A 54,209-nucleotide genomic window follows, 5' to 3' on the forward strand; every position below is an offset into this window, starting at 1 on the left:
GAAGCAAGCCGGCACCATCATTATATTTGCCAGCCCCCAATGTTGCGACAGATCTTGCATTAAGACGGTTCATAAGAACCATTTTTTACTCCTTTCTTATATAAATTTGATCCACACACTCATCCCACTTGTTATGTGCAAATGAGTGATTTTGATTGATTCAAGATAAACAGATTTGAAATGAGAGAATCCTACGTTATTCGGGGGTCTAATTCAACATGAACAGAGCTAGATTATCATTATAAATCAACGTATTACACACTGGTTGTGCGACAAATAAATATGTTTCTTCTTGTGTTGGTTGGTTACCTATTTATTTAAGCCGGCAAGATCTGAACACCATTAGCTCAAACTTAGCAAGAGAGATCTTAAAGCATAACAAGCAGGGTCAACGCTTGTGTGGGTGGAAACATGGTTAGAAAAAAATCCAAAAAACACACAGAGCTTACAGAAGCAGAAAAAGAAATGTTTCAAGAAATGATCATCACCTATCAAAGCGTGAAAATGATGTCTCGCTTGATGAAGTGGATAGCATTTTTTCTTTTTTTGCTTATCCTTGATTTTGCATGCCTCATGGATGCGATAGACAACATCTTCGCTCATTTGAAGCAGTGGTTCTCAAAGAATTAGAAAAACTGTCATACAAGCAAAAACTTCGAAAAATTCTTTTTACTATGAATTGGAGATCCAATCATAAGCGTAGTTCAGAATGCAAACCAAGTCGTAAGAGCTCAAGTGTTTTGGTATTCGGCTTTTGATAGGTCAAAACTAAATCTGGCTTGATATGACAATCACGACAATTGCGCCATTGACCTGTTAGCGCATGATCCCTCCAATGCGCTTTTAGCGGTTCATTCTCTGCTAACGCTTTGACCACAAGTAGCAAATCCTTCTCTAGTGTATTAGCATACCTACCTTTGCTTTCACGTTTAAGGTCAGACCGGAATGAACGCGTATAGACAATATAGCAAGCTTAGGTTTTCTTTTCAAATTTACGCATTTCAGTTCTATCTTCGCGTATCATGGTCCTTAAGCTGTCTAATGATGTACGTTCGACGCATCCCATTTCGACATCCTCGATAGCTTGTAATGTTTCCGGATTTGGTTGAAAGGTCTAAGCGGTAATGTACGATCTCTAGCAATGCGGGTCATAAACATGCGTACTGCATCCGATACAGTTAAACCCGTAGACTTAATAACTGCACTTGCAATTTCTTGAACTTGATCAGGTATACGGGCTTGAATTTTTCCCATTGCTAAATCCCCTATTCAATTGTAGCACAATGTACTGCACGTTAAGTCTATGTCAAGAGTTTCAACAATAGCTTTTCACAAGAGAACTTAGCAAAATTCAAAAAATTATTAGAGAAAGTTAGCAGAATAAGATATGTTTTGTAGAAGAATATTGGAAAATCCTATTCCCTAACCTTTATTTATGAACCCCATACTTAAAAAACATATAAATCAATGTGATATATGAATAAAAAAGAGCATAATATCACTAAAAGAGTGTTATAGAAATGATGTGTCATGACGATTCTACCACTCGATAGTGCTTCGATAAGAGAGGCAATAGCGCTTCTTGAACAAGGGAAGTTAGTAGCATTACCAACGGAAACTGTTTATGGATTAGCGGGCGATGCAACCAATGGGAGGGCAATTTCTTCTATTTATTCTACAAAGGGTCGTCCGCAAATTAATCCTCTTATTGCGCATGTCAGCGGCATCGAAATGGCGGAACGTTATGTTAAAATTGACTTTCTTTCACGCCAATTAATGGAGGAATTTTGGCCAGGGCCTTTGACATTGGTTTTGCCTTTAAAGGAACAGCATAATATCCATCCTTTAACAACCTCTGGTTTGAATACCTTGGCTGTTCGTTTTCCAGACAGTCGTTTTGCGGAAGTGGTACAACATTTTGGCCGCCCACTTGCTGCTCCTAGTGCGAATCAATCGGGGCGTCTTAGCCCTACTTCAGCTGAGGCTGTTTTTGCATCTTTGGGGGAATCTGTTCCTTTGATATTGGACGGAGGACCTGCTAAAATAGGGCTGGAATCAACGATTATTAAAATTTGTGGTGAAAATATTTATCTTTTGCGTCCAGGGGGGCTTGCGGCTGATGAAATTGCAGAAGTTGTGGGGAAGCCTTTGAAACGGATAGATCAAAGGGCGGCGATTGAAGCTCCTGGGATGTTAAAGTCGCATTATGCTCCCAATGCCACGGTTCGTTTGAATGTAGAAAAGGTGGAAAATGGTGAAGCGCTTTTAGCATTTGGTTCAAAGCGTGTTATGGGGGCTGAAAATGCCGTTTCTATTTTAAACCTTAGCGAAGATGGAAAGTTAGAAGAGGCAGCCTCTCATTTATTTCAATATATGAAGGAATTAGATTCATTTAAAGTGAGATGTATCGCAGTAGAACCTATTCCATTATACGGGTTAGGGGAGGCTATCAATGATCGTCTTATACGGGCTGCGGCTCCAAAGGAGAAATGAACATGGAGCAGGAATTAATTGAAGGGTTTAGGGAAATTGTTGGTGCTAAGCATGCTATAACAGATCAAGCGTTGATTGCACCGTATTTGCTTGAAGAGCGTGGGCTTTTTCATGGAAAAACACCTTTACTTTTACGTCCATCTTCTTGCGCAGAAGTCTCATCGATTATGCAGTTAGCGAGCAAAACGCGCACACCGATTGTGCCACAGGGTGGAAATACAGGGCTTGTGGGGGGACAACAACCAGATGAAAGAGGAGGGAGCGTTCTTTTATCTATGGAGCGATTAAATAAGATTAGAGCTATAAATCTTGAGGGAAATTTTGTTGTTGTAGAGGCTGGTGTTATTTTACAGGATTTACAGAAAAAAGTGGATGAATCAGGTCGTTTTTTCCCTCTTTCTTTGGCATCTGAAGGTTCTTGCCAAGTAGGAGGAAATCTTTCGTCGAATGCTGGAGGGACAGCTGTTTTAGCCTATGGCAATATGCGTGATCTTTGTCTTGGTTTAGAAGTTGTTTTACCGGATGGGCGTATTTTAGATGATTTGCGTTTTGTTAAAAAAGACAATAGCGGTTACGATTTAAAAGATCTTTTTATTGGTGCAGAAGGTACATTGGGTGTTATAACCGCAGCCGTTTTGAAGATGTTTCCAAAAATAAAAGGAAAAGCTGTTGCTTTGGTGGGATTGTATAGTCCGGCGAAGGCTTTAGAGTTTTTATCTCTGGCTCAAGAATATGGAGGAGGGATGTTGACAGGTTTTGAGCTCATGGGAAATCTCAGTTTGCAAATGGCTTTAGATTATAAGATGTGTGAGAAGCCTCCTCTTCAGCGGAAACATGAATGGTATGTATTAATGAACATTTCATCGTTGCAAGGCAATGATGAGGCGTTATCGGTATTGAGTACTATTTTAGAAGAAGCTTTAAAGAATGCGGTGATAGAAGATGCAGTTGTTGCGCAATCTTTAAAACAGCAAGATTTTTTTTGGCAATTACGAGAAAGTATATCATTAGCACAAAAGTTAGCAGGAGGGTCCATTAAGCATGATATTGCAATCCCACTTGCTTTTATTCCTGATTTTATTGCTGAGGCAGCGCTTATTGTTGAGGATATTGCTCCAGGAGCACGGGTGATTTGTTTTGGACACATGGGCGATGGAAATTTACATTATAATATTACACAACCTGTAGGAGCTGATACGACAGTGTTCTTGCAGTTATGGTCAACAATGAATCATCGCATTCATAGTTTAGTGGTGGACTATAGAGGTGCATTTTCTGCTGAGCATGGAATTGGTCAGCTTAAGCGCGAAGAACTTCGTTCTTTTAAATCGCCTGTCGCATTGGATATTATGCAAGGGATTAAAAAAACGTTCGATCCTTTAGGGATAATGAATCCTGGAAAAGTATTATAATTCAAGAATGGTGATCATGCATTTTTGTTTAGATTTTAATAACCAAAAAAGAAACCAGTTGTTTTTTATTCAAACTTTTAATAATCCAATGAGAAAAAGCTGCTAAAGGGTGTATGTTATTTAAGATAAATTGGGATAATGTATATGGCTAATCAATGCTTTAATCAGGCAAAAGCGGTGCTTGAATTTCGGTTAGATCCGTGCCATTTGCCACAAACGACGACATATTTTTCATCCAAAACGGGTAATCAGGTTATTTGTTCGTTAAATGAGCGTGGTGTTTCTTTTAAAACAGATATGCCTTCAAGCTTATCGCATTTAATACCCCCTTATCATTTTCGAGGAATTGCAGCACGTACTGTAAAAACGCGTTCAGGAGAAAGAGCTGTTGCATTAGAATTACTTCATGCTGATGAGGAAGCTTGTATACCGCTTTTGGTTTCCAGAGATTTGAATAATGTTCTTCTGGATTGGCGGTTATGGGCGGATACTTATGGCCTTCCCATGCTTATGATCAATGAAGATAATCGCATTCTGGTTGTAAAAGATCGTTCTGATTTACATCGATTTTTTGGTACAACAGCACATTCTAAACAAAAGCATTTTTTACTTCGTTATAGCAATCCGTTAGGCTTGCGTTTGGTGATTGCGAATCGAATTGCACTCCAGTAAATTAATATGCATTTATTTTTGTACGACCGTCAGCATTTATCTTGTTGTGCTGTAAAACATTGTTGTTTGGGGAGGTAACATAAGGCATGTAAACTTCACACATGAAGTGTTTTAGAAGATATGGCGAATATTCTTAAGTTTGCTTGTAGGTCTTTGTGTAAGTGCAGCATATGAGTGGGAAGAAAGAGAAACCCGCTTAATGAGAATTCAGACCTTTACAGACGGGATTTGGTGCGACTTTTGGTTCTTGAAAACAAAGAGAAAGTCAATGATTGTAAATGAGAGTTTTTTGACACATACATTGGCAGCAGGAATCGATGATGTAAAACGCTTTTTTCAGAGAGGTAAAAACGGTTTTCATAACAATAGAAACTGTTTTTTTGCGGTATAATTTTGGGTTTTTGCCACATTATTAAAAACACCAGAAGATTACTGGAAGTGTTTTTGAATTTTTTTATAAATCATTTCTCCATGTTGAATGAAAGCTTTGAATATTGCAGAATATTCTTATTTCATCTCTCTTTTATAATCAAAATCATTTAGATAGAAAGGGTTATCGTAATATTGAGAATTGGAAAATACAATGATGGTATAGGTTTTTATTTTTATTCCAGAAAGCTGGCGGAATGGATTTATACTATTTGCAGGTAGTGTCGTAAAATGGGAATGATAAGCATGAGAGATATTGTTTAAGAATTTGTATGTGAATAACATAACTATCTTTTTTGGGCATTTCATTTTTCGTAAAAGCGGAATTTCACTAAAAACGCGATAAATAAAAGAAATGATAGTATATACGTTTTTCCTCAGGATTTTATAAGAAAGAAAGTGTTTATAAAAATGATGAGAAAATGCGTTTAAAGTAAAGACAACAGTAAAATGATTATTTTATATTACATCTTCAGATTCAGAAAATTTTCCTATTTTATCATGAGTAGATATCCTATTTACAATATTTGATTGTTCAAAGGAAAGCACACTCATTTTTTCAAAATTATGGTCAACGTAAAACAGTGAGAAAATTTTTGTATCATGCTCTTATATAAAATAAGAAAATCGTAAAAAAAGAATATTCAAAGGATTTAATTTTCTCGCGCAACGGCTCTCCATCCGATATCTCGACGAACAAAACCTTCTGGCCAATCAATACAATCAACAGCTTCATAAGCACGTTTTTGTGCATGGGTAATCGTTTTTCCTGTTGCTGTTATATTGAGTACACGTCCACCATTTGCAATGAGTTCTCCATCACGCAACACTGTACCAGCTTGAAAAACTTTCACATCGGGAAGAGTGTTTACTTGATCAACGTTACGGATAACAGTACCTTTTTGGGGAGAGTCTGGATAACCATTAGCAGCCATAACAACGGTGAGAGCTGTTTTTTCAGACCACCGAAGAGGCTTATTTTCAAGTTTTCCTTGAGCTGCAGCAAGAAAAATTGGCAAAATATCATCTTTGAGGCGCATCATTAAAACTTGACATTCAGGATCACCGAATCGTATGTTAAATTCAATTAATTCGGGTCCTTTTTGCGTTATCATTAATCCGACGAAGAGAATACCTTTAAAGGGGGCACCCATTTCTTTCATGCTTTTTAAAGCTGGTTCAACAATTTCTTTGAGAGTACGATTCACTATTTCTTGGGTCATGATGGGCGCTGGTGAATAAGCACCCATACCACCGGTGTTTGCTCCAGTATCCCCATCACCTACACGTTTATGATCTTGAGCAGATCCAAAAGGAAGAACAACTTTACCATCACAAAGGCAGAAGAAGCTTGCTTCTTCACCTTCAAGAAAAGATTCTACAACAATTTTGTTTCCTGCATCTCCAAATGTACTTTTGAAGCAGGCATCAACTGCGTTAAACGCTTCTTCCATAGTTGTTGCAACCACGACACCTTTGCCAGCTGCTAAGCCATCAGCTTTAATAACAATGGGAACACCTTGTTGCTGAATGTAAGCTTTAGCTTTAGAGGCATCATTAAAGCATTGGTAACTTCCTGTAGGAATGTTATTCTTCCGACATAAATCTTTTGTAAAGGCTTTTGAACCTTCTAGTTGAGCAGCTTTTTGAGTAGGACCAAATACACAGATGTTAGCGCTATTAAGAGAGTCTGTTATACCCGCCACCAAGGGTGCTTCTGGTCCTACAATTACAAGATCAATAGAATGTGCCTTACAAAAATCAATAACAAGGGGATGGTCATCAATGTTCAAATTAATATTTTCACCAAATTCTGTTGTTGCAGGATTTCCAGGAGCACAATATAACTTTGTTAGCAGTGGTGATGCTGCTATTTTCCATGCTAAAGCATGTTCTCGTCCCCCTGAGCCAATAAGAAGAATATTCATTGCTTGCTCCTCTCATAAAAGATAATTAATCTCATCCCCTTCTCATAAGAATGAAATGTCTCTATCGCAAGACCAAAGGTAAATCATTTGATGAAAAAAAATAAAAATATCGCGCATGTTCAGTCCTATGATAGCCAAGGACGGGTTATGGATGCATCTTCCAAACAATGGGTCTACAGCTTCCTTCCCCGTTCTTTATGGTTTTATGCGCAATTGGCGCGTTGGGATCGGCCTATCGGTTGGCAATTGTTGATGTGGCCTTGTTTTTGGTCAACAACAATGGCTTTTTTCTCTTATAACATGCACTACGATACTCTTTTATCAATGTTTCTTCATTGGGTTTGGTATCTTTTTCTTTTTTTTCTGGGATCTATTGCTATGCGAGGGGCAGGATGTACTTGGAATGATCTTATTGACCATAAAATTGATGCTCAGGTAGAAAGGACACGTTCTCGCCCATTGCCAACAGGTCATGTGAGTCGGTTTCAAGCGAGAGTTTTTATCCTTGTGCAATGTTTTGTTGGTTTAGTCGTTTTATCACAATTTAATAGGTTTAGTTTTTTTCTAGGTATTTCGTCATTGATAGCTGTTGCATTTTATCCTTTTATGAAACGCGTAACATATTGGCCGCAGTTTTTTTTAGGCGTTGCATTTAATTGGGGGGCATTAATGGGGTGGGCTGTTGTCTTTGGAAGTTTAAGCTGGGCACCAATCTTGCTTTATGTGGGATCAATTTTGTGGACCATAGGATACGACACAATCTACGCACATCAAGATAAAGAAGATGACGTTACTGTTGGTGTCCGTTCTACGGCTCTTCTTTTTGGTAAAGCAACCAAGCGTGCTTTAGTATTTTTGTATGGTGGTTTTGTGATGTTCGTTAGTCTAGCATTTTATTTAGCTGGAGTTCCTGTTCTTAGTTTTTTGGGGATTTTTGTGGCAAGCATCCATATGTTTATTCAAATTAAAGTCATTGATATAGATGATAGTTCACAATGCCTCAGGCTTTTCAAATCTAATTCGCTTATTGGTTTTGTGATTTTTGCTGGTTTAGTATGTGGGGGTATATGGATGATATTTTATCCTGCGGTCTAAAAATAAGTTAGCTAAAATCATAGTTTCTACTGAATACAGTATGTTTTTTTAATAAGCTTGTTGCTAATCTATTTTTAAGCAATACAGTAGAAAATATCACCAATTAACCTTTACAGTGAAAATAAAATTCTTCTATTTAAATAAAATAAATCATCTTCTTTTAGAATTTTTCGAATAAAAAATATTTGTTTAATTGTTGCGAAGAAAAAATCTTCATAACGATGAAGTTTGAAGGATTAGGGATAAAGTTTTTGTCTTTTCCAATCGCTGTGTTCAACACAATCCCGTGTAAAAAGCAAACGATCATGTAAACGAAATGGGCGATCGCACCAGAACTCTATAGAAAGGGGTTTAACACGAAACCCAGACCAATAAGGTGGTCGTGGAATATTGCCTAGAGCATAACGCGCAGTATATTGAGCAATTGCTTTTTCGAGCACAAAACGATTGTCTAAAGGTTGAGATTGTTTAGAGGCCCATGCACCAATTCGACTACCACGTGGTCGCGATTGGAAATAGGCATCGGCTTCCTGTTGACTTACTTTTTCAACGATTCCTCTAATTCTGACTTGACGACGGAGTGATTTCCAATGAAAACCTAAGGATGCTTTCATTGATTTTAAAATTTCTTGTCCTTTACAGCTTTCATAATTGGTATAGAAGACGAATCCTTGGGGACTGTAGTCTTTGAGGAGAACCATACGAACATTAGGGAGTCCTGTTTCGTCAACTGTTGCTAATGCCATAGCATTCGGATCATTTATTTCACTTATCGTTGCCTCTTCAAGCCACTTTGCGAAAAGTTCAAAAGGTTTTTGCATTTTCATAAAATGATCATCTGTTGGTATTTTTGTGCTCATAGTTTCTCCAAATATCAGTGAGCATGGGTGAGGCATTTTCTCATTTACTTTATCATCAAGAAGTTACAGTACTATTTTTTCTTATTTTCAAAAAGCCAATGATATCATGTATTTTTATGGTAGTTTAATTATTTTTACTTTAGCATAGACTACAAGGAGCTATATTAAATAAATGTCTCATTTTATCTGGTATTTTAGTTTATTGATAGACATATAAAGAGAAAAGAAGAAATTATTCTTTAGAATAGACTGATGAAGCTATAAGGGATATTGAACAACGTATCAGTTGATATTTTGAAAACGAAGAAATTGAAAAGAGGGCAATATGCGTGATCCCTACACGATTCTGGGTGTGGCACGTACCGCAAAATCGCAAGAGATTAAATCGGCATTTAGAAGATTAGCGAAGAAATATCATCCAGACCATAATAAAGATGATACAAAGGCTAAAGAGAAATTTGCTGAAATTAATCAAGCCTATGAAATTATAGGTGATAAAGATAAAAAAGCACAATTTGACCGCGGTGAAATTGATATGGAAGGAAAACCGCTTTATCAAGCCTATGGTGCTGGTGAAAATTTTAGCAATAAACAAAATCCCTTTTCAGGAAGAGCAAAGGGATTTGATTTTTCCTCTTCAGGTGGTGCAAGTTTTGATGCGGGTGATATTTTTCGGGATCTGTTTGGAGGAGGTGGTAGCTTTTCGAATTCCACACACTATAACCGTTCCCAACAAGGAGCACATGTTTGTGCTAATCTTGCCATAACATTAGAGCAGATGGTTGGCGCAGAAAAGGTGGAAGCTGTTTTTCCAAATGGAAAAAAGTTAAAAATTAAACTGCCAGATTATATTGAAGACGGACAGACTATTCGTTTAAAAGGTCAGGGAGAAGAGGTACCTCACGGGCAAGCAGGAGATGCGTTAATAACCATTCAGATTCAAAAACATCCTCGTTTTCGGGTTGAAGGAAGAGCACTCCATCTTGATTTACCAGTTTCTCTTAAACATGCTGTTTTGGGAGCAAAAGAAGAAGTTGAGACATTGGAGGGGCGTGTGGTTTTAACGATTCCTGCGTGGTCAAGTTCTGATCGCGTTTTACGGTTGAAAGGGAAAGGGCTTCGTTTAAAAAATGGTACAAGAGATGATCTTTATGTGCATGTTCGCATTATGTTGCCGGGAGATGAAAATGCCGCCGCACTAGAACAGTTTTTGCAAATGCAACAAGATTAATTTTAAAAATTTTATATATAAAAGCGTAGTTTTTGTTTGATTTTAAACCAATTGCTTGAAGAAAAAGTTGACCTGTGTCATAGGCAGGTGAATAATACTAATTTTAAGTAACAATGGGGCAGTGCTGATGGCTAAGGGTAATGGTTTATTGTACGGTAAGCGTGGTTTAATTTTGGGGTTGGCCAATAATCGCTCCATCGCTTGGGGAATCGCTAAAGCGGCAAGTAGCGCAGGGGCAGAGCTTGCTTTTACCTATCAGGGTGAAGCAATGAAAAAGCGTGTCGAGCCTTTGGCTGAAGAATTAAAGGGATTTGTTTGTGGACATTGTGATGTTTCTGACAGTGTCTCTATTGATACGGTCTTTAGAGAAATAGAGAAGAAATGGGGAAAACTTGATTTTTTAGTTCATGCTATTGGTTTTTCTGATAAAGATGAATTAAGTGGTCGTTATATTGATATCAGCGAATCAAATTTTATGATGACCATGAATATTTCCGTTTATTCCCTAACAGCTCTAACAAAGCGTGCAGAAAAATTGATGCCAGATGGTGGTTCAATCTTGACACTAACCTATTATGGTGCAGAAAAGGTTGTTCCCAATTATAATGTAATGGGGGTTGCCAAAGCCGCTCTTGAAGCGAGCGTGAAATATTTAGCGGTAGATTTAGGTCCCCAAAATATTCGTGTTAATGCTATATCTGCTGGACCAATTAAAACGTTAGCGGCTTCTGGTATTGGTGATTTTCGTTATATTTTAAAATGGAATGAATATAATGCTCCATTACGTCGTACGGTAACAATTGAAGAGGTTGGTGATTCTGCACTTTATTTTCTTTCAGATTTGTCTCGTTCTGTTACCGGTGAAGTCCATCATGTCGATTCGGGTTATAATATCATAGGTATGAAAGCAGTTGATGCCCCAGACATTTCTGTCGTTAAAGAATAAAGTTTGGTTTATAAGATTTTATTAGACAGCAGTAATTTGACCAAATTTAAGGTGTCCAAGAGTATTTGGGAGAAAAGAGTTGTCTTGTGTATAGCACACAACATACGTTATCGTTGTATATATTTGACAGAGAAATGGATCTTTTTTCATGTCGCATAATACATTTGGCCATTTGTTTCGTGTAACAACATGGGGTGAAAGTCATGGTGCTGCTCTTGGTTGTGTCATTGATGGTTGTCCACCTGGAATTATTTTTACTCTTGCAGAAGTTCAAGCTTATCTTGATAAACGCAAGCCAGGACAATCAAAATATACAACGCAGCGCCGAGAACCAGATGAAGTAGAGGTCCTTTCAGGAGTTGTTGTTCAAGACGATGGAACGACATTGGTGACAACAGGTACACCAATTTCTCTGTTGATTCGAAACACAGATCAACGCTCTCAAGATTATGGAGCAATTGCTCATCAGTATCGTCCAGGACATGCGGATTATACTTATGATATTAAATATGGCATTCGTGATTTTCGAGGCGGGGGACGTGCTTCGGCACGGGAGACGGCAGCACGTGTTGCAGCAGGTGCATTTGCTCGTAAAATCGTTCCTGGTTTGATTGTACGAGGAGCAGTGATAGCAATTGGTCCTCATAATATTAATCGTGATCGTTGGGATTGGTCAGAGGTTGATAATAATCCTTTTTTTACAGCTGATGCAGAGATGGTTCACATTTTTAGTGACTATATCAGTAAACTCCGTAAAGAGGGGACATCTGTTGGTGCGGTTGTTGAGATCGTTGCAGAAAATGTTCCGGCAGGTTTAGGAGCCCCTATTTACGCAAAGCTTGATCAAGATATTGCCTCGTTACTTATGTCGATTAATGCGGTAAAAGGTGTGGAAATTGGTGATGGTTTTGCGGCAGCCCGCTTGAGGGGAGAAGAAAATGCCGATGAAATGCGAATGGGAAATGATGGAAAAACGCTTTTTTTATCCAATCATGCTGGTGGTATTTTAGGGGGAATATCGAGTGGACAGCCAATTGTTGCACGTTTTGCTGTAAAGCCTACTTCATCAATTTTAACACCTCGTCGTTCCATTGATGTTGATGGTCATGATATAGACGTTATAACAAAGGGACGTCATGATCCATGTGTTGGGATTCGTGCGGTTCCTGTTGGTGAAGCGATGGTTGCTTGTGCTATTGCTGACCATTATCTAAGACATCGCGGTCAAGTTGGGTGATTGAAAAGGTGAACAATGGCGTATGATGAAAAAAAAATTGTTTCTGCACTTAAAGCTTTTGAACGCGGTGAAATTGTTGTGGTGACAGATGATGATGACCGTGAAAATGAGGGTGATTTAACTGTTGCTGCAGCGCATTGTACAGAAGAAAAGATGGCGTTTATTCTTCGTCACACAACAGGTATTGTGTGCACACCTATGCCAAAAAAAGAAGCAAAACGGTTTAATCTTTCTCCTATGGTACCAGATAATAACTCTGCACATGGGACGCAATTTACGGTTACTGTTGATTTTAAACACGGCATAACAACAGGAATTTCAGCGCATGACCGTACATTAGCTGTACGTAATCTTGCGAATTCAAATGCAAGTGCGGATGATTTTGTTCGTCCAGGGCATGTTTTTCCTTTAATTGCGCATGAAGGGGGAGTGCTCATGCGTTCAGGTCACACGGAGGCCGCTGTTGATTTATGTAAATTAGCTAATTTGCCGCCGGTTGGTGTTATCGGTGAGTTAGTTAATGATGATGGAAGCGTTAAACATGGCGATCAGATTATGAAATTTGCGCAAGAACATCGGTTGCATATTATAACGGTTGCAGATTTAATTGCTTACCGCCAACGTAAGGAAATATTGATCAAGCATGTTGGAGAAATGCCTATTGAAACATCTGTAGGTCCCGCTATTGTTCAAAGTTATCAACTCCCTTGGGAAGTCGTTCAGCATATTGCAATTGTTTTTGGTGATGTCCGTGAGGGTGAGAATATTCCTGTGCATTTACATCATGAAAACATTATAAGTGACGTTTTTTGTCAAACTTCAGATATTATGGTGATGATGCGGCGTATGATGGAAAAAGAAAAACGTGGCGTATTTATTTATTTGCGTGAAGGATCTGTTATACAATCAACTGTTGGTATTCAAAAAATGACAAGAAACAGTTCAGAAAACCATGTGCAGGCGATTGAACGCGAAGAAGAATGGCGCAAAATTGGTTTAGGATCACAAATTTTAAAATATTTAGGAATAGGCTCTGTTATTGTTTATGCTTCTAAAGAGCATCATTATGTAGGTTTGGAAGGTTTTGGAGTTCGTATATCCAGAACAGATATTTTTTGAGGTTCATATGAAAAAAGAGATACAAGAGGGGGATATTACGACCTTAAGCTTTGAGCAAGCGCTTAAGCAACTTGAAGTTATTGTCGAAAATTTGGAACGTGGCGATGTGCCTTTGGAACAATCCATTGATATTTATGAACGCGGTGAAGCGCTTAAAAAGCATTGTGAAAAACTCTTAAGAGTTGCTGAAGCTAAAGTTGAAAAAATCCAGCTTTCAGAAGAAGGTTCTCCAGAAGGAGTGGAACCACTTGATGCTAAATAATTTAAATCTTTTTGGATATTTATTGTGGGACTTAAGAGAAGCAATAACCTTAGTTTATAAATAGAAAGTTTTATTGATTTCTTTTTTATAAAATAAGTTAAAAATGAGGAAATTATAGCTCATCTCAAATAGAAAATAGCATTTTTCAGTAAAAAAGATGCAAAACTGTAAATAAAAGAGTAGAGAAGATATATTTTTATCATTGTGTTTTCTTGAGTTAAGATAATAGAAAGGATTTTTTTTGTCTCAGGTCTTAACACCATTGCTTGACCGTGTTTGTTTTCCGCAAGATTTGCGGGCATTGCCTGAGTCTGATTTGGTACAGTTGGCTGATGAGTTGCGGACCGCAACAATTGATGCGGTTTCTGTAACAGGTGGTCATCTTGGGGCGGGACTTGGTGTTGTTGAGCTCACTGTTGCATTACATTATATTTTTAATACACCAGAGGATAGGATTATTTGGGATGTTGGTCATCAAACCTATCCACACAAGATTTTAACGGGGCGTAGAGAAAAAATTCGCACATTACGTCAAGAGGGCGGATTATCGGGTTTTACAAAACGTTCAGAAAGTGTGTATGATCCATTTGGAGCGGGGCATTCGTCTACTTCTATTTCAGCGGGGCTTGGTATGGCGGTGGCAAGTGCTTTGAAAGCAGAGACAAGACGCAATATCATAACTGTCATTGGTGATGGTGCAATGTCTGCGGGCATGGCTTATGAAGCAATGAACAACGCTGGTGCTTTGAATGCACGCTTGATTGTTGTTCTTAATGATAACGATATGTCTATAGCACCACCTACAGGTGCTATGAGTGCACATCTTGCACGATTAGTGTCTCGTCCTTCTTATCGTCATTTGCGTGAACGCGTAAAGATGTTGAGCGAAAAATTGCCAAAGTTTTTTTTGGATAAAGCCCGTCGTTCAGAGGAATTTGCGCGTGGACTTTTGGTTGGGGGAACTTTATTTGATGAGCTTGGCTTTTATTATGTTGGACCCATAGATGGGCACAATTTGGGGCATTTATTGCCTGTTTTTAAAAATGTTCGTGAATATCCTAATGGTCCTGTTTTGGTGCATGTTGTAACCCATAAGGGAAAGGGATATCCACCTGCAGAGGCCTCATCTGATAAATATCATGGTGTTAATCGTTTTGATGTCACGACAGGAAAACAGATAAAAGCATCAAGTAATATTCTACCCTATACCAAGGTATTTTCTAAAGCTTTAATAGAAGAAGCTCGCCATGATGATAAGATTGTTGGCATAACAGCAGCGATGCCAACAGGAACAGGCCTTGATTCTTTTGCGAAAAAATTTCCTGAAAAAATGTTTGATGTTGGTATCGCTGAGCAACATGCCGTAACTTTTGCGGCAGGACTTGCTTGTGAAGGGTATAAGCCTTTTGTTGCAATTTATTCTACTTTTTTACAGCGTGCTTATGATCAAATTATTCATGATGTATCAATTCAAAAATTACCGGTACGTTTTGCTATTGACCGAGCAGGTTTTGTGGGGGCAGATGGTGCAACACATGCTGGAAGTTTTGATATTGTTTTTTTGGCCACTCTTCCTGACTTTGTTGTTATGGCACCTTCTGATGAGCTTGAACTGATGCATATGGTGCGTACAGCTGCAGCTTATGATCAGGGACCAATTTCTTTTCGTTATCCGCGTGGTGAGGGGATTGGTATAGATTTACCGCAACGTGGTGAGTTATTAGAAATTGGAAAAGGGCGCGTTCTGCGTGAAGGAAATAGAATCGCTTTGGTTTGTTTTGGAACGCGGATGTCAGAAGTGTTGCAAGCTGCTGATGCGTTGGAGGCTGAAGGATTGTCTACAACGGTTGCAGATGCACGGTTTGCAAAACCTTTAGATAAGGATTTGATGCGTCGTTTGGCACGTGAGCATGAGGTATTGGTGACAATTGAAGAAGGGGCAATCGGTGGATTTGGAGCGCACATATTACAATTTTTAGCGCAAGAAGGGCTCTTAGAGCATGGTTTGAAAGTTCGTACACTAAAATTTCCTGATGAATATTTGAATCATGGTTCACCAGAAAAAGTTCTTTCACGTGTCGGACTTGACGCTATGGGTATTTTAAGCACGGTTTTTGCTGTTTTGGGACGCGAGATTCGAGCAGGATAGAAAATTCGAGTATGAGATGGCTTCCAGAAAAAGACTCGATATTTTTTTAGTTGAAAAAAACTTTTTTACGACACGTTCACGCGCACGTGATGCAATTATGCGCCAAACTGTTAAAGTTAACGGAGAAATCGTTTTTAAAGCTGGGCAAATCGTTTTTGATGATGCAGAGATTACCGTTTGTGATCCAGCGCAGAATTATGTTTCTCGGGCAGCGTTAAAATTGATTGCTGCACTTGATGCATTTCCAATTGTAACGGACAAAGTGACAGCCATTGATGTTGGTGCATCAACAGGTGGTTTTACGCAAGTTCTCTTAGAGCGTGGAGCAGATCATGTCATTGCCGTTGATGTTGGGCATCATCAATTTGATAAACGTTTATTGGGCAACAGTGCTATAACGTTATTAGAAGGCTTGAATGTCAGAGCTTTTAAACAGGAACATTTAGGTGGGCGAGAAATTGATCTTATCGTTTCAGATGTTAGCTTTATTTCTCTCAAACTTGCATTGCCTCCTGTTTTGTCTTTAGCCAAGAAGGGTGCCCAAGCTGTTTTACTGGTAAAGCCTCAGTTTGAGGTTGGTCGTAAACACTTTAGTAAGGGAGGAATATTAAGTCCATCAAGTGCTAAAGAAACTGCTGAGGCGCTTTTTGTTTGGTTAAATACACAAACAGGGTGGAGTGCAAAAGATTTAATTTCTTCCCCTATTACAGGTGGTGATGGCAACATGGAATATTTACTATTTGGAGAAAAACAAGAGTGAATGACAATGTCATAATCGATTATATCGGAGCAAATGGTTATGGTACTGCTAAGACGTCTCACGGCTTCGTTTATGTTCCTTTTACTTTACCAGGAGAGTGTGCTGAAATTACTGTTCATGGAAAATATGCAACATATATAACATTAAAAGAAAAATCATCAGAACGCATTGATACTTTTTGTCAGCATTTTGGAGAATGTGGAGGGTGTACTCTTCAGCATTGGCATATGGATGCTTATCGCGTATGGAAACAACAATTGGTTGTTGAGGCGCTTAAAAAGTATGGACTTAATAATGTTGTTGCGCCTTTAATAGAATGTAAACCTTATAGCCGACGGCGGATTACTCTAACAGCTTCCATGACCCCACAGGGGCAAAAAGTTGGTTTTAACCGTTATCTCTCTCATGAGATTGTAGCTCTTGAGGAATGTCCAGTAAGCCGTCCAGAGCTTATTTCTCAGTTGCATAATATCAGAGAGCTCTGTGCTTTTCTAAAGAGCTCTGCCAAACGGTTTCATGTTACGATAACATGTGTTGAAAATGGTTTAGATGTTGCTTTAAGCGGTTGCATTATACAGCATGAATCACTTCGTCAGAAAATGATCAGTGCTGCTCTTTCATATGGGATTATACGTTTATCTGTTGACGGTGAAGTTTTGGTTGAACGAGAAAAACCAGAGATTTACTTTGGAGATATCCGTGTTGAATTTCCTTCTGGTGGTTTTCTGCAAGCAACTTGTGAAGCTGAAAATATAATGGGCAATATTATTTTGACTCATTTAAAAAAAGCAAAGAATGCTGTTGATTTGTTTTCAGGGGTAGGAACATTTACCTTGCGTATGGCAAAAAAGATGAATGTTCATGCAGTAGAAAATAATGAAGATGCATTAAGAAATCTAAATACAGCAGCACGTTTTGCGACTGGTTTAAAAACGGTCACTTGTGAAAAACGTGATCTTTTCCGACATCCCCTTTCTGTAAAGGAACTTGAATGTTTTGAGAGTGTTGTTTTTGATCCTCCCCGTGCTGGTGCAGAGCAACAAGTACGTGAATTAGCGAAGACAACAGTATCACGTATTGTGGCAATTTCTTGTAATCCTACTACATTTGCTCGTGATTTATCTCTTCTTGTTTCAGGGGGGTATACAGTAGAAAAAATCATACCGATTGATCAATTTTTATGGTCACCACATGTCGAAATTGTTGCTGTTTTGAGCAAAAAGAAAAAAAAGAAAGGTTGGAAACTTTAGCCTAAAATTTTTTAATGCTATGAAGATTTTTTAAAAGTTGACCTGTGTATTATTATAAAATCTTTCCAAAATTTATCTATAATAATAACCTTTTTCTCGTTGAATTAAGAGCACTGAATGTAGAAAGTGTTTTTTCTTTTAAGCTTTTTTATTATGAAATATAAAAGACAAGTGACCCCACACAAAAGACTAATGTATTACGAAGAAGATGTGTCTGAATAAGCCTGTGCCGTCGTTATATTTGCCATCCCCTAATGTTTCTTAAAACTCTTGGTACTTGAGACGGACCATAAGAGGAATCTTTAGTCTTTTCTTGTACAGTTTTTATCCATATAACTCTCCCCGCCTGTAACGTATAAACGAATGATTTTGATTGATCTAACAGACACAGATTAAAATGAGAAAATCTTACGGGACTCAAGGTTCTAATACAATATGAATAACGCTAGATTATCTTTATAAATCAATTCATTGTATCATCCCCCTCACAAAGTGGTCGTAATAGACGAGAAGGAGGCAATACTGGGAAGGAATGAGCAAGCTTATTCCTCTATAAGCGCAGTTCCACCGATTGTCATATTATTGATTCGAAGATGAGGTTGACCAACACCAACAGGGACATTTTGCCCTGCTTTTCCGCACATACCAATACCATTATCTAGTTTACTATCATTACCAATCATTGTGATACGTTTCATAGCATCCGGTCCATTTCCAATAAGAGTTGCACCTTTGATTGGTGCACAAATTTTACCATTTTCTACTCGGTATGCTTCAGTACATTCAAAGACGAATTTTCCGGAAGTAATATCAACTTGTCCTCCACCAAATGAAACAGCATAGATACCACTTTTAAGTGAAGAAAGAATTTCTTCAGGTGTTTTATCTCCTCCTAGCATGATTGTATTGGTCATTCGTGGCATTGGTGCATAAGCATAAGATTCACGCCGTCCATTTCCAGTTGATTTACCTCCCATAAGCCGTGCATTAAGCCTGTCTTGCATAAAACCAACGAGTTTTCCATCTTCAATGAGAACGTTATATCCTGAAGGGGTCCCCTCATCATCGACAGTGAGAGAGCCACGGCATTGTGGAATTGTTCCATCATCAACAACTGTAACACCTTTTGCTGCAACTTGTTGTCCTAAAAGTCCAGCAAAAGCGGATGTTTTTTTACGGTTAAAGTCACCTTCTAAACCATGACCTACGGCTTCATGGAGCATAACACCAGGCCATCCGTTCGCTAAGACAACATCAAAAGATCCAGCAGGTGCTGCTTCTGCTTCTAAATTTGTTAAAGCCATACGTAAGGCTTCATCCGCGGCTTTTTTCCAATTGTCTTCATGAATAAATTGGTTAAATGCTTGTCTCCCTCCACATCCATAAAAACCATTTTCACGACGATTGCCTTCAGCTGCGACCACAGATATAGAAAGTCGCACAAGGGGACGAATATCACGAACAAAATAACCATCTGCACGTAAAATTTCAACATGTTGTAGCGAGCCGGAAAGAGAAACAGTCACCTGATGCAATTTATCATTTTTAGCACGTAAATAGGCATCAATTTTTTGCAAAAGAGCACTTTTTTCTTCAAATGATGGAGCATCAAGGGGATTATGCGGTTGATAAAGCCTTTTGTTTGTTTGTTGAGGTGCTATGCTATAAGTCCCTGCATGATTATTATAGGTAACAGCTTTAGCAGCTTCACTGGCACGTTTGAGTGCAGCAGCTGATAACTCACTAGAGTGAGCATATCCAGTAGCCTCTCCAGCAACAACGCGTAGTCCAAATCCCATATCTTGATGAAATGAGCCGTTTTTAAGCTGTCCATTATCAAATAAAAGAGCTTCGCTTTCTATATACTCAAGGTAAAGCTCACCATCATCAGCATGATGAAGTGTTTCCTGTATAAGTGATTGCACTTTAGAGGAAGCAATATCAAAATGATCAATCAGCGATTTCATAAGAATTATCCTATTTTTATGGGTGCTTCGAAGATTTTTATCAATCTAATTTTAAGAATCTTTCAAAATATACGATGAGATTTTGATTGTTTAAAATGTATTGATTTCATTCATGTCGGTAAGGTTGCATAGGCGTCACCAAGACCATGAAGGTCAACAAAACCTCCAATCCCTTGTTCAGGAGTTGTAAAGATAAAATAGGTTGCCATTTTTCCTTTTAAAAAGAGCTGCAATATGTCTTCTTTAAGAAAGGCTTCAGCAACACAATTATCACCAAGACAACGACGATATTCCATTCTGCCCATATTTTTATCGTCAATTTTAATTCCAACGCCAGGACGTAATTCAACGCGAATCGGAACAAAAACACGCATCAAAGCACCTTGCTTTTGAGGAAGTTTATAAAATGTAACGCGCAAGGTAATATCTTGACGCCCTTGTGTGTGAACGTTTTGTACAACTTCACACTGCATGTTAGGTGTACCTGGTGGTAGAGAACACACTTTTGTCCATGCACCATAGGTTTGCGGAGCAGGGACATCTTGTGCATAGGGTGTTTGTGCAAATGCATGACTGATAAAACTACTATAAAGTGTGTAAAGAACAGCACCAATAAAAAAAGTTTTTTTGAGTAATTTATAAAGTATCACAGAAAATCCTATCCGACTCAATACCCACAACCATGCATAGATTTACATAAGAAAATGAATTCCCCATAAAAAACTATAACACAAAATCAGTATTTACCCAAATATATTAATTCATATGATATGTTTTTATGATACATTTGTAATGTGGATAGAACGTTGATTGAAAAAATGTATTTTTATTGCCAATATTTCCATTTACTTTTAGGGGAGACGTGCGAAAGAGATATTTCATATTTTCTCAAAAATACGATTGGTCTTAATTGGTCATTTCCATACGCTAGATAATATTTGTCAGGTAATATTGGGTTTGTGAATGACAAAAATGGAAAAGGGCTTTGAGTGGAATGTCAGTTTCAGAAGAGTTATTGGTTGTGAATGGTAAATCAACGCCACCAAAATCCGGTATTGGTGATTATATTACATTATTAAAGCCACGTGTTATGTCTCTTGTGGTCTTTACGGCTCTGGTTGGTTTGCTTGTATCGCCTGTTCCTATCAATCCGTGGTATGGTTTTTTAGCAATTTTATGTATTGCTGCTGGTGGCGGTGGTGCGGGAGCTCTGAACATGTGGTATGATGCTGACATTGATGCTGTGATGGAACGGACTAAAAAGCGTCCTATTCCCATGGGTAAAATCAGCTCCCAAAAGGCTTTTATTTTTGGCATGGTTCTTTCTATGCTCTCGGTATTGGTTATGGGGAGCTTCATTAATTGGTTTGCGGCATTTTTTCTTGCGTTTACGATTTTCTTTTATGTCGTTATCTATACAATTTGGTTAAAGCGTATCACACCACAAAATATTGTTATTGGTGGTGCTTCTGGGGCTTTTCCACCAATGATTGGATGGGCCGTGACAACAGGGACAGTGAGTATTGATAGCTTTTTATTATTTTTAATCATTTTTATGTGGACCCCCCCTCACTTTTGGGCTCTTTCTTTATTTTCATCTCTTGATTATGAGGCAGCAGGTATCCCTATGATGCCTAATGTACGAGGTGAACATTCAACAAAAAAACAGATTTTATTTTATACTATTTTGATGACATTGTGTGCTGCTGCTCCTTGCTTTACTGGTCTTGGCGGAATTTTTTATGGTATTTTTTCAACAATTTTAAGCATTATCTTTATTTATTTTGCCTATCGTTTATGGAAAGCTGATACACATAATGAAACTATTTTGATGGCCAAAAAAACGTTTTTCTTTTCGTTACTTTATTTGGCAGCTATCTTTGGAATTCTTTTGATTGAATCTCTTGTTTGGTATTTTATTGCTCTTTAGTTGCGTAAAATGAAAGAACAAATTTTAAAAGAGCTTTTCTTCAAGAAAATGCTGTAAGAGAACACGATAGAGTGTGTTCTTATGCAAAAGATGATATTGCACGTTTTTTTACATTGTTTATTCATGTATAATAATAGGTTGTTTGAATATATAGCTAAAACTATAGAGATTAAGGATGATTTATGTCTGGACTTCCCCCTTTAACGATACGTCTTTGTGGTCCACGTGGATTTTGTGCAGGGGTTGATCGTGCTATCCAGATTGTTCTGCTTGCATTAAAAAAGTATGGTGTTCCAGTATATGTTCGTCATGAAATTGTACACAACCGCTACGTGGTTGAGGGATTACAGCAACGGGGTGCTGTTTTTGTCGAAGAACTTAATGAGATTCCAGAAGAACATCGCAATCAACCAGTTGTTTTTTCTGCTCATGGTGTACCAAAATCTGTTTCAGAAGAAGCACGATGCTATAATTTGTTTTATCTCGACGCAACATGTCCGTTGGTCTCGAAAGTTCATAAACAAGCGATACGACATCAACGTCATGGTCGTCATGTTATATTGATTGGTCATGCTGGTCATCCTGAGGTGATAGGGACAATGGGACAGCTTGAAGAAGGGGTTGTGACGCTTATTGAAACGATAGAAGATGCTTTGCATTATCAACCCAATGATCCAGATAAATTAGGATTTGTTACACAAACAACGCTTTCTGTTGAAGATACTGCAGGAATTATCGATATATTACAACAACGTTTTCCTACATTAGAAGCCCCAGCGGCTGAATCAATTTGCTATGCTACAACGAATCGACAAGATGCGGTTAAAGCTGCAGCAAAGGGGAGTGATTTGTTTTTGATTGTTGGAGCACCAAACTCTTCTAATTCACGACGTTTAGTAGAGGTTGCCGAAAAGTCTGGTGCGCGACAAGCTATTTTAGTTCAGCGCGCTGATGAAATTAATTTTGAAAACCTAAAATCTCTTTCTATTGTCAGTCTTTCAGCAGGGGCTTCGGCTCCTGAAATTATTATTGATGAAATTATTTCAGCATTTCGTGAGCGTTATGATGTCACAATAGAATTAGCTGAAACAGCGGTAGAAACGGAAAAATTTTTAGTGAGTCGCGAATTACGTGACGTCATTTTAACGTCTCAAGATATGGCTTTCGTCAATGGTCAAGAAAATAATGCAAAAAATGAAAATCAGAATACAGACATGTCTACAACGAAAGCAGAATAATGGCCGTTTATACAGATATTCACCCAAATGATTTAAAAGTGTTTTTAACACGTTATGCAATAGGATCACTTTTGTCTTATCAAGGTATAGAAGAGGGGATTGAAAATTCTAATTTTATGTTAGAGACAACACAAGGGCGATTTATTTTAACACTTTATGAAAAGCGCATTTCAAAAGATGATTTACCTTTTTTTTGTCGCTTGATGCAGCATTTAGGACAACGTGGAATTCCTTGTCCTCAACCTGTTATTCAAAATGATGGAATGATGATCCGAGAATTAGCAGGACGTCCTGCTGCTATTATTACTTTTCTGGAAGGAGAGTGGATCCGCCAGCCCAACATAGATCATTGTGGCGAAGTGGGGAGGGGGTTAGCACAATTGCATTTAGCAGGACAGGATTTTACACTCAGTCGTAAAAATACTCTTTCTGTTATGGATTGGCAGGTATTGTGGCAACGTTGTCAAACCAAAGAAGAGGCATTGTTAAAAGAATTTGGACAAAAAATTGAGTTGGAATTGGCTTTTTTACAGGAAAATTGGCCGTTCAATTTACCAATAGGCATTATTCATGCAGATTTATTTAATGATAACGTTTTTTTTGTGAATCATCGTCTTTCTGGGATGATAGATTTCTATTTTGCTTGTAATGACTTTTTTGCTTATGATTTAGCGATCTGTTTAAATGCTTGGTGCTTTGAGCCTGATCATTCCTATAATCTTACCAAAGCACGTAAGTTATTGGAAAATTATCAAAAAATAAGACCATTGATCCCTTTAGAATTGGACAAGATGGTTTTATTAGCTCGTGGTGCGTCTCTACGTTTCTTACTCACACGTCTATATGATTGGTTTAATACACCGCCTAATAGCTTTGTTATTAAGAAAGATCCATGGGAGTATTGGCACAAGCTTTGTTTTTTCAGTAATGTAAATTCGCTAAGTGAATTAGGTTTTTAAATTTTATGGCAACTCAACAAAAAGTCGTTGAAATTTATACAGATGGTGCTTGCTCAGGGAATCCTGGAATTGGAGGGTGGGGGGCAATTTTACGTTGGAATGGTCATGAACGGGAGCTTTATGGCGGTAAGGTCCATACGACAAACAATCAAATGGAACTCATGGCGGCAATTTGTGCATTAAAGGTGCTTAAAGAGCCCTGTTTGGTCGATCTTTATACAGACTCAATTTATGTACGTAACGGTATATCTAAGTGGATTGAAGATTGGAAAAAGAATAATTGGCGCACCGCATCAAAAAATCCTGTTAAAAATATGGAGCTATGGCAAGCTCTTGAGGATGCTAGTTCTTGTCATACAGTTAGATGGCACTGGGTAAAAGGGCATGCGGGACATCCAGAAAATGAACGCGCAGATGCCCTTGCTCGCAAAGCAATTACTCAATATCGTGAAAATGGACGTTTTCCAGCATAATTGCTGTTTGAGAGCTTTTTCTTTTATCACGGAGACGCAAGAGGGGTTGGCTGCGTATGGAATATGAATGTTCCACTTAAGGCGTGATCTTTAAAAGAAACTGTATAAAAAATTTTTTGGTTTATTTCTTCTGGTGCGAAATAGAGTGGAGCACTAAAGAGTGTATATTCTGCGTTATCACTGACTTTTCTTGCTGCTCCAATTTGCATTTCTCCTCCATCTAAAAAGAGAGAGGAAGGAGTGGTTTTGTTATTACTTTGTATTTTTATAAGAAGGGTACTGTTATTTTTTTCGGCACTTATTTTTAGTGCATTCTGCGCCATGCGTGGCAAAGAATCTTGCGCCTTTTTTAAGAAGGAAGCAGGAAGCTGTTTATTTTTAAGAGCAGATGGCGAAAAATCAAAGTTAACAGTAAATGGAAGACAGATTTTGTGACATAATCCAAGAGTGAAAGCACCACTTAAATTTTTGCTTGAACTAGAAAGATTGAAGGGCAATATTACTTTATCTTTATAACCTAATGACCAATCATTTTCTGTTTCAAAAAGCTGTGGAGTAGGATAAAAGATTTCATAAGAAATCTGTTGGTTGAAATTAAAAAATGGTGCCATGCCAGAATTACCTGGATTACGCCAGTAAGTTTTCCATCCTGGTTTAAGCTCAATTTCAATAATGCCTTCTCTTATTCCAGAAAAAGAAGGTTCAGTGATCGCTAATCGGATACGACCACCATCTGATTCATACCAAGATGTTGCGAAAAGCTGGAGTTTTTGTTCTGTTTGAGCATTTACAGGAATGTTAAGTAATTCTAAAACTATGAATGTTAAGCTTAAAGTAACTAAAAGCTTTTTATAAAAGAAAGTTGCGATATTTTGTAAATTTGTAAATATATAACTTTTTTTCATTGGAGTTTTATTTTCCTAGTGTGCTAAATGAACAAACTTTTATCATGTAAATTATGGAGAATAACAGATTAATGAAGCGGTGTAATGGCTTTTTAGGTGGACAATTACTCATAGCAATGCCTGGGATGAATGACAAACGCTTTATTCGTTCTGTTATTTATATTTGTGCGCATTCTGATGCCGGTGCGATGGGCATCATTCTCAATCAATTGCATCATATTGATTTTCCAGAGCTTTTGCTTCACTTAGGAATCATAGACAGTGGCCAAAAAAAAAGTCTTTCTGAACCAATAAAACAGTTTCCAGTTCGCTATGGTGGTCCTGTTGATACTTCGCGTGGTTTTGTTCTTCATTCAGATGATTATGCTTGTGAAGAAACTGTTTTTATTGCAGATAAGATCTGTTTTACTGCGACAATTGATATATTAAAAGCGATCAGTTGCGAACAAGGTCCGCAACATGCACTGGTCGCATTAGGCTATGCTGGATGGAAAGCGGGGCAACTTGAGGCAGAAATTTCTACAAATGGGTGGCTAATCAGTTCTACATCACCTAGTTTTCTTTTTGAAAGCGATTTAAGCTGCAAATATGATAAAAGTTTAACACGCATGGGTATCGATCCAACTTATCTTGCTTCTGAAATGGGACACGCGTAGAGTTTTTTTTAAGCTTTTTAACTTTACACGTTATTTTATCCCTTATGTTTTTATTTTATAAGGGAAATGGCTCTGAACGAGCGTAATTAATTCTTCTATGGCAATCGGTTTTGTCACAAGTGTACTTTGAACATATTTACAGCCTTCTTGACGGAGGAAGATTGCTTCTTTTTCATTTTCAACACCTTCTGCGATAATTTGCAAATTAAGATCTGTTGCCATATTAATGATAGACTTTAGAACAATTTTCTTCTTAAGAGAGTCGATTGAGATAAGTGAACGATCAAGTTTAACCATATCAAATGGATAACGTACGAGATAGGTCAGAGACGAATAACCTGTTCCAAAATTATCGAGTGCGAGATTCATTCCAAGTGTTTTAATTTGTTCAAGAAAGTGCGCTGATTGTTCAGGATTATTTCTTAAGACAAATTCAGATATTTCAATCATCAGACGCCCTTTGTGGAGCGGATGGCGAAGCAAAGCGGCACGCAATTGACTGATAAAACGAGGATGAATCATTTCTGCGCTTGGTAAATTAATTGAAATAAAGAAAGATTGTTGGGAAAACTTTTCTTGTACATTTATAAGATCAATAATGGCATTATCGATGATAAATTGTGACAAATCCATAACAATTTGTTCATTTTCTACGATTTTTATGAAATCAGAGACATTTAAATTTCCATAAGTGGGATGATGCCATTCTACAATTGTTTCAAAACCAATAATATGTCCGTCTGATAAATTAAGAATAGGATGGTAGAGGATTTTCATCTCATTACGTTTTATGGCATAATGAACATCTTTCTCCAGAGTATTATGTTCGAGACCCAAAGTGCGAAAATTAGGACGAAAAGGTTCAATATGGTTCCCACCCATTTGCTTTGCGCGAATCATCGCTAACTCACTATCATTAAAAATATCTTTAGCCGTCGATCGGCTTTCACTCCATGTAACCAATCCGATAGAGGTTGAAAGGATTATTTTATTTTCTGAAAGTGAAATAGGTGCTGAAATTGTTTTGTGCAAATGATCTGCAAATGCTGCAATTTTTTGTGGTTCGGTTTCACTGAGTAAAATAATTGCAAAGCGGTCTGCTGAAAGACGCGATAAGGTGTCTTGAAAGTTAATGAGACGATTTAAACGACGTGCGATTATAAGCAGTACAGTATCCCCAACTGCTATGCCTAATTTACGATTAATTTGGCGAAAATTGTCAAAATCAATCATAAAGACAGTCGGTCTAATTTTGATATTTGCTTTCGCTAAAGAGGTATAATTTTGTAGTCTATCAAAGAAAATTTGTTGGTTAGGAAGTCCAGTTAAGCTGTCGTGGATTGCATCATGCAATAAGCGTTCTTCGGATTTTTTATGGTTAGTAATATTGACAATGGTTCCAATAACACGTGTGATTTTTCCATCTTTTTGCATAGCCGGACGTGCACGAAGAGAAAACCAATGATAATAACCACCACCGGAAGAAAGCCGAAAAATTTGATCAATGCGCCCTTTTTTATTTTTAAGAATGATATCCAATACGGCTTGAAAGCGTTCACGATCATCATGGTGCAAGGCTGAAATCCAGTTGCGCATAGGTCCATTGAGGTTATGAATTTCAGTACCAAAAAGGGTTGCCATGTTTGGATGTACAACAATACGGTCACGCTCAATATTCCAATCCCAAATAATATTTCCAGCTCCCTTTGCTGCGAGTACTTGTTGTTCAAGGTCGGAAAATATTCCTTCATGGAAAGCATCATTAGAAAAAGTTTGTTGCAGGACAGTAAAGCTTATGAGAAGAACAATGAGCACTAATCCCCCCGCTAATGCTGGCTGGATAATATCATTGTTTAAATGTCCAGCTATGCAGGCATAGGCTCCAACGCACCAAAAGCTAACGAGCAACCATGTTGGAATAAGCATAATGGCGCGGTCATAGCTTCTGATTGAGAAATAGATGATTAATATTATACCAAGCACAGCGGTAAGGCCAAAAGACAAACGCGCAATTCCAGCTGCTCTGATGGGATCATAAATAGCAAAGGCTCCTAGACTGCAAAACGCAATGGTCCAAGCGATAGCACCGTAACTAAAATGATAATGCCAGCGGTTAAGGCTGAGATAGGTAAAAAGAAAAATGAAGAGTGTAGCAGTAAGTGCTACTTCTGTACCAGCACGCCAGATTGGTTGGGTTGTGAGTGTAACTGCAAAGAATTTATTTAAAAAGTTGAAGTCAATACCAATATAAAAAAGCACTGCCCAAGCAACTGCCGCTGTTGCAGGAAACAGCCCTGTTCCACGGACGACGAAGAGAACAGTTAACAAAAGCGCTAAGAGACCTGATATCCCAAGAAGAATACCATGATAAAGCGTATAAGAATTAATTGCATCTTTATAAGCTTCAGGTTGCCATAAATAGATTTGCGGTAGATTTGCAGAGTTAAGTTCGGCCACAAATGTAATAACAGCACCAGGGTTAAGGGTAATACGAAAGATATCAGAGTTTGCACTAAGTTGACGATCGAGGGAAAAACCTTCGCTTGGCGTTATGGATTGAATCCTTGATGATCCAAGGTCTGGCCAAAAAAATCCAGAACGTGCCATGCGGTAATGGGGGGCAACGATGAGACGATCAACTTGTTCATCTGTTGGATTTGCAAGAGAAAAAACTGCCCAATTTCCGGAAAATTTTTCATTTTTTGCCTGCACTTCAATACGCCATACAATACCATCTGGTCCTGGTGCTGTACTTGTTTGAAAAATAGAGTTGTTTGTATGGTGAATTTCAATTGCTTTTGAGAGATCAAGAGCAGCATCTTGAGAAGAAATTTTAACTGGTTCAATTGCTTGTGCTGATGTAAGATGGACAAGAGAACTAACGACTACAATGAAAATGATGTCAATTATTTTACGCAAACTCTTCACAATGTCCCACTCTCAATATTTTAGGATGTTTAATTTTCATTTCGACTTTTGAGAAAAAACGTCCACCTTTTATAATTTATTTACATAATAAATTGTTATCACTTTTTCTTAAGTTATGTGATTTTATATACAAATAGACCACACACCCATTTGCTTCAATGGAACCTGAAGCGAATGAAGTTTTATATTTTAAAAGGGCAAAGTTAAACCATGAATTTTCAGATTTCACGGATATACCTTCACTTATTAGAATCTTTATCACATGAAGTATGAATTGGGTAGTTTTGTACACCTCTTTGCCCAATATTTCCAAAACTTATTTAATGAGGAGAGCTTTTGTGGTAAATTTTATGATAAAATATGTGACGTTATTGTGATGCTGCTTTAAAAAGAAGTTTTTACTTTAGCTTGTATGAAAGAGTTGACGTTAAATCATCAAAATTTATGAGGGGGCCTACAGGTCCGACAGCAGTTAGTGTTGGAGTGGAGTTTGTAAAAAGACGATGTGCTAAATCAGTTAATCTTTTAGGAGTGATGAGATTGAGGCGTTCAATTGTTTCCGATATTGGAATTGGTCGACCATAAAGGAGTATTTGGCGAGCAATGAGATGTGCTTGACTAGAGGGATTTTCTTGTGACATTGTTAGATTTGCACGATATTGCGTTTGTGCTCGTTGCAGTTCGTTGGCGTGAATATTTTTGCTGACCTTGGAAAGTTCATCAAGAATCACAGGAATAAGTTCTTTGAGCCCTTCTTGTCCGGTAGCTGCGTGAACACCAAAAAGCCCAGTATCTGAAAATCCCCAATGAAAAGCATAAATAGAATAGCATAATCCACGTTTCTCTCTTACCTCTTGAAAAAGACGTGAAGACATACCACCACCAAGAATGATTGAAAGAATTTGGGCCGCATAAAAATCACGCGCGTGATAAGCACGCCCTTCAAACCCTAGAACAACTTGTGTATCCATTAAATCGCGATATTCACGAAAGTCGCCACCGACATAATTTGCAAGATTAGTAAGAGGTGCGGTTGAATGGGAGCGAAAAGTACCAAGACGACTTTCAACTTCTCGCAAGAAACTTTCGTGCTTTACAGCTCCTGCAGCAACGACAATCATACGATCTGCACTATATTGTTTATTGATGAAATCATGGAGATCAGTAGATGTAAATGATTGAATAGTTTTAGCTGTTCCTAAAATAGAGCGTCCAAGGGATTGATGACGAAAGGCTGTTTCTGTAAAGTGATCAAAAACAATATCATCAGGAGTGTCATGGGCAGCACCAATTTCCTGAAAGATTACTTGTTTTTCTCGTTCTAGTTCATCGTCGTCAAATTTTGAATGCATTAAAATATCGGCTAAAATGTCTATAGCAAGTGGGATATCGCTTTTAAGTACACGTGCAAAGTAAGCTGTTGTTTCAATACTGGTTGTAGCATTGATTTCACCGCCAACATCTTCAATATCGGTTGCAATTTGAAAAGCAGTACGGTTTTCGGTTCCTTTAAAAGCCATATGCTCAAGAAGATGAGCAATACCATGCTGTGTGGAGGTTTCATTGCGTGAGCCCACTTTAACCCATATTCCGAGGGCAACACTATCAATTTGTTGCATTGTATGTGTGGCGATAGTCAAACCATTATTTAGGCGACAGATATCTACATCCATGTATTTACAACTCCATTAAATAAGCTAAATACCTCATTGTAAGGGTATCAGAATCTTCTTGATTTAAATTAATGCAGCTAACTTTAATAAGATGCACGCGATTTTAAAGAAATATAATCTTTTACTATTTTTTCATCATTAGCAAGATTTATAAAATGTTCTTCGTGTTTCATTACATCATTGAGATGAGATGGCCATGGAGCATGAAGGCCACAAGCGCTTTTAATAGTATCAGGAAATTTAGCTGGATGAGCCGTGGCAAGAACGATCATTGGAATATGCGGTTTTTTGTTTTCACGCGCTACTTGAAGAGCGACCGCTGTATGTGGATCAACAAGATAGCCACTTTCCTTATAGACACTATCAATTTTTTGAGCTGTTGCAGCCATGTTGCTTTTCCCAGCGGAAAATAGGGAACGAATATTTTTGAGTTGCTTTTCATCAAGAGTAAAGAGACCCGTTTTTTTCAAGTTTTCCATTGCATTGCGAATCCACATTGGATCACGATTGCCACTTTCAAAGAGCAAACGTTCAAAATTAGAAGAGACCTGAATATCCATAGAAGGTGATGTTGTATGGACTATTGGTTTTGTTTTGTAAGTACCACTGGTCAATGTACGTACAAGGATGTCGTTATCATTCGTTGCGATGACCAGTTGAGCAATGGGTAATCCCATACGGGCTGCGACATAACCTGCAAAAATATCACCAAAATTTCCAGTAGGAACAGTAAATGAAACAGCTCTATCAGGTGCTCCTAAGGAAAGAGCTGATGAAAAATAGTAAACAATTTGCGCCATGATACGCGCCCAATTTATAGAATTAACACCTGAAAGCGCTGTTTTTTTACGAAAATTATGATCATTAAACATTGCTTTGACAAGAGCTTGGCAATCATCAAAATTTCCTTCAATGGCAATGGCATGAACATTGGAACATTGATTGGTTGTCATTTGCCGTTGTTGAACAGGTGATACACGTCCTTTAGGAAATAAAATAAAAATATCTGAGTGTTCTTTTCCAGCAAAAGCTTGTATGGCAGCTCCTCCTGTATCACCTGATGTTGCAGCAATAATCGTTGCACATCTATTTTTTTTAGTCAAAACATAATCCATCAGTCGAGAAAGAAACTGCATTGCTACATCTTTAAAAGCTAAAGTAGGACCATGAAAGAGTTCAAGGATAAATTCATCTGCTCCAGTTTGTCGTAACGGACAGATTGCTGGATGGTGAAAGGTTGCATAAGATTCAGCGATCATATTTTCAAAAGCTGTATATTCGATTTCGTTATTCACAAAGGGCCACAGAATAGTTTTAGCAATTGTTGTATAGGACTGACCACGAAGTGCTCGTAACGCATCAAATGATAATTGCGGAAATTTATCTGGAAGATAAAGCCCACCATCACTCGCCAACCCTGTCATGATTGTTTCCGTAAAGCTTAAAGCAGGAGCTTCACCTCTCGTGCTGATATATTCCATAAGTCTTATCCTTTTTTTATTTCTGGCAAATTGGTGAAGTTATTTATTTCACGTTTTTCATAATATTTAAATTATTAAATGGATAGAGCTTCTTTTCTTCTTTTTAACTCAATAATGAAAGGAAATAGCCTTAAGCATTTTTATTTTTGAGATATAAACGCCAAATGTTCACAGAAAATCTTTTACAGTCGAAAATTTTCTCTCTATTATTCATTCACTTAAATTTTACAACGTATCTTCATTTGTACACCTTCTTAAATAATACAATTAAATAGATAGAATGGCATTTACTGAAGAACTTTTGTATAAAACTCAATCATTTATAGTTATTTTATGCTCTTAATACTCTGTAACAATTAAATCTGCTGAACTGAATGTTAAAATGATACATCTCAGAACTCACATTGGAAGATTTATAAGGTAATTTTATGGCATTTCGTGCGCAAATCTATACTTTGAATAATCTTTTTTAGCTTAATTTATCACTTTGTATAATAATAGATATTATATTTGTGCTATACAGTATGGTAACCTAAAGTTTATCCATAGAAAACATACAACAGCCTGCTAAATGATGTGAAGCAGGCTGTAAAGTATTTTCATTTTAAATAGAAAAAAATAACTAAGTATCTTTGAATTATTTGCCTTTAATTTTTCCTATTGCCCATCCGATTATCGCACTAAATATGGCCATAACAGATCCGGTCAAAAATCCAAACCCCAAAGCTCCCATTGTAGAAAAAACTCCTAGCGTAATGGGTTCAAATACTTTCTCAAATTTTCCTTCAAAGGCAGATTCACTTTTTGCTCTATGAGTGAAACTTGGGACATAAAGAGCAGCTATATCGATAGTTTTTTTCTTTCCTTGTTCTATTAGAGAGACAGTTTCCCATTGAGTATCATTTTTCAAATGATTGGCATGAACATTTATAACTTGTGAAAGCAAAAAAGAAACTGCTATAAAAATATTTAATACGTAAGTTTTCAATACTTTAATCATCATTTACCTCCAATACTTTTACTGTTGTTTTAGGATAAATTGATACATTGACAGAATTAGTGCCCATTGAGAGAAACAGAAGCATTTAAAGATTTCTTCATTCTTAATATGATAATTCATTAGTTTTTTTATCATTAATAATAGATAAAAACAGAATGTATCTACATTTATCTTTTATATGAGAAGATCTTATGCTTATGAAATTTCAATTTTAACGAGATTTAAAATAGGATATTATTTTGCTGATTATCCATCCTAAAAACATACCTACCGTACTTGATGCATAACCAAGAACCATCCCAATACCGAAAGTCCCGAGTGTAAGAGGTTCAACGATTTTTTCAAATTTTCCTTCGATGGTAATTTCATTTTTCATACCACGATTTAGATTTTGTGTATAGAGAGAAACCGTACTGATTGCATCCTTTCTGTTCTGTTCTGTTAAAGAAATAAAACTATTCTCACGATGAATATTGTTTTGCAAGTAGTTGGCATGTACACTTACAGTCTGTGAAATGTAAAAAACAGATATCATAGAAATAATTAACATATGATTGTTAAAAAATTTAATCATCATTTACCTCAAATACTTTATAGTATTAAGTATATATATATGTGTGTGTAAAATTATATTTTAGATTTTTGTATGTAATTTACAGAACTTATAGTTATAATAAGAGAAATAGAAGCTTCATTATGTAATAAATTTATAATAATTAATAATAAAATAATGAAGCTATATATTCTATATTTCTACAATATATTGAATTACTTGAACATCAATACTATGTCCTTTATCCAACTTATTATCGATCCTATAAAACTTATTGCATATCCAGTGTACAATAGTCCCATTCCTATAGTCATAGGCCCAACGACCTTTTCAAATTTTCCTTCACCTATTGTTCCATGTTCTGTTTGATAATTTACAGACGGAGCATAGAAAGCAGTCGTAGAAACTACATCGGATTTCGCATATTTTACTTGTTCCATTGGGAAAACAGAAAGTTCCTCTTTTGGAGTATCGTTTTTCAAATAGTTTGCATTAACATTTACAGTTTGTGAAATAAAAAAAGTGCTCGCTATAAAAATGCTTAAGATATAATTTTTAAATACTTTTACCATAACTTTACCTCAAATATTTTTAATTTATATATGTAAGAAATATACATAATGTTTATGTATCTCACACTATATACCAGCCATATAGTTCAATATGTATTTTTAGTCAATAATAAAAATACATATAAAAATATACCTATAATTTTTTTATAAACATTATTGTAAAAAAGTAACAGTAATAATTAAAAATTATATTTTTAAAAACTTTATACAATATTTTATTATGTGTTATATATAAAACAACATATGGTTATCGTATAATTTTTATAAAACGATATTAATATATTTTTTAAATACATTTATAGATAATAAAATTGATCAAAATTTTTACATATTAAATATATAAAAATTTATTTATTATCGATAGTATAATAGAAAACATGAAAATTATGATGTAGATATAAAAATATTATTAACAATTAAAATATGAAAAGACACGATAAAATTTTATTATTTATAGTATTTATTATAGATAGTCATTATTGTATAATGTGTGTTATATAGATATTATTTAAGTTATTATTCAATTGTTATTTAATTGCATCGTGATAGAAGAATAATAATTCTTAATTTACTATTAAATATATACATTTATCTTATAGATAATAATATGTTATAGATACTAAAAAACGTACAATTTTCTCATAGTATAAAGTAGAGCTCGAATTGGATAGAGATAAATGATATTATCTTTTTCTCGCCAATGTGAACAGCATATTACTATGATGGAAGGCGGTGTATAGAAGAATATAATTTAGACATATTTATGAGTGCCGAAAGATCAGCATTAGATAATATTTTCAACACTTTCTTTTTTCCAAACTGAAAAGCCGCTTTTATTTTTAGAAAGTGGATTACTTTTGAAAAGATCTGATTTCATTGCTTATTTAAAAAGGCTATTAAGTGCTTTCGGAAAATTTTAAGCAACTATTGGTATCTCTGTAGCTTGTTTAACATGATTATATGTTTCATATTTATGTGCTTTTTTAAAGAAACCGTTCTCAAGGTACTCAAGCCTATTTTGCAATGATAGATATGATGATAAAGCCCTCATAATATAAAATTCTTAGGGCATCAGAATTTTTGACGTTTATAAAGAAGAAAGATGGCATTGCCATACACTTTTCTCGCTCCTAATGTTGCTATAATTTTTGCCTTTTGAGATGATTCATTAAAAGGCATTTTTATTTCTTTATTTATTTAATTCAGCATATCCAGATTTGAAATGAGAGAATCTTACAATATTCGGTTTTTTTGCTTAATTTGAATAATGATAAATTATGATTATAAATCAATATATTGTCTGTAAATTACTTGGTATGAAATGTTTTTTATAAAATGCAAATCTTTATAAGAATGTATTCTTTTTGTTTTTTGTAATCTTAGGGAGGTTGTACCGATTGAAGCTGTTAAAATACTGTTTAAGCAGCAAAGTAAATAAGCCTTCAACAAGTTTATGAGATTTGGATTGAGTAAATATAAGTCCTTCTAACTCAACAAGGACGCTTTTGTTGTTTTCAATAAACTCTTGTATTCCATAGATTCCGCGAATTTTAATATGCTTTCCATGACCAATACGCACATACTCTAAAATTTTACCATAGTGTGTGATTTTTTTGATCAGATGGAAGAGGCTAGCAATTTTCACATCTTATCGAGCAGGGCATCGTCATATTCCTTTTTTGAAAAATATAATAACTTATCAGGATGGGCTGCTGAGGTTGGGAGTGAGATATCGGATTTGAGATAGATAAGCAGGGTTTGATTTTTATGAGTTTTCCTCCCTGTTGTTTGCTTTTTTAAAGCGCGTGCAATGGTTAACTGACTTATTGATTGCTCAACGAGGTGCTATATTTTTTCCTTCACATTGAAATGCAATTCACCCGTATCGTGAATTACGCATTTATTGAAGTTATTATAAAAGAAGCAACGAGAAGAGAAGGGCATTTGAGTAAAAATGCTTCTTACATAAGAGTTTACAAACTAATATATTCAAGAGATTTTTTATAATAGATCCCTCCATACTGCCATTGCTTCTAAGACTTCTCCTAAATGAGCATGTTTTGCGATAACTGTTTCTGCACCAGCTTCTGCAAGTGCATTAGAGTGGCCAAGATAGCTATGTGATCCTCCCGTAAAGCCGATGACACGCATGCCTGCTGCTGTCGCTGCGTGTACACCATGAAGGGAATCTTCTATAACGATAGTGTTTTGGGGCTCTGCCTGTAATTGTTGTGCGGCAAAAAGGAAAACATCAGGGGCCGGTTTCGTTCTTTTTGTTCCAACTTCAGGTGCTGAAAATATTTTACCTTCAAAAAGGTCATAGAGATCAACCGTGGTGAGCATCTCTTTTATATCTACGCTTTTTGCATTAGAGCAGATACAGTAGGGATAGCGTGTTTGAATAATTTCTATGGCTTCTCTTACATCATCAATAGCCCGTAATTTAGTTTTTATTTGTGTACGAAAAATATTAGTCATCTGATCTATGAGATGAGCGGAAATAGGTTTTTCTGTTTCCTGTTCAACGTGTTTAAGAATATCGCGAAAAATAAGCCCTGCAAAACGCTCACTCAATTCTTCGGATGATATTTCATATCCTGTTTGTTTGAGCAATTGAGATCCAATTTTTGCTGCAAGATATTCAGAGTCGACGAGAACTCCGTCACAATCAAAAATAATAAGATCTATCTGAGGCATAAGATATTCCTTTACATGTTACGAGATGGACAACTTTCATGAAAACGATATTGAGAGGATCTTATTTCATAAAAATACGCTTTGAAAATGATTCTTAATTCTTTTACGAAATAAAAGATATGGGAACAGTACATTGAAAAAAAGAAAAATAAGGTTTCATTCATATGAAAGTTTTTTTACTTAAAAAAACAAAAACAATTATCAATTTTGTAGAACTTTAACGATACGTTTACGCTATTTTGTAAATATGGATTGGTAATGCGGGCCTATAAACTATTTTGGTTGATTATAGGGCAAATTCAGTTAATTTTGTTGGGTTTTTCATGACAGTTATTCAGCTTCAAAAAGATTTCCTTCGTACTCCCTCACAAATGCCATGGCGCAATAAAATTTTTAAAGGAGATTGTGTTTCCGTTTTAGAAAAACTTCCAAAACATTCTGTTGATATGATTTTTGCGGATCCACCCTATAATTTGCAATTGGATGGAGCTTTATACCGTCCAGATCATTCGCTTGTTGATGCGGTTGATGATGCATGGGATCAGTTTGAGAGTTTTGCTGCTTATGATGCTTTTACCCGTGCATGGTTGCTTGCTTGTCGTCGTGTATTAAAACCCAACGGAACACTTTGGGTTATCGGATCTTACCATAATATTTTTCGGGTTGGGACGGCATTACAAGATTTAGGTTTTTGGATGCTTAATGATATTATTTGGCGCAAGAATAATCCGATGCCTAATTTTCGAGGGCGCCGTTTTCAAAATGCTCATGAGACGCTTATTTGGGCTGTGCGAGATCAAAAAGATAAAAAGTACACATTTAATTATGATGCCTTAAAAGCGGCAAATGAAGATCTACAAATGCGTTCAGATTGGCTTTTCCCTCTCTGCACTGGAGCTGAACGTTTAAAGGATGATTCAGGGCGTAAATTACATCCAACACAAAAACCGCAAGCGTTATTAGCGCGTATTATTATGGCTTCTAGTAAACCTGGAGATGTTATTCTCGATCCGTTTTTTGGTTCGGGAACAACAGGTGCTGTTGCCAAGCTTTTAGGGCGTGATTTTGTTGGGATTGAACGCGAGCAAGATTACATCGATGCAGCATGTGAGAGAATTGCAGCGGTTCAACCTTTAGCGCAACCAGAGCTAGCGATTTTGGATAGAAAAAAAGCAGAACCACGCGTAGCATTCAACAGTTTGCTTGAAGCAGGTTTACTCTATCCTGGAGAAGTTCTGTATGATCGTAAGAAGCAAGTATCTGCTATTGTAAGAGCTGATGGTACGATTATGCATGGTGGTGAAGCGGGCTCAATTCACGCAATGGGAAGAAAGGCTCAAGATTCACAGAGTTGTAATGGTTGGACCTTTTGGTATTATGAGGAAAATGGACGGTTGAAGTCCATAGATCATTTAAGAATGATCATACGTTCACAAATGTTAAAAACGGGTGTTTTATGAACTAAGCTGATCGCTTCATTCTATTGACCACCAATGTACCTGATCTTGATTGAGATGGACGTGAGGGTGTTTTTGCCTTTCTTAGATGTTTTTTATTGACACACTAATCTCGCTTGTAAGCGACAAGCGAGTATTTTTATGCTTCTTTTAGAAGAAATTAAAATGAGAAATTTTCACTCTATGTTCTAGTTTTAATTCCAAAACAGTAAAATTTCACTATAAGCTTATAAAAATGAAATATCAGAATTAAAAGGTTTATTCAGAAGTTCAAAATTAAGTGCGTTTTTGAATACGTACATCTGTAAAGTGCATATAATATATTGATTATAAAGATAATTTAGCGCAACTCATATTGAATTGCCCTCAGAATATCGTCAAGTTTTCTCATTTCAAACTTGTTCCATATTGAATCGATGAAAATTATTTGCTTGCATGTCATAAGCGGGGTTGGCGTGTGAATAAAAATTGTTAACGAAAGAACTAAAAGTACCTCTTATAATCCGTTTCACGTACCAAGGGATGTTGAGGGGGCTGGTAAATATAATGATGATGCTAACTTGCTCCGTCATAAGCGAAAAAAGGATAGATCCTGAAATTTAAATCTAAAGCTTCTAAGCGTTTCTATCCCTCCTTAATTTTTGTCTGTAGAAAAAATTGGTTATTTCATTTTTTTAAATTTTTCTTTTACAGATTAATAAATGATCGCTAGAGATACAAAAGTCTCCATTAGAAAACATTTTTATGAATAGGGAAGGTTATTTAAATCTGAAAGAATTGGGAAGTGCTACGGAAATTGCTTTTTTCATAACAGTAGGTAATGCTTCTTCGGCAAGATGTTGAATGTTACACCACCAACCATTTTTACAATTCATTTCATGAACATCTTCGGTATAGTAAACATCGAGTTTTAGAGAAAAGTGAGTAAAAACATGCGTAATTTGTCCTTTGAATTGCCAATTGGCAGTAAAGGGTGCGTTTTGGAGCCCATTTTCGTTGTTTATGCCAATATTGTTAGGAATTTGGGTCATTCCACCAAGGAGCTTTTGCGTCTGTCGTTTTTCCAAATAAATTTGTTTCTTTTTATTAAGGACCACAAAAGCAATACCTGTTTTTGAAGGGCGTTCTTTTTTAGGGGCTTTAACTGGAAAAGACTCCGGTTGTTGCATCTTTTCTGCTTTGCATAAACATTGAAGAGGGCAGGTATAACAAGATGGTTTGCGTGGAGTACAAATTGTTGCTCCCAAATCCATCATTGCTTGAGCAAAGTCACCAGGACGATTTAAAGCAGTAATTTTTTGTGTTTTTTCTTTAATTTCAACTTTTGCTTTTTGCAATATTGAAGTGATAGTAAAAAGTCGCGCTACCACACGTTCGACATTACCATCAACCACTGCTACAGGGTGGTTAAAAGCAATCGCAGCAATGGCTGCGGCAGTATAATCTCCAATACCGGCTAGAGTTCGCAATTCTTTTACAGATTGTGGAAATTGTCCCGCGTAGTTTTCAACAAGCTGTCGCGCACATTTTTTAAGATTACGTGCGCGTGAATAATAACCAAGTCCAGCCCATGCTTTCATGATATCATCTTGTGAGGCTTTTGCTAAAGAGGAAAGATTAGGCCATAGTTTTAGAAACTTTTTAAAATAAGGCTTAACTGTTTCAACGGTTGTTTGTTGAAGCATGATTTCAGAAAGCCAAACTTGATAAGGATCAGGACGGATACCTTGTTTTTGCTTTTCGGGGGTAATCCGCCATGGAAGATGTCTGTGATTTTGATCGTACCAAGCAAGGAGGTGCGAAGAAATTTCATACATGATTGCTTTCAAGCATAGGGAGATATAAAATGCAAAAGAAAAAATTATTTATTTTGTAATTCATGTTTTTTGCTCTTTTATTGTCAAGGCTCTGGTGAGAAAAGGCTTTTTATTTTGTTGATATTTCATAAATTGAGGAGGCAACAATTTTTAGATGAAACAAATGATTTTAATTTAGTAAGCGGTTGAACAATGATCTAAAAATGAGAAAACAACTTAAAAAACGTATCTTTTATTCTCTTTCTGAGACGGTATACAAAATACTTGATCCAGTTTTACGCAAACGGACAGGGCTTAATGTAGCGCTTATAGAACATTGGCCACAAATTGCGGGCTATGATATCAGCGAACATACAATGCCGCTTAAAATTATTTGGAAACGTCGTGCAGATCAAGATGAAGTTTTTCAGCCAGCAACACTTGTTGTCGCATGTGAAGGATTTGCTGCGTTAAAATTGATGCATGAAACAGAGGAATTACTTCATAAAATTAACGGATTTTTTGGCTATATTGCTATTGATCGCATCAAGATTGAGCAAAGGAGTATGTCGGTTTTTATGAATCACTTGCCTCTAAAACCGACTTTGAGTGAACAAGACAAAAAATGCCTGGAAAAAATGCTTGAAGGAATTGAGGATAAAAGTTTGCACCAAACACTTTATCAACTTGGCTGTTGCATTTTTTTGGAAAAAAATAATAAATAGAAAGATATTTTATATATTTTTCTTTAATATATGAGAAAGCATTGGATTCCTATTCGTTAATAACAACAGAAAAGTATTATTTATGGTAAAATATCGTTCTTTTTTATCTTTCGGGATAATTTTTCTCTTCATAACGATTGTACAAAGCAGTGTAACAGTTGCTTTAGCGCGTGATCCCAAATCAGTGGCAACTGTTGATATGGCAGAGCTTCTCCAATCGGGTAAAGTAAAGGATCGCTTTGAGGGTGAGGCGGATGCACCAGTCGTCATTGTTGAGTATGCTTCGTTGACATGTACCCATTGTGCGCATTTTTATAATGATATACTTCCCCAAATTCGTAAAAAATATATCAAAACAGGAAAAGTAAAACTTATTTTCCGAGAATATGCTTTTGATCCTCGGGCAACAGCAGGTTTTATGTTGGCACGGTGTGCACCGGAAGATCGCTATTTTCCTTTGATAGAAGTTTTATTTCAAAAACAAAATGAATGGGCTTTCGGAAAAAATGCTCTAACACCATTGAAGAAAATTGGCTTAATGGCTGGTTTTACAGATGAAAGTTTTACTGCGTGTTTGAAAAATCAGTCCATTTTAGATGAAGTAAATGCATCTTTTGAACGCGGTAAAGAGCTTGGTGTCACAGCAACACCTACTTTCTTTATTAATGGTAGTAAATATGAAGGTGCCATGAAAGTAGAAGAGTTTTTTTCGGTGATTGATAGTTTTCTAAAAAACTGAATCTTAATCTTCCAGAAGATGGATAGTGATACTTTTGGTCATTATCTCTTTTGGAAGGATTAATATTATGCATTTATGAAGCGATATCGTTGAGCCAATTTTGAATCAAATCATTGCTTTTAAGTGAGCCTGGGTTGAATGATGTTTTGAAGCTGATATGGGAGGATTTGTACAGTGAAAAAATGGGTTTATAGTTTTGGAGATGGAAAGGCAGAAGGAAGTGCAAGTGAGCGTAACCTTCTCGGAGGTAAAGGGGCTAATTTGGCAGAAATGAGTAATCTTGGTTTGCCCGTACCACCCGGATTTACGCTGACAACAGAAGTTTGTAATTTTTATTATGCCCATGACAAATCATATCCAGAAGAGCTACAGGAATCTGTTAAGCAAGCACTAAGATACGTTGCTGAACAAACAGGACGTGAATTTGGGAATGAACAAAGACCACTTTTGCTGTCTGTTCGTTCAGGGGCTAGGGCTTCTATGCCAGGGATGATGGATACAGTGCTGAACCTTGGCATGAATGATAAAACTGTAAAAGCAATTGCTTTACAAGCCAATAATGAACGTTTTGCTTATGATAGTTATCGACGTTTTATCCAAATGTATTCTAACGTTGTTTTGGGGCTAGACCATTCGTATTTTGAAGAGATTCTTGATGAAGTAAAAGCATGCAATGGTTACACTATTGATACAGAAATGACAGCAGATGATTGGAAGAATGTTATTATTTCTTATAAAGCCTATGTTGAAGAAAAATTAGGAGCCCCTTTTCCACAAGATCCTGAACAACAGTTATGGGGGGCGATTGGAGCCGTTTTTTCAAGTTGGATGACAGCACGTGCTGTTACTTATCGCCGTTTACATAGTATTCCTGAAAGTTGGGGAACGGCAGTTAATGTGCAAGCTATGGTTTTTGGCAACATGGGTGAAGATTCGGCAACAGGTGTTGCTTTTACACGCAATCCATCGACAGGGAAAAAAGAACTTTATGGTGAATTTTTAGTTAATGCGCAAGGGGAAGATGTTGTGGCGGGCATTCGAACGCCTCAAAATATTACAGAAAATGCGCGTATTGTTGCTGGTTCAAATAGACCGTCGTTAGAAAAAATTATGCCTGAGGCTTTTTTGAAATTATGTCAGATTGCGCAGAATCTTGAGCAGCATTATCGGGATATGCAAGATCTCGAATTTACCATTGAAAAAGGTAAATTATGGATGCTTCAGACTCGTTCAGGAAAACGCACGGCTCGTGCGGCTCTCAAGATGGCAATTGAAATGGTTGAGGAGGGGTTAATAAACCGTGAAGAGGCTGTGATGCGTATTGATGCAAAGTCGCTTGACCAACTTTTGCATCCAACACTTGATCCCAAAGCAGAACGTTTTGTTATAGGACGTGGTTTACCTGCTTCTCCTGGAGCCGCAACTGGTGAAATTGTTTTTACTTCAGAAGAGGCAGAAACTGTGTCGGCGGAAGGTCGCAAAGTTATTTTGGTCCGTGTAGAAACAAGCCCAGAAGATATTCATGGTATGCATGCTGCAGAAGGAATTTTAACAACGCGTGGCGGTATGACAAGTCACGCTGCTGTTGTTGCGCGGGGGATGGGAAAACCATGTATTTCTGGTGCTGGCAGTGTGCGGATTGATTATAACACAAATACGTTGTTTGCATCAGGAGAAAGCCTAAAAAAAGGTGATGTTATCACAATTGATGGTGGAAGTGGAGAAATTTTCAAAGGGAAAGTTGCAATGTTGCAGCCTCAGCTTTGCGGAGACTTTGCAAAATTAATGGAATGGGCTGATGGGATGCGACGTATAAGAGTTCGCGCTAATGCTGATACACCATCTGATGCCCGTATGGGGCGATCTTTTGGGGCTGAAGGTATAGGTCTTTGCCGTACGGAGCATATGTTTTTTTCTGATGAACGTATCGTTGCCATGCGTGAAATGATTTTAAGTCATGATGAAAGTGGTCGTCGTAAAGCACTAGATAAGCTTTTGCCAATGCAGCGTTCAGATTTTAGTGAATTATTTGAAATTATGTGTGGTTTACCTGTTACTATCCGCTTGCTAGATCCACCATTACATGAATTTTTGCCTAAAACGAAAGCAGAAATTCTTGATGTTGCAACAGCTATGGGTGTTTCTGCTGAAGTGCTTGCTGAACGCGCTCAGCAGTTGCACGAATTTAATCCTATGCTTGGATTACGAGGATGCCGTTTAGCTATTACTTATCCTGAAATTGCAGAAATGCAAGCGCGCGCGATTTTTGAAGCAGCAGCAGAAGCTGCCCAAAAATCTGGATCTCCTGTTATGCTTGAAATTATGGTGCCACTGGTTGCACTTAAATCTGAACTCGATTTTGTAAAAGCGCGTATTGATCAGGTTGCTGAGGAAGTGATGAAAGAAAAGGGAAGCACTATTCAATATATGGTTGGGACGATGATTGAACTTCCAAGAGCGGCGCTTAGAGCAGATGAAATTGCTGAAACTGCTGAATTTTTTTCATTTGGAACAAACGATTTGACACAAACTACTTTTGGGATTTCCCGTGATGATGCAGCTCCTTTTTTGGCAACCTATTTTCAAAAAGGTCTTTTAGAGCAAGATCCTTTTGTGTCTATTGACCGTGATGGAGTAGGGGAACTTATTACCATTGCTGCACAGCGTGGACGCTCAAAGCGTGCAAAAATAAAATTGGGAATTTGCGGTGAACATGGAGGCGATCCTGCCTCTATTGCTTTATGCGAAGAAAATAACCTAGATTATGTTTCGTGTTCTCCTTTTCGAGTGCCAATTGCTCGTTTAGCAGCAGCTCAGGCCGCAATAGCAAAAAGGATGTAATGGGTTAATATTTTTTGTTGTATCGTTATTACTGAAATAAATTTTTATATATTCTTTTATTTTCTTTAATAAAGGGAATAAAAATGCTTCTAAAATGCACGATAAGTTGTGTTACGCGATAAAGTGTTTTTTTTAGAGGTTTATGAGAGAAAATATAAAGCAGGATAGACAAAGATGTATTATTAATACGCTTTCTATTGGCGAACCTCTTGATAGAGAGAAACGTGTTATTATGCAGTCAATTTATGCGTTTGCTTTTTATAGGGGAATGAGCTCCTCACGCAAAATAGAATGCTCCAAACAAATGCATTTTTTTTGCACATCATGCTGTTTGAGATAGACATTTCTCAGTGGATGCCCCATTTCACATTGATATTCGTGGAATGGGGATTATGTAAAAATCCCCGTAAGTTTATAAAAATCTTCCCAAAATTTATAAACTCCATTATGCACTCCCATCTTTACATTTATAAAGGAATATCAAAGTTAACAATCTATTGATTTATAAAGATAATTTTTTATTTCTCATATTGAATGAAAGCTGTAAATATCATAAGATCTTCTTATTTCGACTTCTTTTATAATGAATCAATCAAAACCATGTTTTTTGTATGTTACAGGCGGGATGAGCGTCTGTGGATAAAAAAATAAAGCAAGGATATGCCTCTTATGAATCATCTCAAGTGAGAGCTATCACAAATTGAAGGTAGGTACAGTGTGTAATGGTGCCGGCTTGCTTCTTCACAAGCGTAAAGATGATGTGCGCTGTCGCGCAGTTGTTGTGGGGGGCCCTGCTATTATTATTCACGGGCGTTGTTGCGAAGTGGTTTTGGGTGTTTTAGAGATGTTTTTTAAGAAAGCCCGTGAATGGCAATCCAAGTATATTACGTTTGGGACATTTTGTTTTAGGTGAGGGGGAGTGAGACCAAAAAGACATGCGATAAATAAGAGCATGAGGCAATAGGTAATCTCCGTTATTTTAAAGATATTGCTTTAGATGTCTTTGAAAGGCGTAAAGCTGAATTAAAAGGAAATGGCAAAGATGAAAACTGGTTTTTACCTTAAATTTTCATATTCTTCCCAAATTAGGCTGTTTTCCTGTTTTAAGAGATTATACAAACAGAGATGCGCAATATTCTTGCCTCCATTTGGCATACAAAAGCTATAACAGCTGAGAGAAGTACTAAACTGTCTTAACATTTGTTTCAAATATACTGCTGCGTTAGGTTTGGATGTTTATTTATAGGCAATACTAAACGCACACGCTCTCTTAAGAAGACAATGTCATAAAACACATAACTTTCCAGCAATAGATTGGAGAGAAGTGCCGGTTTTTTATCAGACACTTTGCAAAACAACAACCATAACACAACTAGCTTTATGTCTACTTATCCTTACAGGTGTTTGCACAAATTCTTTGCATCATATTTATAAAGATCAAATTGACGATAATATATGGACAATTCGTGGTTCGATAATATGAAAGGTTTACGTGATACTACAAAAATTTCGTGTCCTTTTATCATCAGAGGCAATAAAAATGCTAGAACAAGCGCGTTTGCTATTTTGCAATATTCTTTTTTCTGCAATCGGTTGTGGTTTTTTTGAAGCAAATTATACGGCTCAATATGTAATGTGTAAGAAAACCATTCTGATTGATTGAATATAAGAGGGCTTGAGATGAAGGAATGTTTGAGGGAAGCATTAAACAAACGAAAGATGAATTATCATTATAAATTAAGAGATTATTATGATTAGTTTCAATTTAATAAACCAATTTCACGCATTTTCATTAAAATTGTGTGATTAATTTTACCTGTTACAGGAAGATCAAATATTTTTTGAAACTGTTTTAAGGCTTCTATCGTCTTTTGATCTTCTATTCCTGTGACAATAACCTCTTCATTCCCAAAAATATGTAAAGCTTTTTGCACTTGTATAATATCTTCAACAGAAGGCTCTAAAATAGCTTCTTTTAAGTGTGTCATATTTTTTGTATTATTTGTTTCTATTTCGCTTTGCTTAATTAATATCGCGATTTCATCTGCTGCGGGATTAGATAGAACATTCTTTTGCATTCTCTGAGCAGTTTGCTGTTTCCATAAAGTGATGGCTCGGCGTGTTTTAGGTCCTTCCAGCCCATCTAATGGACCATCATAAAGTCCTAATTTTGCTAGTTCTTTTTGCTTTTCTAGCATGCTTGGTGATTGAGAGGTTGTGTGGTTATGACTTTGAGAATGTACAGAAGCTACACAGGAGAGTTCTTGAGATTTTTCTTCTTTTTCCGATAAAGTAGAGCTCTTACCTATACTTTGAACAGAGGAAAATTTCATTTGAGTTAAAATATTTTGATGCGTTGTCATTTGCGAAAATAAAGCATTAAATGAAATAAATAAAAAACTAATGCTAAAAAGAAGAGATCCAACAAAAAATAAAGTATTTTTTCGTGTATAGAAATAAAGAGTTTTTGCAATCCAAAAAATAAAATGAAAAGTTATAAGAATAAGTGTTATAACAATACTACTGTAGTATTTACGGTGTTTTACAGTTTTTTTTCGGTATGTCTTTCGTTTTGTTGCCATTACTTTTATTTTCTAGTTGCGTTTATTTTTTACAAAGAAACAAATATAAATTAGGAAACGAATATGAATCAGTTCTTACTTCCAGCCAGAGAGAAGTGCATTGACATTATTGATTTTTCATTTCAAACTCCTAGAATGGGCAGCTTCATTATATCAATTTATAAGTTGATAAATCAACAAGAGTTCTTACCAACTTTTATTCATTTCATTTTTTTACAAATCTTTAATGTGTATAAAGAGAGCACCAAATGATTAGCATTCAAGATCATTTTGGTGTTTGCAAACTGCATTATCACATATAATTATTTAAACAATAATGCCACGTTATTCTTCATTTTGGGGCATATGTTTGTCTATTATTTAAAATAAAATTGAAAATATTTGCCTATAACGCTAAAAAGATGACAATCATTATCTATTCTTTATAATTTACATATAGATGGTTACTTATCCATAAACGGTTTGGTAATAATAATTATCTCTTAATATTATTATATTTTGGTATAAATTCCTTCTATTAAATAATTTCCATAAGTATTAATTAAATTGATGTTTACAATGTTATAGAAAAAACTGGCTTGAGATGTAATCATAAGAGATGCAATTGTTTTTTGATGTTTTTATCGACAGGTTGACCATTTTCATAACATTTCAGTAAAAATTTTATAGATAATATAAATATTTTATCGACACTAGAGTCAGAATAACAGAGTTTACTCTTTTTAGCCTTTTCAACTAAGCTAAGATGGTGGACTATTATTTAAAATAATTATGTACACAACATGATTATCTCTCTCATTTTTTATCATAGTATGTTCATTAACATGACCAGCTTGTAAGTGTATAATTTTGATGTTAATTTTTTACTGAATAAACAATGTATCCCATTTTATACAGCGGAATTGTGCCATATTTATAAAAAAGCCAATGATATAGATCCAATACATGAATACTCAATTTTATAAAAAACACATTTTATAAATTGTTTATAAAGCAACAGTGTATAAAATGCTCCTTTTATTGTATTTACCACTGCGGTACATTGATTGTCCATGATACGTTTTTTAATCAAATTATCATTTTTTTTATTTTTTATTTTTGTCATTATTTCATTTTTTGTAGCAGATCCAAGCAGTAACCATTCTTCTAGCCCCCAAAATAATGAGACAACAACGAGCGATGTGATTATTGCTTTTAAAGAAGCCTTAAATGACTTAGGCGCATTTTGTGACCGTAATATAAAAACCTGCAAAGTAGGAAAATCCTTTTTAAGTTCACTTGGCGAGCGCGCATATTACGGTGCAAGAGCTGCTTATGAATATTTAGGGAACATATTAGGAAACAAAAATGATATCAGAGACTTCCCCTAATGTTTCTTACAAAATCGAAATACAAGAGTTCTTACAAAACCATGCAATGTTATCTTGAAATAAGGATTTTTAACGTTCTTCGTGTTATTTATGTTAGGAAGAATAAATATTTATTTTTTATAAGTGTATTCAAGAATGATTATTCAAACGAAACAGGACTAAAATAATGGCGGAAACAATCGGTAATATTATAGAGAACTTTTCGCTTTTGGATAATTGGGAAGATCGTTATCGTTATGTCATCGAGCTTGGCTATGAATTGCCACCTTTTCCAGAAAGCGCTCGAAATGATGCTCACAAAGTTCCTGGTTGTGTTAGCCAAGTGTGGCTTTTATCTTCACGTAATAACTCAAAAGATCCAATATTGACGTTTCAAGGTGATTCCGATGCTCATATTGTGCGTGGACTCATTTACATACTTCTTGCTTTTTATTCAGGCAAAAAAGCTTCTGAAATTCGCAATTCTGATGCTCAAGAGCTCTTTGAAAAACTTGGTTTAAATGAAAATCTTACACCACAACGATCAAATGGTTTGAAATCAATGATTAAACGGATTCGTAACGAAAGCTATATGTAATCCCCTTGGTAGAAATTGCTATATATACAAAAGCTTCACACAAAACATGTATACTAAAATCAACTTTATACACGAAACCATTTTTTCGCAAAATAAGATTATTTAGTTTTTTTCCGTTTGCTTTTGCGTCCAAGCCCCATTTCTTTGGCCAAAGCCGATCGTGTTTTTGCATAATTAGGCGCCACCATAGGATAAGAACTATCTAACTGCCATTTTTCACGATACTCTTCTGGCAACATTCCATAATGTGTCATGAGATGACGCTTTAGAGATTTAAACTTCTTTCCATCTTCAAGGCAAATGAGATAATCAGGAAATACTGAACGCTTCGGATTAACGGCAGGCCTTTGTTTTTCAACTTCGACTTCTGTTAAGTCTAGATTCCCTGCTTTACGAAAAGCAGCATGGACATCAGCAATTAAACTTGGCACTTCAGTCGGTCGAATAGAATTATTACTCACGTAGGCAGCAACAATATCAGCAACCAATGTAATAACTAAATTGCTTTCAGTCTCTAAGACTGCACGATGTTCCATTCTTGTTTCCTTTAATTTAAAATTGAGTAATTCAAAATCGAGATATAGTGCATATACTCATGATATAAAGATCTCATGCACATGAGTTTCATATTGTACAAAAATCTTTTTTGTCAATTCAATTATTCTATAAAATTGCCAAAACACAAAAAAATCAAATAAATACCCATTTTTTGTCATAATATACAATAAGAAAAACGAAATTATTACATGCTAAAATATATTTTTATCCTATAACATATCATACATAATATATAATACATCACAAATATAAAAAAATATATGATAAAATTTATTTATTTTTTTTGAGAACGTAAAAATAAAATTACTAATTATAAAAATATAATATATAAATTATTATATTTTATTTTGAATACTTATATTTTAGTAAGTTTATGTTTAATAAGTTTTAAATTTGTTTTTATTGTTTATATTTATAAAATTTAATAATAAAAAACATGCTATATTATAAAAATGACATAATAGTATTATTTTTAATATAAAACTATTCATTAAAAGGAGATAGGATATTTTTATTTTTTATACAGTAATAATAATATTTTAGATATATTTATTCATCTCTGTAAAATTATGCTATTATACTGTTTCAAAAAAAATCAATTCTTTTTCTAATAGTTTAATTGTTTTACCAGTCACTTTCATTATAAAAGTGGTGTTATATCCCTAGAAAACAATAGCTGTGATATGTAATGAACAGAAAGGTATTAGTTTAAAAATTATCATGGTGCTATTTTTGCAAGTGAATAGAACTTATAGATTTTTACACTTGCATCAATCATTGTGATTCTAACATATAAACGAAGCTATTAACATATTTTAATATAGGATTGTGTATGACTCGCACTTTTGCAATTCCTCCCAAAGCATCTAGAATCACTCATAAGGAAATATATCATGGTATTTTTCGTGATGATCCCTATCATTGGCTACGTGCGTCTAACTGGCAAGATGTTTTTAAAGATCCTAACTGTCTTGATCCCAATATTCGACATTATCTTGAAAAAGAAAATGCTTATCAATCAGCTCAAATGGCTGATACAAAACCATTACGAGATTTGCTTTTTACCGAAATGAAAAACAGGATCCAAGAGAATGATAGTTCTGTTCCTATAAAACATGGTCCTTTTGCTTACGGATTCTCTTATGTTACCGGAGGCCAACAACCACATTATTTTCGGACACCAAGGAATGGCGGAGAAAAAAACGAGTACCTTAATGGTGATGTCTTGGCAGAAGGCAAAGAATATTTCAAATTTGGTTCAGTTCAAGAATCTCCTGACCATACACATGTGGTATGGACCTATGATGACAAAGGATCAGAATTCTATACAGCTAAAATTCGTAATTTTGAGACATTGTCTGACTGTATGGACACAATTACTGATACATCTGGTCAAATTGTATGGGATGCTAGATCTGAAGGTTTTTTCTATACTAAGATGGATAAAAACCACCGACCTTCAGAGCTCTATTATCACCAATTAAACACAGATCAATCACAAGATAAGCTTATTTTTCGTGAAGACAATCCAGTTTTTTTCTTAGATGTAAGTGGTTCTAAGCTTAATGATGTTATTTATATTAATATTCATGATCATGAAACATCCGAGATCTGGTTAATTCCTGCTGAGGCGCCTTTTACTGTTCCCCAATGTGTACGGAAACGACAAAAAGGTATTGAATATTCACTTACAGAGGGTGGTGATGTCTTTTATATTCTGACCAATTTAGATAATGCAAAAGATTTCAAAATTATGGTAGCGCCATATACATCTCCACAATCAGAAAATTGGTCTGAGTTTGTCCCACATCAGCTTGGGTGCCTAATATTATCCCATGATGCTTATCAAGATTTTCTTGTCTGGATCGAACGTTTTGAGGGGCTTCCACGTATAAAAGTGATGGAACGTACCACTAAACAAGTGAATTCCATTGCTTTTACTGAAGAGGCTTATTCTTTAAGTTTGCAAGGAGTTACAGAATATAACAGTCCAACTATTCGTTTTTCCTATTCATCTATGACAACACCTGATCAAGTGTTTGATTATGAGATGAAAAGTTGTAAACGAATGTTTTTAAAAACGCAAATAATTCCCTCTGGGCATAATAAAGATGCATATGTAACACGACGGATTACAGCAATAGCAGACGATGGTGAGAAGATTCCTATTTCACTTTTTTACCACAAAAACACTCTCCTTGATGGTGGTGCGCCTTGTCTGCTTTACGGTTATGGTGCTTATGGGATCTCTATTCCTGCCAGTTTCAATAGTAATGTACTTTCTCTAGTAAACAGAGGTTTTATTTACGCGATTGCTCATATTCGCGGAGGAAAAGAAAAGGGAGTAGAGTGGTATGAGAAAGGAAAGCATCTCTTTAAGCACAATACATTTACAGATTTTATTGCTTGTGGGCGTTACCTTGTAAACAATAAATTCACTTCTCACGACCGGCTGATTGCTCATGGTGGTTCAGCAGGGGGAATGTTGATGGGAGCCATTGCCAATATAGCTCCCCAGGATTTTGCTGGGATCGTAGCGAATGTGCCTTTTGTTGATGTCTTAGCGACAATGTTAGATGCTTCATTGCCACTCACACCTCCAGAATGGGCCGAATGGGGGAATCCTCTTGAATCAGAAGAAGATTATAAGCTTATTGCTTCCTATTCCCCTTACGATAATGTCAAAGCTCAAAACTATCCCCCTATACTTGTGATGGCAGGATTAACAGATCCTCGTGTAACTTACTGGGAGCCTGCAAAATGGGTGGCAAAATTACGAGACCTAAAAACAGACGATAATGCAGTTTTATTACGTATTAATATGGATTCAGGGCACGCTGGTGCAGCTGGACGTTTTTCAAAGCTAGAAGAAGTTGCCTATATCTATACATATATTCTAAAGATAGCAGGAAAAGACTTTTGCTAATCCATAATACTTCTGTATGAAAGTCTCCGATAATTTATTGGATTATAGAGACTTTCATATACTAAAAAATTATCTAGATAGTTTAAAATTTACATTCTTCATAAAGTTCCAAAACATAGTCCCAATTAATTAAATGGTCTACAAAGGATTCGAGGTACTTCGGTCGAGCATTGCGATAATCAATGTAATAGGAATGTTCCCACACATCGACACCCAAAATAGGGCGAGCATTGTGCACTAAGGGATTTTCACCATTAGGCGTTTTCATAATTTCAAGCTTGCCATCTTTAACAGCAACCCACGTCCATCCAGAACCAAATTGGGCACTAGCAGCAGCAATAAAATCAGCGCGGAATTTGTCGTAACCACCTAGATCAGCGTCAATAGCTTTTGCTAACTTTTCAGGAAGTTTTTGGCCACCACCATTTTTTTTCATCCAAAGCCAAAAGTGGTTATGATTGTAATACTGCGCTGCATTATTAAACAAACCAATATTTTTTCCAAAACTTTTTTTAACAATATCTTCAAGGCTTTCATTTTCTAAGCCTAACTCTTTCACAAAATTATTGGTGTTGGTAAGATAAGCGAGGTGATGCTTATCATGATGATATTCAAGCGTTTCGCGTGACATATAAGGCGAAAGGGCATCGTAATCATAAGGCAACGGGGGCAATTCAAAAGCCATTTAAAAATCTCCTCGATTCTAATTGTTAAGCTTATTTCATAAGCCTAATTTGCCATTTACCGCATTTAAAAGCAAATGTTGAATACCTAGTTTGTATGAAATAGTTTTAATGTTTCTCTTTTTGTAAAAGAAGCTTTTAGGAAATGTATATTCATCAATCAAAAAGGATATTGGTCTACATAAAGATTGCTTCTGAAGATTTTTTTACATCTATGAGTGGGTAATAAATATCATTATCTTTTGAATAAAAAGTAAATGGAAATAGCTATTATTCCTTGTTTTTGTATCTCTATTTTTTCAAATACCATATAAAATGTTTTTAATTTTTGCAAAACTCCTCCAGTTTATTGGTGTATCATAATGTTTTCAACAGAATATTAAGTGTTATTTTTGAGGAAATATTTTTCAATGTGCTTGATTTTATTTTATGGTGCTACCCATGAATAATATAATGTAAAAATTAGTGGACATTACCATCTTTATGCTTAATGCAAGAGCACAGCAGCACTATCATACACTTACCGATTGCCAATGTGGTGACAGCTTTTTCTTAAATTGAGCAAGATGGAATTTTAATATATCAAGAAAAGTAAATCATATACAAATTTATTAGATACATGAGTAAACTGCAAGATTTTCATTTTCTGTTCCTAGAAAATCAATACAAAGAGCAAAATAATTGATGGATAAATGGTTTCTTCTTATGTTAAAATCACAACTGTATATCAGTTTCTGCTACGAATTTGTATCGATGGCAATGCCATACAAAACTCAGAAATTTTATGATAAAAAAGTAAAGTCTTTGATTTTCAGATATTGCGTCCAATCACAGGAATCGCTATAAGGTGCAAGAGTCGCTATAAAGCGTGTTTTTTTGGGGTATAGCCAAGCGGTAAGGCACCGGTTTTTGGTACCGGCATTCCCTGGTTCGAATCCAGGTACCCCAGCCAATTTTAGTGAAATTAGTTAATCAAAGTTCAGATTGAGAGTGGATCAATCCCCTGTTGCTATTCATAGCAAGTTTTGTAAGCTGAAAAATACCCATTTGTAGCGGGTTAGCTCTAAATATGGTAAGGTT

43 protein-coding genes, 1 tRNA gene and 2 pseudogenes are annotated in these 54,209 nt (G+C 36.1%); 28 read left to right on the forward strand and 18 right to left on the reverse strand.

The features are described from left to right. Positions 1-411: 411 nt before the first annotated feature. Positions 412-630 (forward strand): hypothetical protein, encoded by a 219-nt coding sequence (locus ACFINU_RS05975; protein ID WP_375618423.1) that lies wholly within the window; start codon positions 412-414, stop codon positions 628-630. A 61-nt stretch (positions 631-691) separates the two neighbouring features. Here the strand turns inward: ACFINU_RS05975 and ACFINU_RS05980 are convergent, their stop codons facing one another. Together ACFINU_RS05980 and ACFINU_RS05985 are read right to left on the reverse strand one after the other, a co-directional pair. Next, the gene (locus ACFINU_RS05980) at positions 692-964 is read right to left on the reverse strand and encodes a type II toxin-antitoxin system YafQ family toxin (protein ID WP_375618425.1); all 273 of its coding nucleotides are present in this window, start codon (positions 962-964) and stop codon (positions 692-694) included. 9 nt (positions 965-973) lie between these two features. Then, a pseudogene (locus tag ACFINU_RS05985) lies at positions 974-1,254 on the reverse strand (type II toxin-antitoxin system RelB/DinJ family antitoxin). 276 nt (positions 1,255-1,530) lie between these two features. On the opposite strand from ACFINU_RS05985, the gene ACFINU_RS05990 reads away from it, so the two are divergent. The 4 genes from ACFINU_RS05990 (at position 1,531) to ACFINU_RS06005 (ending at position 4,968) form a co-directional block, all read left to right on the forward strand. Then, the gene (locus tag ACFINU_RS05990; protein ID WP_375618422.1) at positions 1,531-2,493 is read left to right on the forward strand and encodes an L-threonylcarbamoyladenylate synthase; all 963 of its coding nucleotides are present in this window, start codon (positions 1,531-1,533) and stop codon (positions 2,491-2,493) included. A gap of 2 nt (positions 2,494-2,495) precedes the next feature. Beyond that, the gene (locus tag ACFINU_RS05995) at positions 2,496-3,905 is read left to right on the forward strand and encodes an FAD-binding oxidoreductase (RefSeq protein ID WP_375618421.1); all 1,410 of its coding nucleotides are present in this window, start codon (positions 2,496-2,498) and stop codon (positions 3,903-3,905) included. Between the two features lie 144 nt (positions 3,906-4,049). Beyond that, positions 4,050-4,577, forward strand: a complete 528-nt coding sequence (locus ACFINU_RS06000) for a DUF6101 family protein (protein WP_375618420.1) — start codon at positions 4,050-4,052, stop codon at positions 4,575-4,577. A 268-nt stretch (positions 4,578-4,845) separates the two neighbouring features. Next, positions 4,846-4,968 (forward strand): hypothetical protein, encoded by a 123-nt coding sequence (locus tag ACFINU_RS06005; protein WP_375618419.1) that lies wholly within the window; start codon positions 4,846-4,848, stop codon positions 4,966-4,968. 691 nt (positions 4,969-5,659) lie between these two features. On the opposite strand, the gene purD is transcribed toward ACFINU_RS06005, so the two are convergent. Beyond that, entirely contained in the window at positions 5,660-6,934 is a 1,275-nt protein-coding gene (gene purD, locus ACFINU_RS06010) for a phosphoribosylamine--glycine ligase (RefSeq protein WP_375618418.1), read from the reverse strand. 90 nt (positions 6,935-7,024) lie between these two features. Between purD and ubiA the strand changes: the two genes are divergently transcribed. Continuing rightward, positions 7,025-8,029: a 4-hydroxybenzoate octaprenyltransferase gene (gene ubiA, locus ACFINU_RS06015; protein WP_375618417.1), complete on the forward strand. Its 1,005-nt coding sequence runs from the start codon at positions 7,025-7,027 to the stop codon at positions 8,027-8,029. A 236-nt stretch (positions 8,030-8,265) separates the two neighbouring features. On the opposite strand, the gene pdxH is transcribed toward ubiA, so the two are convergent. Further along, complete coding sequence (gene pdxH, locus ACFINU_RS06020) at positions 8,266-8,889, reverse strand: pyridoxamine 5'-phosphate oxidase (protein ID WP_375611119.1); 624 nt, start codon at positions 8,887-8,889, stop codon at positions 8,266-8,268. Between the two features lie 325 nt (positions 8,890-9,214). Here pdxH and ACFINU_RS06025 point away from each other — a divergent pair, with 325 nt between their 5' ends. From ACFINU_RS06025 to ACFINU_RS06060, 8 genes are all read left to right on the forward strand, one after another. After that, on the forward strand, positions 9,215-10,120 hold the full coding sequence (locus tag ACFINU_RS06025) for a DnaJ C-terminal domain-containing protein (RefSeq protein WP_375618416.1): 906 nt from the start codon (positions 9,215-9,217) through the stop codon (positions 10,118-10,120). A gap of 127 nt (positions 10,121-10,247) precedes the next feature. Beyond that, the gene (gene fabI, locus ACFINU_RS06030) at positions 10,248-11,066 is read left to right on the forward strand and encodes an enoyl-ACP reductase FabI (RefSeq protein ID WP_273787904.1); all 819 of its coding nucleotides are present in this window, start codon (positions 10,248-10,250) and stop codon (positions 11,064-11,066) included. Positions 11,067-11,214: 148 nt separating this feature from the next. Beyond that, positions 11,215-12,303, forward strand: coding sequence for a chorismate synthase (gene aroC, locus ACFINU_RS06035; protein WP_375618415.1), 1,089 nt, complete (start codon positions 11,215-11,217; stop codon positions 12,301-12,303). 15 nt (positions 12,304-12,318) lie between these two features. Then, positions 12,319-13,422, forward strand: coding sequence for a 3,4-dihydroxy-2-butanone-4-phosphate synthase (ribB, locus tag ACFINU_RS06040; protein WP_375618414.1), 1,104 nt, complete (start codon positions 12,319-12,321; stop codon positions 13,420-13,422). 7 nt (positions 13,423-13,429) lie between these two features. Beyond that, positions 13,430-13,684, forward strand: a complete 255-nt coding sequence (locus tag ACFINU_RS06045; protein WP_375618413.1) for an exodeoxyribonuclease VII small subunit — start codon at positions 13,430-13,432, stop codon at positions 13,682-13,684. 241 nt (positions 13,685-13,925) lie between these two features. Beyond that, complete coding sequence (gene dxs / locus ACFINU_RS06050) at positions 13,926-15,833, forward strand: 1-deoxy-D-xylulose-5-phosphate synthase (protein ID WP_375618412.1); 1,908 nt, start codon at positions 13,926-13,928, stop codon at positions 15,831-15,833. Positions 15,834-15,849: 16 nt separating this feature from the next. Further along, positions 15,850-16,593, forward strand: a complete 744-nt coding sequence (locus ACFINU_RS06055; RefSeq protein WP_375618411.1) for a TlyA family RNA methyltransferase — start codon at positions 15,850-15,852, stop codon at positions 16,591-16,593. After that, positions 16,590-17,843, forward strand: coding sequence for a class I SAM-dependent RNA methyltransferase (locus ACFINU_RS06060; RefSeq protein ID WP_375667454.1), 1,254 nt, complete (start codon positions 16,590-16,592; stop codon positions 17,841-17,843). Before ACFINU_RS06055 ends, ACFINU_RS06060 begins: the two co-directional genes overlap by 4 nt. A 542-nt stretch (positions 17,844-18,385) precedes the next feature. On the opposite strand, the gene tldD is transcribed toward ACFINU_RS06060, so the two are convergent. Further along, positions 18,386-19,810 (reverse strand): metalloprotease TldD, encoded by a 1,425-nt coding sequence (gene tldD, locus ACFINU_RS06065; RefSeq protein WP_375618410.1) that lies wholly within the window; start codon positions 19,808-19,810, stop codon positions 18,386-18,388. A 110-nt stretch (positions 19,811-19,920) separates the two neighbouring features. Then, positions 19,921-20,460 (reverse strand): invasion associated locus B family protein, encoded by a 540-nt coding sequence (locus ACFINU_RS06070; protein ID WP_375611128.1) that lies wholly within the window; start codon positions 20,458-20,460, stop codon positions 19,921-19,923. 344 nt (positions 20,461-20,804) lie between these two features. Between ACFINU_RS06070 and cyoE the strand changes: the two genes are divergently transcribed. The 4 genes from cyoE (at position 20,805) to rnhA (ending at position 24,410) form a co-directional block, all read left to right on the forward strand. Continuing rightward, on the forward strand, positions 20,805-21,740 hold the full coding sequence (gene cyoE, locus ACFINU_RS06075) for a heme o synthase (RefSeq protein ID WP_375618409.1): 936 nt from the start codon (positions 20,805-20,807) through the stop codon (positions 21,738-21,740). Between the two features lie 182 nt (positions 21,741-21,922). Continuing rightward, positions 21,923-22,978, forward strand: a complete 1,056-nt coding sequence (gene ispH, locus ACFINU_RS06080) for a 4-hydroxy-3-methylbut-2-enyl diphosphate reductase (protein ID WP_375618408.1) — start codon at positions 21,923-21,925, stop codon at positions 22,976-22,978. Beyond that, positions 22,978-23,937 carry a homoserine kinase gene (locus ACFINU_RS06085; protein ID WP_375618407.1) on the forward strand — a complete coding sequence of 320 codons (960 nt, stop codon included), beginning with the start codon at positions 22,978-22,980 and terminating at the stop codon, positions 23,935-23,937. The genes ispH and ACFINU_RS06085 overlap by 1 nt, the downstream gene beginning before the upstream one ends. A gap of 5 nt (positions 23,938-23,942) precedes the next feature. Further along, positions 23,943-24,410, forward strand: a complete 468-nt coding sequence (rnhA, locus tag ACFINU_RS06090; RefSeq protein WP_375618406.1) for a ribonuclease HI — start codon at positions 23,943-23,945, stop codon at positions 24,408-24,410. Between the two features lie 26 nt (positions 24,411-24,436). Here the strand turns inward: rnhA and ACFINU_RS06095 are convergent, their stop codons facing one another. Further along, positions 24,437-25,315 carry a protein-disulfide reductase DsbD domain-containing protein gene (locus tag ACFINU_RS06095; RefSeq protein ID WP_375618405.1) on the reverse strand — a complete coding sequence of 293 codons (879 nt, stop codon included), beginning with the start codon at positions 25,313-25,315 and terminating at the stop codon, positions 24,437-24,439. Positions 25,316-25,386: 71 nt separating this feature from the next. Here ACFINU_RS06095 and ACFINU_RS06100 point away from each other — a divergent pair, with 71 nt between their 5' ends. Next, positions 25,387-25,971 carry a YqgE/AlgH family protein gene (locus ACFINU_RS06100; RefSeq protein WP_375618404.1) on the forward strand — a complete coding sequence of 195 codons (585 nt, stop codon included), beginning with the start codon at positions 25,387-25,389 and terminating at the stop codon, positions 25,969-25,971. 42 nt (positions 25,972-26,013) lie between these two features. Here ACFINU_RS06100 and ACFINU_RS06105 read toward each other — a convergent pair whose 3' ends face one another. From ACFINU_RS06105 to ACFINU_RS06135, 7 genes are all read right to left on the reverse strand, one after another. Then, positions 26,014-28,899: an EAL domain-containing protein gene (locus ACFINU_RS06105; RefSeq protein WP_375618403.1), complete on the reverse strand. Its 2,886-nt coding sequence runs from the start codon at positions 28,897-28,899 to the stop codon at positions 26,014-26,016. A 398-nt stretch (positions 28,900-29,297) separates the two neighbouring features. Next, a complete protein-coding gene (locus ACFINU_RS06110; RefSeq protein ID WP_375618402.1) occupies positions 29,298-30,572 on the reverse strand; it encodes a M16 family metallopeptidase in 1,275 nt (424 codons plus the stop codon). Between the two features lie 83 nt (positions 30,573-30,655). Next, a complete protein-coding gene (gene thrC / locus ACFINU_RS06115; RefSeq protein ID WP_375618401.1) occupies positions 30,656-32,053 on the reverse strand; it encodes a threonine synthase in 1,398 nt (465 codons plus the stop codon). A gap of 637 nt (positions 32,054-32,690) precedes the next feature. Beyond that, positions 32,691-33,053 carry a hypothetical protein gene (locus ACFINU_RS06120; protein WP_375618424.1) on the reverse strand — a complete coding sequence of 121 codons (363 nt, stop codon included), beginning with the start codon at positions 33,051-33,053 and terminating at the stop codon, positions 32,691-32,693. A 211-nt stretch (positions 33,054-33,264) separates the two neighbouring features. Then, positions 33,265-33,537, reverse strand: coding sequence for a hypothetical protein (locus tag ACFINU_RS06125; protein ID WP_375618400.1), 273 nt, complete (start codon positions 33,535-33,537; stop codon positions 33,265-33,267). Positions 33,538-33,821: 284 nt separating this feature from the next. Further along, positions 33,822-34,178: a hypothetical protein gene (locus ACFINU_RS06130; protein WP_375618399.1), complete on the reverse strand. Its 357-nt coding sequence runs from the start codon at positions 34,176-34,178 to the stop codon at positions 33,822-33,824. A gap of 2,001 nt (positions 34,179-36,179) precedes the next feature. Further along, a complete protein-coding gene (locus tag ACFINU_RS06135; RefSeq protein WP_375618398.1) occupies positions 36,180-36,875 on the reverse strand; it encodes an HAD family hydrolase in 696 nt (231 codons plus the stop codon). A gap of 371 nt (positions 36,876-37,246) precedes the next feature. Between ACFINU_RS06135 and ACFINU_RS06140 the strand changes: the two genes are divergently transcribed. After that, positions 37,247-38,335, forward strand: a complete 1,089-nt coding sequence (locus ACFINU_RS06140) for a site-specific DNA-methyltransferase (protein WP_375613050.1) — start codon at positions 37,247-37,249, stop codon at positions 38,333-38,335. Between the two features lie 755 nt (positions 38,336-39,090). On the opposite strand, the gene mutY is transcribed toward ACFINU_RS06140, so the two are convergent. Then, positions 39,091-40,149, reverse strand: a complete 1,059-nt coding sequence (gene mutY / locus ACFINU_RS06145) for an A/G-specific adenine glycosylase (protein ID WP_375618397.1) — start codon at positions 40,147-40,149, stop codon at positions 39,091-39,093. A 203-nt stretch (positions 40,150-40,352) separates the two neighbouring features. On the opposite strand from mutY, the gene ACFINU_RS06150 reads away from it, so the two are divergent. From ACFINU_RS06150 to ACFINU_RS06165, 4 genes are all read left to right on the forward strand, one after another. After that, complete coding sequence (locus ACFINU_RS06150) at positions 40,353-40,853, forward strand: DUF721 domain-containing protein (RefSeq protein ID WP_375618396.1); 501 nt, start codon at positions 40,353-40,355, stop codon at positions 40,851-40,853. Between the two features lie 82 nt (positions 40,854-40,935). Beyond that, on the forward strand, positions 40,936-41,592 hold the full coding sequence (locus ACFINU_RS06155) for a DsbA family protein (protein WP_375618395.1): 657 nt from the start codon (positions 40,936-40,938) through the stop codon (positions 41,590-41,592). Positions 41,593-41,766: 174 nt separating this feature from the next. Next, complete coding sequence (ppdK, locus tag ACFINU_RS06160; RefSeq protein ID WP_375618394.1) at positions 41,767-44,433, forward strand: pyruvate, phosphate dikinase; 2,667 nt, start codon at positions 41,767-41,769, stop codon at positions 44,431-44,433. A 715-nt stretch (positions 44,434-45,148) separates the two neighbouring features. After that, positions 45,149-45,346, forward strand: coding sequence for a hypothetical protein (locus ACFINU_RS06165; protein WP_375618393.1), 198 nt, complete (start codon positions 45,149-45,151; stop codon positions 45,344-45,346). Positions 45,347-46,193: 847 nt separating this feature from the next. Here the strand turns inward: ACFINU_RS06165 and ACFINU_RS06170 are convergent. Next, complete coding sequence (locus ACFINU_RS06170; protein WP_375618392.1) at positions 46,194-47,015, reverse strand: peptidoglycan-binding domain-containing protein; 822 nt, start codon at positions 47,013-47,015, stop codon at positions 46,194-46,196. Positions 47,016-48,067: 1,052 nt separating this feature from the next. Here ACFINU_RS06170 and ACFINU_RS06175 point away from each other — a divergent pair. Next, positions 48,068-48,443: pseudogene (locus tag ACFINU_RS06175) on the forward strand (DUF5330 domain-containing protein). A gap of 108 nt (positions 48,444-48,551) precedes the next feature. After that, a complete protein-coding gene (locus ACFINU_RS06180; RefSeq protein ID WP_375611146.1) occupies positions 48,552-48,962 on the forward strand; it encodes a SufE family protein in 411 nt (136 codons plus the stop codon). 98 nt (positions 48,963-49,060) lie between these two features. Here ACFINU_RS06180 and ACFINU_RS06185 read toward each other — a convergent pair whose 3' ends face one another. Then, positions 49,061-49,498 (reverse strand): MucR family transcriptional regulator, encoded by a 438-nt coding sequence (locus ACFINU_RS06185; protein WP_375618391.1) that lies wholly within the window; start codon positions 49,496-49,498, stop codon positions 49,061-49,063. 854 nt (positions 49,499-50,352) lie between these two features. Between ACFINU_RS06185 and ACFINU_RS06190 the strand changes: the two genes are divergently transcribed. Then, on the forward strand, positions 50,353-52,446 hold the full coding sequence (locus ACFINU_RS06190) for a S9 family peptidase (protein WP_375618390.1): 2,094 nt from the start codon (positions 50,353-50,355) through the stop codon (positions 52,444-52,446). An 82-nt stretch (positions 52,447-52,528) separates the two neighbouring features. Here ACFINU_RS06190 and ACFINU_RS06195 read toward each other — a convergent pair whose 3' ends face one another. Then, a complete protein-coding gene (locus ACFINU_RS06195) occupies positions 52,529-53,131 on the reverse strand; it encodes a superoxide dismutase (protein ID WP_375618389.1) in 603 nt (200 codons plus the stop codon). A gap of 875 nt (positions 53,132-54,006) precedes the next feature. Here ACFINU_RS06195 and ACFINU_RS06200 point away from each other — a divergent pair. Continuing rightward, positions 54,007-54,081, forward strand: a tRNA-Gln gene (locus ACFINU_RS06200). Positions 54,082-54,209: the final 128 nt, after the last annotated feature.

This window comes from Bartonella sp. AC130YNZD, assembly GCF_042196865.1.
Classification (GTDB): Bacteria; Pseudomonadota; Alphaproteobacteria; order Rhizobiales; family Rhizobiaceae; genus Bartonella.

Bases quoted from the DNA above. Each gene is read 5' to 3' on its own strand.
- ACFINU_RS05975 (WP_375618423.1), top strand. From the start codon at position 412: ATGGTTAGAAAAAAATCCAAAAAACACACAGAGCTTACAGAAGCAGAA.
- ACFINU_RS05990 (WP_375618422.1), top strand. From the start codon at position 1,531: ATGACGATTCTACCACTCGATAGTGCTTCGATAAGAGAGGCAATAGCG.
- ACFINU_RS05995 (WP_375618421.1), top strand. From the start codon at position 2,496: ATGGAGCAGGAATTAATTGAAGGGTTTAGGGAAATTGTTGGTGCTAAG.
- ACFINU_RS06000 (WP_375618420.1), top strand. From the start codon at position 4,050: ATGGCTAATCAATGCTTTAATCAGGCAAAAGCGGTGCTTGAATTTCGG.
- ACFINU_RS06005 (WP_375618419.1), top strand. From the start codon at position 4,846: ATGATTGTAAATGAGAGTTTTTTGACACATACATTGGCAGCAGGAATC.
- purD (WP_375618418.1), bottom strand. From the start codon at position 6,934: ATGAATATTCTTCTTATTGGCTCAGGGGGACGAGAACATGCTTTAGCA.
- ubiA (WP_375618417.1), top strand. From the start codon at position 7,025: ATGAAAAAAAATAAAAATATCGCGCATGTTCAGTCCTATGATAGCCAA.
- pdxH (WP_375611119.1), bottom strand. From the start codon at position 8,889: ATGAGCACAAAAATACCAACAGATGATCATTTTATGAAAATGCAAAAA.
- ACFINU_RS06025 (WP_375618416.1), top strand. From the start codon at position 9,215: ATGCGTGATCCCTACACGATTCTGGGTGTGGCACGTACCGCAAAATCG.
- fabI (WP_273787904.1), top strand. From the start codon at position 10,248: ATGGCTAAGGGTAATGGTTTATTGTACGGTAAGCGTGGTTTAATTTTG.
- aroC (WP_375618415.1), top strand. From the start codon at position 11,215: ATGTCGCATAATACATTTGGCCATTTGTTTCGTGTAACAACATGGGGT.
- ribB (WP_375618414.1), top strand. From the start codon at position 12,319: ATGGCGTATGATGAAAAAAAAATTGTTTCTGCACTTAAAGCTTTTGAA.
- ACFINU_RS06045 (WP_375618413.1), top strand. From the start codon at position 13,430: ATGAAAAAAGAGATACAAGAGGGGGATATTACGACCTTAAGCTTTGAG.
- ACFINU_RS06055 (WP_375618411.1), top strand. From the start codon at position 15,850: ATGGCTTCCAGAAAAAGACTCGATATTTTTTTAGTTGAAAAAAACTTT.
- tldD (WP_375618410.1), bottom strand. From the start codon at position 19,810: ATGAAATCGCTGATTGATCATTTTGATATTGCTTCCTCTAAAGTGCAA.
- cyoE (WP_375618409.1), top strand. From the start codon at position 20,805: ATGTCAGTTTCAGAAGAGTTATTGGTTGTGAATGGTAAATCAACGCCA.
- ispH (WP_375618408.1), top strand. From the start codon at position 21,923: ATGTCTGGACTTCCCCCTTTAACGATACGTCTTTGTGGTCCACGTGGA.
- ACFINU_RS06085 (WP_375618407.1), top strand. From the start codon at position 22,978: ATGGCCGTTTATACAGATATTCACCCAAATGATTTAAAAGTGTTTTTA.
- rnhA (WP_375618406.1), top strand. From the start codon at position 23,943: ATGGCAACTCAACAAAAAGTCGTTGAAATTTATACAGATGGTGCTTGC.
- ACFINU_RS06095 (WP_375618405.1), bottom strand. From the start codon at position 25,315: ATGAAAAAAAGTTATATATTTACAAATTTACAAAATATCGCAACTTTC.
- ACFINU_RS06100 (WP_375618404.1), top strand. From the start codon at position 25,387: ATGAAGCGGTGTAATGGCTTTTTAGGTGGACAATTACTCATAGCAATG.
- ACFINU_RS06110 (WP_375618402.1), bottom strand. From the start codon at position 30,572: ATGGATGTAGATATCTGTCGCCTAAATAATGGTTTGACTATCGCCACA.
- thrC (WP_375618401.1), bottom strand. From the start codon at position 32,053: ATGGAATATATCAGCACGAGAGGTGAAGCTCCTGCTTTAAGCTTTACG.
- ACFINU_RS06120 (WP_375618424.1), bottom strand. From the start codon at position 33,053: ATGATTAAAGTATTGAAAACTTACGTATTAAATATTTTTATAGCAGTT.
- ACFINU_RS06130 (WP_375618399.1), bottom strand. From the start codon at position 34,178: ATGGTAAAAGTATTTAAAAATTATATCTTAAGCATTTTTATAGCGAGC.
- ACFINU_RS06135 (WP_375618398.1), bottom strand. From the start codon at position 36,875: ATGCCTCAGATAGATCTTATTATTTTTGATTGTGACGGAGTTCTCGTC.
- ACFINU_RS06140 (WP_375613050.1), top strand. From the start codon at position 37,247: ATGCCATGGCGCAATAAAATTTTTAAAGGAGATTGTGTTTCCGTTTTA.
- mutY (WP_375618397.1), bottom strand. From the start codon at position 40,149: ATGTATGAAATTTCTTCGCACCTCCTTGCTTGGTACGATCAAAATCAC.
- ACFINU_RS06150 (WP_375618396.1), top strand. From the start codon at position 40,353: ATGAGAAAACAACTTAAAAAACGTATCTTTTATTCTCTTTCTGAGACG.
- ACFINU_RS06155 (WP_375618395.1), top strand. From the start codon at position 40,936: ATGGTAAAATATCGTTCTTTTTTATCTTTCGGGATAATTTTTCTCTTC.
- ACFINU_RS06170 (WP_375618392.1), bottom strand. From the start codon at position 47,015: ATGGCAACAAAACGAAAGACATACCGAAAAAAAACTGTAAAACACCGT.
- ACFINU_RS06180 (WP_375611146.1), top strand. From the start codon at position 48,552: ATGGCGGAAACAATCGGTAATATTATAGAGAACTTTTCGCTTTTGGAT.
- ACFINU_RS06185 (WP_375618391.1), bottom strand. From the start codon at position 49,498: ATGGAACATCGTGCAGTCTTAGAGACTGAAAGCAATTTAGTTATTACA.
- ACFINU_RS06190 (WP_375618390.1), top strand. From the start codon at position 50,353: ATGACTCGCACTTTTGCAATTCCTCCCAAAGCATCTAGAATCACTCAT.
- ACFINU_RS06195 (WP_375618389.1), bottom strand. From the start codon at position 53,131: ATGGCTTTTGAATTGCCCCCGTTGCCTTATGATTACGATGCCCTTTCG.